This is a genomic window from Streptomyces sp. NPDC008092 (assembly GCF_042957285.1).
Lineage (GTDB): Bacteria > Actinomycetota > Actinomycetes > Streptomycetales > Streptomycetaceae > Streptomyces.
The window spans coordinates 802,410-859,770 of the sequence record NZ_JBIBHY010000002.1 but is presented as its reverse complement, the minus strand read 5'-3'; the positions used below and the strand labels follow the sequence as shown (position 1 = coordinate 859,770).

The 57,361-nt window shown below is 71.0% G+C and carries 46 protein-coding genes and 5 pseudogenes (2 of these 51 only partly in view); 22 read left to right on the top strand and 29 right to left on the bottom strand.

Going from position 1 to position 57,361, the window contains the following annotated elements:
* Nucleotides 1-289 carry the start of a GAF domain-containing protein gene (locus ACFZB3_RS08630; protein ID WP_391371749.1) on the bottom strand. It extends 1,541 nt beyond the left edge of the window, so 289 of the gene's 1,830 nt are visible here — the first part of the coding sequence; its start codon is at nt 287-289; its stop codon lies beyond the left edge, outside the window.
* Between the two features lie 143 nt (nt 290-432).
* On the opposite strand from ACFZB3_RS08630, the gene ACFZB3_RS08625 reads away from it, so the two are divergent.
* Together ACFZB3_RS08625 and ACFZB3_RS08620 are read left to right on the top strand one after the other, a co-directional pair.
* Entirely contained in the window at nt 433-1,629 is a 1,197-nt protein-coding gene (locus ACFZB3_RS08625) for an FAD-dependent monooxygenase (protein WP_391371746.1), read from the top strand.
* A 57-nt stretch (nt 1,630-1,686) separates the two neighbouring features.
* A complete protein-coding gene (locus tag ACFZB3_RS08620; protein WP_391371743.1) occupies nt 1,687-2,721 on the top strand; it encodes an alcohol dehydrogenase catalytic domain-containing protein in 1,035 nt (344 codons plus the stop codon).
* 168 nt (nt 2,722-2,889) lie between these two features.
* Here the strand turns inward: ACFZB3_RS08620 and ACFZB3_RS08615 are convergent, their stop codons facing one another.
* A complete protein-coding gene (locus ACFZB3_RS08615) occupies nt 2,890-5,421 on the bottom strand; it encodes a hypothetical protein (RefSeq protein WP_391371740.1) in 2,532 nt (843 codons plus the stop codon).
* Between the two features lie 408 nt (nt 5,422-5,829).
* Entirely contained in the window at nt 5,830-6,774 is a 945-nt protein-coding gene (locus ACFZB3_RS08610; protein ID WP_391371738.1) for a cupin domain-containing protein, read from the bottom strand.
* 112 nt (nt 6,775-6,886) lie between these two features.
* Between ACFZB3_RS08610 and ACFZB3_RS08605 the strand changes: the two genes are divergently transcribed.
* The 3 genes from ACFZB3_RS08605 (at nt 6,887) to ACFZB3_RS08595 (ending at nt 9,647) form a co-directional block, all read left to right on the top strand.
* Nucleotides 6,887-7,741, top strand: a complete 855-nt coding sequence (locus tag ACFZB3_RS08605) for an NmrA family NAD(P)-binding protein (protein WP_391371735.1) — start codon at nt 6,887-6,889, stop codon at nt 7,739-7,741.
* A gap of 2 nt (nt 7,742-7,743) precedes the next feature.
* Nucleotides 7,744-8,196 carry a nuclear transport factor 2 family protein gene (locus ACFZB3_RS08600; protein ID WP_391371732.1) on the top strand — a complete coding sequence of 151 codons (453 nt, stop codon included), beginning with the start codon at nt 7,744-7,746 and terminating at the stop codon, nt 8,194-8,196.
* A gap of 239 nt (nt 8,197-8,435) precedes the next feature.
* Nucleotides 8,436-9,647, top strand: a complete 1,212-nt coding sequence (locus ACFZB3_RS08595; RefSeq protein ID WP_391371729.1) for a HEAT repeat domain-containing protein — start codon at nt 8,436-8,438, stop codon at nt 9,645-9,647.
* 148 nt (nt 9,648-9,795) lie between these two features.
* Here the strand turns inward: ACFZB3_RS08595 and ACFZB3_RS08590 are convergent, their stop codons facing one another.
* The 4 genes from ACFZB3_RS08590 to ACFZB3_RS08575 form a co-directional block, all read right to left on the bottom strand.
* Nucleotides 9,796-10,122 carry a hypothetical protein gene (locus ACFZB3_RS08590; protein WP_391371727.1) on the bottom strand — a complete coding sequence of 109 codons (327 nt, stop codon included), beginning with the start codon at nt 10,120-10,122 and terminating at the stop codon, nt 9,796-9,798.
* 480 nt (nt 10,123-10,602) lie between these two features.
* Nucleotides 10,603-11,055, bottom strand: a complete 453-nt coding sequence (locus ACFZB3_RS08585) for an excalibur calcium-binding domain-containing protein (protein WP_391371724.1) — start codon at nt 11,053-11,055, stop codon at nt 10,603-10,605.
* A 125-nt stretch (nt 11,056-11,180) separates the two neighbouring features.
* Nucleotides 11,181-12,356, bottom strand: coding sequence for a cytochrome P450 (locus tag ACFZB3_RS08580; RefSeq protein WP_391371721.1), 1,176 nt, complete (start codon nt 12,354-12,356; stop codon nt 11,181-11,183).
* A gap of 304 nt (nt 12,357-12,660) precedes the next feature.
* Nucleotides 12,661-14,676 (bottom strand): discoidin domain-containing protein, encoded by a 2,016-nt coding sequence (locus ACFZB3_RS08575; protein ID WP_391372083.1) that lies wholly within the window; start codon nt 14,674-14,676, stop codon nt 12,661-12,663.
* A gap of 327 nt (nt 14,677-15,003) precedes the next feature.
* On the opposite strand from ACFZB3_RS08575, the gene ACFZB3_RS08570 reads away from it, so the two are divergent.
* Entirely contained in the window at nt 15,004-15,648 is a 645-nt protein-coding gene (locus ACFZB3_RS08570; protein ID WP_391371718.1) for a dihydrofolate reductase family protein, read from the top strand.
* Between the two features lie 111 nt (nt 15,649-15,759).
* Here the strand turns inward: ACFZB3_RS08570 and ACFZB3_RS08565 are convergent, their stop codons facing one another.
* Nucleotides 15,760-18,231, bottom strand: coding sequence for an endonuclease/exonuclease/phosphatase family protein (locus tag ACFZB3_RS08565; RefSeq protein WP_391371715.1), 2,472 nt, complete (start codon nt 18,229-18,231; stop codon nt 15,760-15,762).
* Nucleotides 18,232-18,705: 474 nt separating this feature from the next.
* Here ACFZB3_RS08565 and mgrA point away from each other — a divergent pair, with 474 nt between their 5' ends.
* Nucleotides 18,706-19,749, top strand: coding sequence for an L-glyceraldehyde 3-phosphate reductase (mgrA, locus tag ACFZB3_RS08560; protein ID WP_391371713.1), 1,044 nt, complete (start codon nt 18,706-18,708; stop codon nt 19,747-19,749).
* A gap of 307 nt (nt 19,750-20,056) precedes the next feature.
* Here the strand turns inward: mgrA and ACFZB3_RS08555 are convergent, their stop codons facing one another.
* The 4 genes from ACFZB3_RS08555 to ACFZB3_RS08540 all read right to left on the bottom strand — a co-directional run bounded on the left by ACFZB3_RS08555 (nt 20,057) and on the right by ACFZB3_RS08540 (nt 23,517).
* On the bottom strand, nt 20,057-20,620 hold the full coding sequence (locus ACFZB3_RS08555) for a hypothetical protein (RefSeq protein WP_391371710.1): 564 nt from the start codon (nt 20,618-20,620) through the stop codon (nt 20,057-20,059).
* A gap of 152 nt (nt 20,621-20,772) precedes the next feature.
* Nucleotides 20,773-21,228 carry a DUF1153 domain-containing protein gene (locus ACFZB3_RS08550; RefSeq protein ID WP_391371707.1) on the bottom strand — a complete coding sequence of 152 codons (456 nt, stop codon included), beginning with the start codon at nt 21,226-21,228 and terminating at the stop codon, nt 20,773-20,775.
* Nucleotides 21,229-21,399: 171 nt separating this feature from the next.
* Complete coding sequence (locus ACFZB3_RS08545; protein WP_391371705.1) at nt 21,400-21,996, bottom strand: hypothetical protein; 597 nt, start codon at nt 21,994-21,996, stop codon at nt 21,400-21,402.
* 282 nt (nt 21,997-22,278) lie between these two features.
* Entirely contained in the window at nt 22,279-23,517 is a 1,239-nt protein-coding gene (locus ACFZB3_RS08540) for a 4-hydroxybenzoate 3-monooxygenase (protein WP_391371702.1), read from the bottom strand.
* 329 nt (nt 23,518-23,846) lie between these two features.
* Between ACFZB3_RS08540 and ACFZB3_RS08535 the strand changes: the two genes are divergently transcribed.
* Complete coding sequence (locus ACFZB3_RS08535; RefSeq protein WP_391371699.1) at nt 23,847-24,635, top strand: methyltransferase domain-containing protein; 789 nt, start codon at nt 23,847-23,849, stop codon at nt 24,633-24,635.
* Between the two features lie 7 nt (nt 24,636-24,642).
* Here the strand turns inward: ACFZB3_RS08535 and ACFZB3_RS08530 are convergent.
* From ACFZB3_RS08530 to ACFZB3_RS08520, 3 genes and pseudogenes are all read right to left on the bottom strand, one after another.
* Nucleotides 24,643-24,979, bottom strand: a pseudogene (locus tag ACFZB3_RS08530) (IS630 family transposase); the annotation flags it as partial.
* A 4-nt stretch (nt 24,980-24,983) separates the two neighbouring features.
* Nucleotides 24,984-25,304: pseudogene (locus ACFZB3_RS08525) on the bottom strand (M15 family metallopeptidase); the annotation flags it as partial.
* A 77-nt stretch (nt 25,305-25,381) separates the two neighbouring features.
* Complete coding sequence (locus tag ACFZB3_RS08520; protein ID WP_391371696.1) at nt 25,382-25,993, bottom strand: TetR family transcriptional regulator; 612 nt, start codon at nt 25,991-25,993, stop codon at nt 25,382-25,384.
* 143 nt (nt 25,994-26,136) lie between these two features.
* On the opposite strand from ACFZB3_RS08520, the gene ACFZB3_RS08515 reads away from it, so the two are divergent.
* From ACFZB3_RS08515 to ACFZB3_RS08500, 4 genes and pseudogenes are all read left to right on the top strand, one after another.
* A complete protein-coding gene (locus ACFZB3_RS08515) occupies nt 26,137-26,871 on the top strand; it encodes an SDR family oxidoreductase (protein WP_391371693.1) in 735 nt (244 codons plus the stop codon).
* A gap of 33 nt (nt 26,872-26,904) precedes the next feature.
* A complete protein-coding gene (locus tag ACFZB3_RS08510) occupies nt 26,905-27,528 on the top strand; it encodes an NAD(P)-binding domain-containing protein (RefSeq protein ID WP_391371690.1) in 624 nt (207 codons plus the stop codon).
* A 10-nt stretch (nt 27,529-27,538) separates the two neighbouring features.
* A pseudogene (locus ACFZB3_RS08505) lies at nt 27,539-27,895 on the top strand (transposase); the annotation flags it as partial.
* Nucleotides 27,896-28,081: 186 nt separating this feature from the next.
* Complete coding sequence (locus ACFZB3_RS08500) at nt 28,082-28,546, top strand: calmodulin-binding protein (protein ID WP_391371687.1); 465 nt, start codon at nt 28,082-28,084, stop codon at nt 28,544-28,546.
* An 84-nt stretch (nt 28,547-28,630) separates the two neighbouring features.
* On the opposite strand, the pseudogene ACFZB3_RS08495 reads toward ACFZB3_RS08500, so the two are convergent.
* Together ACFZB3_RS08495 and ACFZB3_RS08490 are read right to left on the bottom strand one after the other, a co-directional pair.
* Nucleotides 28,631-28,948, bottom strand: a pseudogene (locus tag ACFZB3_RS08495) (hypothetical protein); the annotation flags it as partial.
* Between the two features lie 596 nt (nt 28,949-29,544).
* Nucleotides 29,545-30,078 carry an NUDIX domain-containing protein gene (locus tag ACFZB3_RS08490; protein WP_391371684.1) on the bottom strand — a complete coding sequence of 178 codons (534 nt, stop codon included), beginning with the start codon at nt 30,076-30,078 and terminating at the stop codon, nt 29,545-29,547.
* Between the two features lie 499 nt (nt 30,079-30,577).
* Here ACFZB3_RS08490 and ACFZB3_RS08485 point away from each other — a divergent pair, with 499 nt between their 5' ends.
* Entirely contained in the window at nt 30,578-32,350 is a 1,773-nt protein-coding gene (locus ACFZB3_RS08485; protein WP_391371682.1) for an ATP-binding cassette domain-containing protein, read from the top strand.
* A gap of 191 nt (nt 32,351-32,541) precedes the next feature.
* A complete protein-coding gene (locus tag ACFZB3_RS08480) occupies nt 32,542-35,541 on the top strand; it encodes a glycosyl hydrolase (RefSeq protein ID WP_391371679.1) in 3,000 nt (999 codons plus the stop codon).
* A 123-nt stretch (nt 35,542-35,664) separates the two neighbouring features.
* Here ACFZB3_RS08480 and ACFZB3_RS08475 read toward each other — a convergent pair whose 3' ends face one another.
* Nucleotides 35,665-36,246 carry a TetR family transcriptional regulator gene (locus ACFZB3_RS08475; RefSeq protein WP_391371676.1) on the bottom strand — a complete coding sequence of 194 codons (582 nt, stop codon included), beginning with the start codon at nt 36,244-36,246 and terminating at the stop codon, nt 35,665-35,667.
* A 106-nt stretch (nt 36,247-36,352) separates the two neighbouring features.
* Between ACFZB3_RS08475 and ACFZB3_RS08470 the strand changes: the two genes are divergently transcribed.
* Both ACFZB3_RS08470 and ACFZB3_RS08465 read left to right on the top strand, forming a co-directional pair.
* The gene (locus ACFZB3_RS08470) at nt 36,353-37,549 is read left to right on the top strand and encodes an MFS transporter (RefSeq protein WP_391371673.1); all 1,197 of its coding nucleotides are present in this window, start codon (nt 36,353-36,355) and stop codon (nt 37,547-37,549) included.
* A 438-nt stretch (nt 37,550-37,987) separates the two neighbouring features.
* Nucleotides 37,988-39,418, top strand: coding sequence for a glutamate decarboxylase (locus tag ACFZB3_RS08465; protein WP_391371670.1), 1,431 nt, complete (start codon nt 37,988-37,990; stop codon nt 39,416-39,418).
* 37 nt (nt 39,419-39,455) lie between these two features.
* On the opposite strand, the gene ACFZB3_RS08460 is transcribed toward ACFZB3_RS08465, so the two are convergent.
* A complete protein-coding gene (locus ACFZB3_RS08460; RefSeq protein WP_391371668.1) occupies nt 39,456-40,889 on the bottom strand; it encodes a DHA2 family efflux MFS transporter permease subunit in 1,434 nt (477 codons plus the stop codon).
* A 498-nt stretch (nt 40,890-41,387) separates the two neighbouring features.
* Nucleotides 41,388-41,936, bottom strand: coding sequence for a CAP domain-containing protein (locus ACFZB3_RS08455; RefSeq protein WP_391371666.1), 549 nt, complete (start codon nt 41,934-41,936; stop codon nt 41,388-41,390).
* Between the two features lie 672 nt (nt 41,937-42,608).
* Here ACFZB3_RS08455 and ACFZB3_RS08450 point away from each other — a divergent pair.
* On the top strand, nt 42,609-43,454 hold the full coding sequence (locus ACFZB3_RS08450) for a nuclease (RefSeq protein WP_391371664.1): 846 nt from the start codon (nt 42,609-42,611) through the stop codon (nt 43,452-43,454).
* Nucleotides 43,455-43,511: 57 nt separating this feature from the next.
* On the opposite strand, the pseudogene ACFZB3_RS08445 reads toward ACFZB3_RS08450, so the two are convergent.
* Both ACFZB3_RS08445 and ACFZB3_RS08440 read right to left on the bottom strand, forming a co-directional pair.
* Nucleotides 43,512-43,647: pseudogene (locus tag ACFZB3_RS08445) on the bottom strand ((2Fe-2S) ferredoxin domain-containing protein); the annotation flags it as partial.
* A gap of 21 nt (nt 43,648-43,668) precedes the next feature.
* Nucleotides 43,669-44,793, bottom strand: a complete 1,125-nt coding sequence (locus ACFZB3_RS08440) for a DUF418 domain-containing protein (protein WP_391372080.1) — start codon at nt 44,791-44,793, stop codon at nt 43,669-43,671.
* A 363-nt stretch (nt 44,794-45,156) separates the two neighbouring features.
* On the opposite strand from ACFZB3_RS08440, the gene ACFZB3_RS08435 reads away from it, so the two are divergent.
* Together ACFZB3_RS08435 and ACFZB3_RS08430 are read left to right on the top strand one after the other, a co-directional pair.
* A complete protein-coding gene (locus tag ACFZB3_RS08435) occupies nt 45,157-45,825 on the top strand; it encodes a response regulator (protein ID WP_391371661.1) in 669 nt (222 codons plus the stop codon).
* Nucleotides 45,822-46,934, top strand: coding sequence for a histidine kinase (locus ACFZB3_RS08430; protein ID WP_391371658.1), 1,113 nt, complete (start codon nt 45,822-45,824; stop codon nt 46,932-46,934). Before ACFZB3_RS08435 ends, ACFZB3_RS08430 begins: the two co-directional genes overlap by 4 nt.
* 120 nt (nt 46,935-47,054) lie before the next feature.
* Here ACFZB3_RS08430 and ACFZB3_RS08425 read toward each other — a convergent pair whose 3' ends face one another.
* Entirely contained in the window at nt 47,055-48,920 is a 1,866-nt protein-coding gene (locus tag ACFZB3_RS08425) for a hypothetical protein (RefSeq protein ID WP_391371655.1), read from the bottom strand.
* 184 nt (nt 48,921-49,104) lie between these two features.
* On the opposite strand from ACFZB3_RS08425, the gene ACFZB3_RS08420 reads away from it, so the two are divergent.
* Complete coding sequence (locus ACFZB3_RS08420) at nt 49,105-50,382, top strand: protein kinase (protein ID WP_391372077.1); 1,278 nt, start codon at nt 49,105-49,107, stop codon at nt 50,380-50,382.
* A gap of 53 nt (nt 50,383-50,435) precedes the next feature.
* On the opposite strand, the gene ACFZB3_RS08415 is transcribed toward ACFZB3_RS08420, so the two are convergent.
* Entirely contained in the window at nt 50,436-51,371 is a 936-nt protein-coding gene (locus ACFZB3_RS08415) for an ion transporter (RefSeq protein ID WP_391371652.1), read from the bottom strand.
* Between the two features lie 129 nt (nt 51,372-51,500).
* On the opposite strand from ACFZB3_RS08415, the gene ACFZB3_RS08410 reads away from it, so the two are divergent.
* On the top strand, nt 51,501-51,731 hold the full coding sequence (locus tag ACFZB3_RS08410) for a twin-arginine translocase TatA/TatE family subunit (RefSeq protein WP_391371649.1): 231 nt from the start codon (nt 51,501-51,503) through the stop codon (nt 51,729-51,731).
* A gap of 88 nt (nt 51,732-51,819) precedes the next feature.
* Here ACFZB3_RS08410 and ACFZB3_RS08405 read toward each other — a convergent pair whose 3' ends face one another.
* The 3 genes from ACFZB3_RS08405 to ACFZB3_RS08395 form a co-directional block, all read right to left on the bottom strand.
* Nucleotides 51,820-52,833: a CNNM domain-containing protein gene (locus tag ACFZB3_RS08405; protein ID WP_391371646.1), complete on the bottom strand. Its 1,014-nt coding sequence runs from the start codon at nt 52,831-52,833 to the stop codon at nt 51,820-51,822.
* Nucleotides 52,830-54,218 (bottom strand): CNNM domain-containing protein, encoded by a 1,389-nt coding sequence (locus ACFZB3_RS08400; protein WP_391371644.1) that lies wholly within the window; start codon nt 54,216-54,218, stop codon nt 52,830-52,832. Before ACFZB3_RS08400 ends, ACFZB3_RS08405 begins: the two co-directional genes overlap by 4 nt.
* Nucleotides 54,219-54,439: 221 nt before the next feature.
* Nucleotides 54,440-55,015, bottom strand: a complete 576-nt coding sequence (locus ACFZB3_RS08395; protein ID WP_391371641.1) for a TerD family protein — start codon at nt 55,013-55,015, stop codon at nt 54,440-54,442.
* A gap of 308 nt (nt 55,016-55,323) precedes the next feature.
* Between ACFZB3_RS08395 and ACFZB3_RS08390 the strand changes: the two genes are divergently transcribed.
* Nucleotides 55,324-55,554: a hypothetical protein gene (locus tag ACFZB3_RS08390; RefSeq protein WP_391371638.1), complete on the top strand. Its 231-nt coding sequence runs from the start codon at nt 55,324-55,326 to the stop codon at nt 55,552-55,554.
* A 20-nt stretch (nt 55,555-55,574) separates the two neighbouring features.
* Here the strand turns inward: ACFZB3_RS08390 and tatA are convergent, their stop codons facing one another.
* Nucleotides 55,575-55,862 carry a Sec-independent protein translocase subunit TatA gene (tatA, locus tag ACFZB3_RS08385; protein WP_391371635.1) on the bottom strand — a complete coding sequence of 96 codons (288 nt, stop codon included), beginning with the start codon at nt 55,860-55,862 and terminating at the stop codon, nt 55,575-55,577.
* A gap of 177 nt (nt 55,863-56,039) precedes the next feature.
* On the bottom strand, nt 56,040-57,361 hold the 3' portion of the coding sequence (locus ACFZB3_RS08380) for an LCP family protein (RefSeq protein ID WP_391371632.1). It continues 382 nt past the right edge of the window; only the last 1,322 of its 1,704 coding nucleotides appear in the window; the start codon falls outside the window, past its right edge — the gene reads right to left on this strand; it ends in the stop codon at nt 56,040-56,042.

Sequence of the window (57,361 nt, the reverse complement as noted above, 5' to 3'; positions counted from 1 at the left end):
GGCTGCCGGCGAAGGTGCCCTCGGGGACCAGCAGCAGGGGCGACTCCTCGTTCACCAGCCGGACGTAGCCCTCGCTCAGGCCCCAGCATCCCTCGATCCGCAGGGCGACGCGGTCGTCGTCGACCAGCAGCACGGCCGCGCTCTCGTAGCCGAGCAGGTCGCAGGCCGTGCGGGCGATCTGCTCCAGCAGTCCGGGCAGGTCACGCCTCTGGTTGACCGCGATGGCCAGCTCGTCGATCGCGGTCATCCAGCGCAGCAGATCCGGCTGCACGGGGACCTCGGACGTCATCGCCGCCTCCTCGTATGTGCCTGGAAGGAGCATGCGACTGTGCGCACACCCATGTCAACGACACATCACTGTGGTGCGGCACATGCACCGGCGGGAGCGTGCGGAGCCACGATGACGTCCACCACCCCCTGCGAGAGGAATCCATGGTGGACAGCTACAAGGGCCGGCGCGCCGCGGTGGTCGGCGGTTCCATCGGCGGGCTGACCAGCGCGCTGCTGCTGCGCGAGCTGGGGTTCGCCGTCGATGTCTACGAGCGCACGCCGACGCCGCTGGAGAACCGCGGCGGCGGGATCGTGCTCCAGCCCACCACCATGCGATGGTTCGGCGAACGCAGCGCCCACCGCATCGAGGAACTCAGCACGGTCACCCGCTCCGTGCGCCACCTCGGCAGGAACAACGAGGTACTGCACGAGGACCCGGCGGAGTGGCGCTACTCCTCCTGGTCGACGATCTACCGGGCCCTGCTCGACGACTTCGGCACGGACCGCTACCACCTCGGCGAGTTCTGCGTGGGCTTCGACCAGGACGCCGACAGCGTGACGCTGCGGTTCGTCACCGGGCGGACGGAGCGCGCCGACCTGGTCGTCTTCGCCGACGGCATCACGTCCACCGCCCGGCGGCGGATGTTCCCCGACCTCCAGCGGCGCTACTCGGGGTACGTCGGCTGGCGCGGCACCGTGCCCGAGGGCCGGGTGAGCGAGGAGACCAGGCGGCTGCTGGGCGACGCGCTGACGTACAGCGTGGCCCCGGGCACGCACATCGTCGTCTACCCGATTCCGGGGCTCGACGGCGGGTTCGAGGAGGGCCGGCGGCTGCTCAACTACGTCTGGTACCGCAACGTCCCGGACGGCCCGGCGCTGCACGAGCTGTGCACGGACCTGCGCGGTTTCGACTGCCCGGTCTCCGTCCATCCGGGCCAGGTGCAGCGGCGCTTCGTCGACGAGATGCGTTCGGCGGCCACGGAGTTGCTGGCGCCCGCCGCCGCGGAGACCGTCGTGCGGACCGAACAGCCCTATCTGCAGGTCGTGTTCGACACTCGGATCCCCGCGATGGCCGACGGACGGGTGGCGGTCATCGGCGACGCGGCCTTCGCCGCCCGCCCGCACGCCGCGGCCGGCACGGCCAAGGCCGCCGACGACGCCTGGACGCTGTACGAGCACCTGCGCACGTTCAGCGACGACATCCCCACCGCCCTCAAGCGGTGGGAACCGGCCCAGTTGCAGCTGGGCAACCAACTGATCGACCGCGTCGCACGCATGGGCCACCGCTCCCAGGTCGAGGGCACCTGGACCCCGGGCGATCCCGACCTGCGATTCGGCCTCTACGGGCCCGGCGTCTGAGCGCCGCCCGACCGCGTCACCCCGCACCACCGCACCATTTCAACGAAGGAGTTGGACATGAAGGCACTCGTCTACGACGGACCGGGGAAGATCGAGTACCGGGAGCACCCGATGCCGGTGCTGACCGAGAACACCGATCTCCTGATGCGCGTCACCCACACCACCATCTGCGGTACCGACGCGCACATCATCAAGGGCGGCGTGCCGACGGTGAAGCCGGGTACCGTCCTCGGCCACGAGGCAACCGGCGTGGTGGAAGAGGTCGGCTCGTCGGTGACGAACGTGAAGCCCGGCGACCGTATCCTCGCCGTCTGCGTCAGTGCCTGCGGCTTCTGCCGCTTCTGCACGACCGGCATGTACGGCCAGTGCGTCAACGGGGGCTGGGCCCTCGGCAACACCATCGACGGCGTCCAGGCGGAGTACGCGCGCATCCCCTTGGCCCGCAACTCCGTCTACAAGATCCCCGACGCCCTCACCGACGAGCAGGTCCTGTTCCTCACCGACATCCTCGCCACCGGCTACGAGGTCGGTGTCCTCAACGGCCGGGTCCGGCCCGGCGACACCGTCGTCATCGTCGGTGCCGGACCGGTCGGCCTGTCCGCGACCGTCACCGCCAAGCTGTTCTCCCCGCGCAACATCGTCGTCGTCGAACGGACCCCCGCCCGCCGCGAGATGGCCCTCAAGCTGGGCGCCACCCATGCCGTCGGCGAGGACGAGGTGCACGACCTGGTCGGCAGGCTGACCGACGGCTACGGCGCCGACGTGACGATCGAGGCCGTCGGCTTCCCGGACGCCTTCGAACTAGCCGCCGACCTGGTGCGCTCCGGCGGCCACATCGCCAACATCGGCGTCCACGAGGGTCCGGCCACCCTGCATCTGGAGAAGCTCTGGGCCAAGCAGGTCACCATCACCACCGGCATCCCGTCCGGCCTGACCATCCCCCAGCTGATGAACTCCATCGCCACCGGTGCCCTCGACGCCACCCAGCTGATCAGCCACCGCCTGGACCTCAGCGAGACCATGAAGGGCTACGACGTGTTCACCCGCAGCGCCGAGACCGGCGCCCTCAAGGTGGTCCTCACCAACGGCTGACGGCCGGCCCCACGCCCCGGCCGCGTGAGCCACCTGTCGGGGCCGGGACCGCGACGGTCCCGGCCCCGACGGGCCATCGGTACGTGCAGTCGGTACGCCGGACACGACCGACTCGATGTGGCTCGGCACAGCACCTCTCGCTGTGCAGGCGGGAAGCAGTCGACCCGCTCACGGGGATGGCTCCGACTGCTGAGTCGGCTGGGTGGACCGGACGGCGTCGGGCTGCTTGAGCTCCGGTTGCGCCCAGGTTCCGGCGACCGTGGTGGCGAACGCGGTGGCACCGGCCACCAGGATCGTGCCGACAGGGACGGTGACGGACGAGAGCCGGCGGAAGTTCCTGACCTGCGACCACTTCATTCCGGCGGCCCGGGCCAGCGACCATTCCCACCACAGTCCGAGCAGCATGCACAGGACCAGGGTCTGCCCGGCGACACCTGCGCATCCCGTGACCAGGTCGTTCACGGAAGGGGCCTGCGAGTACTGCGGGTCCACGGTGAGGGTCGCGAGGGGGAGGATCTCGGCCGGCAGGATCGCCAGCATGAGCCAGGCCGCCTTGCCGACAGGGGTGAGGCCGCGCAGCAGGGCGTAGAAGTAGCCGTAGACGAATCCGTAGAGCGCCCAGTGTGTGAATCGGAGCGTCTGGAACATCGCGTCCAGGTGGAACGGCATGAAGTAGTCCGCCCCTACCGTGCCGCTGGTCGCGGCCTTGTACGCGGCCCAGGGCAGAGCCAGCAGCTGGGCGCGGCCCGCGGCGACGATCCCCGCGGTCCAGGGGCTGCGTCCGGCATTCGTTCCGAGGGCGAACCGTCTGGCCCGCTTCAGCCTCGTCTCCGGGTCGTCGTTGCGTCCGGGCACGGCCAGTTCACGCCAGCGGTCGGAGAAGTCCGGCACCGTCATGTCGTCGGCGAGCGCGGAGCGGGCGGAGCGCTGGAAGTCGGCCCGTGTGTCCCAGATCAGCTGGGTGGTTATCCACCGGTCCATGAAGCGGGCATGCCCGCGGCGGCTGACCCGCCGGAGTCTGGCCCAGGAGGCATCCGATCCGAGCGGCAGCAGTATCAGGGAGGCGACGGCCACCAGGGCTGTCGCGAGCGCCTCTCCCCACATCGTCGCGGTGCGCAGATCGGGGCTGCCGTACGCGGTGAGTGCCGCGCACACCAGCAGCACTCTGCCGACAGGCTCCACGGCTCGTCCGGTGCCGCCCATGGCGCCGCGCCGCCAGAGGTAGGCGATCTGCAGGGCGACACCGCAGACGGTGACGACGAAGAGCGGCCATGCCGAGTAGCCCGTGAACAGGGATACCCGGTACTGGCTCCACACGTCGTCCTCCATCCGGTCGCCGTAGACGTCGTACCTGGCCGCCTTCAGGTACGCCACTGCGAACGGGCAGATCACCGCCGCCCAGAGAGTCACGAAGCAGAGCGCGCGTACCGCCGGCCTCGGGGTGCAGCGCAGTGCGGGCGGCAGCAGCGAACCGAGCCAGGCGGCAGCGGGCCATGTACAGATCAGCACAGCGGCCGCGTTCCACCCGTTCACCGTCAGTCGGTCGTCGGCGATGACGGCAGTCCGGCCGAGTTCGTAGGTGACGAGAACCGTCCAGAGCAGTGCCCCGGCAGTGGGAGCCCATCTGCGCACCGCCGTGCCCGTGTGCAGCCGTCGACCGGAGGCGGCCACGGCAAGGGCGAGTACCGCAGCCGCCGCCACGCGAACCCACGGGCCGGTGTTCGGTACCGTCCCGCCTGCCGTCATGAAGGCCAGGCAGAGAAGCGGGGGCACGCAGCCGGCGATGAGTGTCCTGCCGGACGGCGGCCTGCCGGTCACCACCCGCCGGGTGAACCACCACGCGGACACTGGAAGGACGTACCAGAGCCAGAGACCGAGGACGGCCTGTGGCGTCCAGACGTCGGCGGGGAGAGCGACGGGAGTGGTGCCGAACACGTTGTTGAAGCGTGCCGATCCCAGCTGCGCGAGGGAAGCCGGCTGGGTGACGAGGGCGAAGGAGCACACGGCCGCCCCGGCCGACAGGGTGGCGACGGCCCACCTGCGTGGCGCGGCGGGTCCGGCCAGCCTCGCCACCAAGGCGGCGGCGACGGCACCGATCCCGCCCACCGCGGCCGCCAACGCGGTCAGCATCTCGCCCCTCGTCTGGTGACGCGCTCTGGGCAGTTTCGTGGTCTTCACCTTGCGGGTCAGGTCGACCGAGCAGGTGGACGGCGTACGCGCCTTCCCTGTCGGCGGCGCGGCTGCCACCCGCCAGGTGAGGGAACTGTCGGACTGCGACTCGACGGTTCCGGCGATGCCGCTGAACGACCACTTCGGCGCTCTCACCGTGATCAGCCAGACGTCCGGGTAGTCACCCCCGCCGACGAGTTCACTGCCGCCGGGCCCAGCGACCGGGCAGAGGGCGATCGTCAGTCTCTGCACACCGGACTGACGAGTCAGATAGAGGCCGAAGGAGGACTGCACTTGCGCCGGCGCACGGGCCGAACGCTGGGTCACCCTGATCGGCCGGCTCTTGGTTCCGTCGGTTTCCGCCGCCCTGCCGTCGCGGAGGAGCTTGTAGTCACCGCAGTCCCCGTAACCGTCCTTGCGTATCCGAGCCAGTGCCCCGCTCCGCGCCGGGAGCGTGTACGAGCAGGTTCGGCTGAGCAGCACTTCCTGCCGCGACCGGTCCCAGCCGACGTCCATGGTGATGGTTCCCACCCGCTCCTGCGCCGGCCGGCCGTCGGCTGCTGCGGCTCGGCCGCCGCCGAGGAGACAGAGGCAGAGCGCGGAAAGCAACAGAGCAGCGCCCACTCTGGTCAGCGTCGTGCCCGGCGCCCTGCCCTTCGTCGAAGGCCGCACAGGCCCACCCCCTGAACGTGCCGTGCACCCGGGCCCCGCGGGCCTGCAGCTTCCGTGCCCCCACGCGGCCCCTGCTCGTCCGCCCGGCGTTCCCACCCCTTGATGTGCCGGTTCTCCGCGATGACGCGACGGATTCAGTGAACGGTACCGGGCCGCCAGGGGCGTTGGGCCGGAACCCCGGTACCGGCGGCGGGCTTGGGCGGCACGGTGGGAGTGAACCGGTCCTGGCAGGTACCCCGGGCTGTCGCGACGAGTGGCTTCCGCGCCTCAGTGGATGTGGGGGCCGCCCGGCCGGAGATCCATGTCGCGCGTCGACTCTCGCTGTCGCCAGGCACCGGGGGGGTCGCCGTGATGGCGGCGGAAGGCGGCTGCGAAGGCGTAGGGCGAGCTGTAGCCGACGCTCCGGGCGATGCCCGCCATGCCGAGGTCACCCGTACGCAGGTGGTCGCGGGCGAGGGCCATGCGCCAGTCCGTCAGGTACTGCATGGGGGTCTGGCCGAGCGCCTCGTGGAAGGTGCGTGCGAAGGCGGCCCGGGACAGGCCGCTGACCGCGGCGAGTTCGGGGACCGACCACGGACGGCCCGCGTCCTCGTGCATGGCCTGGAGCGCAGCGCTCAGCCGGGGGTCGGCGCAGGCACGGTACCAGCGGGGCGCGTTCGGGCTGCGGCGGAACTCGCTGCGGATGGCGAGGACCAGGAGGACGTCGAGGAGCCGGTCGAGCACGGTGGGCTGGCCCGGTTCGGGGTGGGCTAGTTCGTGGGAGAGCAGGGCGATCACGTCCCTCAGCGGATCGCCGACGGCCGCTTGCAGGGTCAGGACCTGCGGCAGGGCGGTGAGCAGCCCGTTGCCGATGTCGCCGGAGAACCGGTAGGCGCCGCAGAGGAACACGGTCGCCCCGGGATGGTCCGACTCCCCGTCGGTGGCGTGCCGGGCCCTGAACTCCTCCGGTTCGAGACAGTCGGCGCCGGACTCGTGGCCGATGTAGTGGTCGCTCCCACCGCGTACGAGGGTCACCTCCCCGGGCACGAGTTCCACCGCGCGGCCCGGGTCGTCGGCGTCGAACCACAGCCATCCCCGGCCCCGGACGACGGTGTGCACGGAGAGCTGGATCGTGCCGGCCAGCCGCAGCCCCCACGGCGGCTCGGCGACCGTCCGGGCGAACGCCGCGCCGCCGGCGCGAGCCCGCGCGAGGTGATCACGCAGCAGGTCCATACGACCAGTATCAGCAGGGCGAACCCGACGGGCAATGACCGGAGCGTCTGACGTAAAAGAACGAGCGATTCGCACATTGATCCGCTCCCATGGCCTCCCTCACGCTGGAGCCATGACTGAATCACGGCAGACCACGCTCGTTCTCGGCGGCACCGGCCGCACCGGCTCACTCCTGACGAAGCGGCTCGTCGAACGCGGGCACAGCGCCCGTACCGCGGCCCGTCACGGCGCCGACGTCCGGTTCGACTGGGACGACCCGGCCACCCACGCCGACGCCCTGCGCGGCGTCGACAGCCTCTACCTCGTCACACCCGTCATGCGGGTGCGATACGCCGACCAGGTCGCGGCCCTCCTCGACCTCGCCGAGGCCGCCGGCGTTCGCCACGTCACCTACCTGAGCACCTACGGCGCCGACGAGGCACCGCCGCAGATCGACATCAAGGCCGTCGAAGCCGACCTGGTCGCCCGTTCGGCCATCACCCACTCCGTCGTGCGTCCCGCCTGGGTCATGCAGAACTTCACCGACGCCCACCTGCCCGTCGTCGAAGGGGCGATCACGGTCCCCACCGGCAGCGGCGCGGAAGCCTTCGTCGACGCGGCCGACATCGCCGCCGTCGCGGCCGAGACGCTGCTCGCCCCCGCGGCCCACGACGGGGCCGTGTACTCGCCCACCGGCCCGCAGGCGCTCACGGTCGGTGAAGTCGCCGGCATCATCACCGCCGTCACCGGACGGCCCGTCACGCACCTGGACCTCGACCCCGAGGCCTGGATCGGCGGCGCCGTCGCCGCCGGAATCGTGCCCGCCGACTACGCCGTGATGCTCCGCTGGCTGACCGGCACCATCATCACAGGCCGCGGTTCCACGCCCAACGACGACATCGAGAAGGTCACCGGGCAGAGGGCGACCGCCTTCGGCGAGTTCGCGCAGCGCAGCGCCCGCGCCTGGACCGAAAAGGCGGCCGTGTGACCATGTCCGACAAGCACGCTGTCGAGAACCTTGAGGACTTCGCGGCCCTGGACCCGTTCTTCCGGATCGTCCAGGAGGGCCTGGCGGGCCTGGTCGACGGGGAGCACTTCTTCGACCTCCTGGCCGAGGACGTCGTGACCGAGTACGTGGTCTCCGTCCCCGGCTACCCGCGCCGGATCGAGGGACGGCGCGCTGTCGCCGACCTGTACCGCGACTACGGCGACGCGATGGTCCTGACCGGCGCGGACGAACTGGCAGTCCACCACGACACCGACAGGTCCGTGGTCGTCCTGGAGTACGCCGTGCACGGGCGGACGGTGCACACCCGACGCGCCTACGACAACCACTTCGTCTCCGTGCTCACCATCAGGGACCGCCAGGTGACCCACTGGCGCGACTATCTCGACCCCGTCGCCGTCTTCCGGGCCCTGGGCTGGCCGGCGGAGTCACACTGACGGCTCGCACCACGGCCTGCCGAAGTACGGCGCGTGCCGTCGCCCTCTCCCACCCCGGCACGGGCCTGGCAAGGACGGCGGCCGCAGGCCGGCACCACTGCCCTCTGCCGTGACCGTTGGACAACTCCCCTCCCGGACCCCTCCGGAATCGCCGAACGGCTGCTGCCGAAACCCGGGTTCTGGCTCAGCTTCCGGGCTCCGTCGCAGTACGGGATCCTGGTATGCCAGGATCCGCTGCTGTGACGGATGACGACCCTCTCACCGGCCTGGACGATGTGCCCTGGGCCCGGCTGCGGCACTCCTACGGCATGGCCGACGACGTCCCCGGACACCTCCGGGCGATGCAGGCGGGGGTCTGGGAGGGCCGGTACCCGCCGAGTGCACAGCTCGCGAACCATATCGTGCACCAGGGCACCCGCTCGCAGGCTGCGGTGTACACCGTTCCGTTCCTTGTGCGGATGGCACTCGACCCGCGATTGGTCAACAGGCATCGGATCGTCGGTCTGCTGGTCGCCATCGCGATCGGGCTGGACAACAACTACCTGCCGAACGGCTATGACCCTCGGGAAGACCGTGCCTCCCTGGCGGATATCCGCGGCGAAGCCGACGACTGGGCTCAGTGGATCGGCGAAGCGACGGACGATGAGCAGCGCAAACAGCGCGAGGAGAGCTGTGCACAAGTGCTCATTGACGCGGAAGCGGTGGTGCGTTCGTATGACGCCGTCCGCGAAGAGCTTCCCGCGCTCGCCGTCCTGCTGACCTCGGACGGCCCTGAACTGCGGTCCAGGACGGCGAACTTGCTGGCGTGGTTCCCCGAGTCCGCGGCCACGTCGATTCCGCTCTTGACGGCCTTCATCGCCGACGAAGACTCGCCCGGCGCGGCGGCGACGGGAGTCGTCGCCCTCGGCCTGCTCGGCGAACCGGCGACCGTCCCCTTCATCCGGCGCTACCTGGACAACCCGATCGTCGAGCTGCGTTGGGCCTCCGCCTTCGCGTTGACGCGCTTCGGCATCGCCGACCCGGCCGTCGTCGACGTACTGACACAGGTCGTCGCCCGGCCACCCGAGAAGACCGGGACCATGTCGTTCCTGAGCGGCTCCTACATGGGTCTCGCGGCGATGGCCCTGGCCGAGACATCCGAAGCCACGACGCTCCGGGCAGTCGATGCCATGCTGGTCGGCCTGGCTGACTGTAAGGGCGTCGAGGCGTTCTACGACAGGTACTACACGGCGGAGAGGCTGTTCAAGCTGGTTTTCCCGGACGATCCCGGCGAACCGCCGCAGTCCTTCGGCGACCTGAGCGACGTGCAGCAGTGTGTCGTGCGCTTCGTCGCCGACCAGGACGAGGCCGGCTGGCCGTCCGGCGGGATGGACGCCTTCCGTCGGTGGAAGGTGCCGACCAGCCACTCCGACCTGCGCGTCTATGCCGGGATTGTCCAGTCCGGCCAATAGGCCGGCGCCCGACAGGGAAACAGATGCACGGGGCCCTGTCCCCGCAACTCTCCGGCCCCATCACGTGCATGGAGACATGCCGTCTCCGAGTTCATCCCCGCGGGGGACGGCCTCGGAGCGGCACAGGCGCCGGCGGCGCCGCTCTGTCTCACATCCCTTGGGTCTGCCGCCCCTCAATATCCCGCCTGGCGGCAAGCGCCTTCGCCAGCACCTTTTCGCGGTAGGGATTCCCGGCGTCCAGGGCCGACGCCACCGCCACCGCCTCGTCCAACAGCGCCAGCCGCTGCTCGGGCAGCTCCCGCACCAGCGCCGACGCGCTGGCCTCCACCAGGACGTACGCCAGCTTCGACCCGTACACCTCCGGCTCGACCTGCGTCAGCAGGCGGTAGATCCGCAACCCCTCGACGCCGCGCACCACCCGCAGGTTGGCGCTGAGCAACTGGACCCTCGCCCGCATGACCATGTCCTGATCCATCGATCCCCCTCCGTTCCCCCACCCCCGCCTGCACCCGTCCCACGACGGGACAGCACGACGAACGCGCCGGCACCCGGGAACGGATGCCGACACGGACGTCGGAGAGTGGATGACGTTGAGTCTGCGGGCAGGCCGGCACCCCGGACAAGCCTGAACGAACGTGTGCTCGGTCCTACCGCACAGCACGCCCGAGCAGGCATGATGGACCTGACACTCACTCAAGCCCGCCTGCACGCCCTGCCTTGTTCCCGGGCGTCGGCGTCGCACGCCACCGAGTGCGGCGACGCACGAGGTGCCGAGGCCGGTCCCGAGCGGCGGACACGTGCCGCGGGTCAGGCCGCAGCAGGGTAGTCAGCAGGCTGAGCGTCCGGGCGAGGGGTCGAGGAGTTCACCCGCGATACGCCGATCCGCACAGTGGTCTGTGCTGCTCCGGTAGCAGGCCCCTCTTGTGTCACACTCCCCCGGGCGGGCCTGTCGCTGTCATTCGCAGGCGACGCCGTCGCCGTCCCGGTCGAGGTGCGAGTCGTATCCGGGCTCGCCCCGGTAGAGCGGAGTGACGCCGGCGGCGCGGGCGGCGGTGCAGTTGGCGTAGTAGGTGCTGCCACCGCTGTCGTCGCCGGAACTCCCGGAGTCCGCACCGGCCGAGTCCGCGGTGACGGTCACCCTGACCTTGACCTTCACCGTCTTCGTCTCGGTGACGGTGGGCGCCGGTTCGGGTGCGGCGGTCTCCGTGGCGGTTGCCGTCGCCGTCACCGTGGCGGTCGCGGTGGGCCGGGGCTTGTCGTCGGCGACGGACTTCTTGTCGTCGTTGCCGCTGCCGCCGGCGGCGACACCGACGATGAAGGCCACGGCGAGGGCGGGCAGTACGACCCTTTTGCGAGCCCACTTGGGTATGGATCTGGTGGGTTGTGGCACGTTGTACGGGTTGCTCATTTTCCCCCCTGGTTCCTGTAAGAACGATGACGTTAGTCGTCAGGTGGGACGGTGAAGTGGCTTTGGGGCAGCAGTCACCTGTTCGTGACGGACGTCCGCCATGCGCTTCGGCCGTCGGGGGGTCGTCAGGCCGGCACGTCCCAGAGCACGTGGAGCGCGGCCGGCTTGCGGAAGACCAGGCCGTGCGGGGTGGCGGGCCGCTGCGGGTCGAGGCGGAGTCCGGGGAGGCGTTCGAGCAGGCGCTGGAGCGCGATGCGGGTTTCCAGACGGGCCAGGTGGGCGGCGAGGCAGTGGTGCGGGCCGTGGGCGAAGGCGAGTTGGAGGCGGGCCTCGGCGCGCCGGACGTCGAAGCGGTCCGGGTCGGTGAAGACGGCCGGGTCGCGGTTGGCGCCGGTCAGAGAGACGCTGACGAGGTCGCCGCGGCGGATGGCCGCCGGGCCGAGCACGGTGTCGCGGGTGGCGTAGCGGTCCACCACGGCCGCGCCGGGCTCCAGCCGCAGGGACTCCTCGACGGCTCCGTCCAGCAGGCCAGGATCGGCCTGCACCAGGGCGAGTTGGGCTGGGTTCTGCAGCAGGTGGAGCAGGGCGTTGGTGATCATCGCTTCGGTCGTCTCGATGCCGCCGAACATCAGCACCGCCGCGTTGGAGGCCACTTCGGGCACGGCCAGTTGTCCGGCGGCGGAGACGAGGAGCGAGGAGGCGTGCGGGTCGGCGACGGTTGCCTCGACGGCGGCCCGCAGCTGTGCGTAGGCGGCGGGACCCGCCGGGCCCGCCGCCAGGCCCTCGGTGATGTCGGAGACCGACCGTACGATCGCGTCGTACCAGGAGAGCACCGTATCGGTGGTCGTTCCGACCAGCCCGAGGGCGTCGGTGACGACGGCCACCGCGAGCGGTCCGGCGAAGGCGCGGCGCAGTTCGGTGGCGCCCTCGGGTTCCAGCGCGGTGACGAGGCGGTCGGTCTCCCGTTCTATGAACGCGGCGAAGTTGTCGTGCACCCTTCGGGGCCGGAAGGGTGCCGCGAAGGGCTCGCGGTGGCGGGCGTGCTCGGCGCCGTCCAGGGACAGCATGCTCGGTCCGACGATCTGGGCGGTGGTGAAGCGGGGGTCGTCCACGGTGAAGGTGGCGGAGTCCCTCATCACGTCCAGCCCGAGGTCGCGGCGGGTGACCAGCCAGCCGTTCAGCTCGGGCAGCCACGACACCGGTTCGTGGGCGCGGAGCAGTGCCAGGCGCGGGTGCGGATCCCGGGCGAGTTCGGCGAGCGTGGTCGAGGCTCCCAGGGGGAACGAGTCCGCGGTGCTCATCGCGCTGTCCGGCCGGGCGGAGGGAAACGGTTCACGGGGCAACGTAATCATGGCGCCCCGTCCGCACGCGCACCGGCCCTGGCGCGCAGTACGCCCACGGGCACGGAGAGACGGAGGGATTGCCGTACGGGCGCGGTGCGTGCGGAGCACCGCAAGGTCGCCCTGACCTCCTGGCCGGCACCGCGCGAAGCCCGCGCGAAGCCCGCGCGAAGCCGCCCGTCGGCTCGCCCAGGCCCAAGGCCCCAGGCCCCAGGCCTCGGGCCCCGGGCCCCGGGCCGGACGGCCTCGTCCCAGGATCGTCGCCTCAGGCGCTGTGGACCCCGACCTCGTACAGCGAGTACCCCCAGTCGGTGCCGCGGTCGAGGCCGTGGATCCGGACGTAGCGGGCCGGAGTGCCGGTGAACCGGGCCGTGTCCAGGCCGCCGTCGCCGCTCGTGGTGGACCAGGCGGTCTGCCAGTTCGTGCCGTCGGTGGAGAGTTCGACGCGGTACGACTTGCCGTAGGCGCGTTCCCAGTCCAGCGTCACCCGGGAGACGAGGTGGGTGGAGCCCAGGTCGACCTGCCACCACTGGTCGTCGCTCCAGTCGCTGGCCCAGCGGGTGGAGTCGTCGCCGTCCACGGCGCGGCCCGGCTGGTAGCTGGTGAACGGGTTCGACTCGGACGAACTGGCCGTGGCCGGCTGCCCCTTGGCGAGGTTGACGGAGGCCTGGTGCTGTTCGGTGGCCCCCCAGGTGTCGAGGTAGGACTCGGCGCCCCGGAACAGGTCGTTCACCACGTCCTGGCCGCCGACCTGCCGGATGTCCTCGATCCAGTCGGGGATCATGCCGGCGTGGGCCGCGCCGTCGGTGTTGATGTCGAAGGTGCGCTCGCCGGAGGTCTGCCGGTCGATGACGGAGCCGCCGTCGACGCTCCTGAAGGGGTACGTCACCTTGTTCGCCGCGTCCGCGCCGCGCGGGGCCGGGTGGTCGCCGATGCCGTTGAAGTCGGTGCCGTAGCCGTAGCCCACACCGTACTTGTCGCGCAGCGCCTTGGTCCGGGCGGCTTCCGCGACGAAGCCCTCGGAGCCGTGCATGTACTGGGCGACGAAGCCGCCGAGGGAGTAGACCCGCTCGGTCCAGTTCAGGTCCATCCAGCTGTGCGAGGAGATCACGCCGGGGTAGGACGCCGACTCCAGGATGTCGAGGGCCTGGCCGACGGCCTTCACGCCCATGTGGTCGATCTCCAGCATCATCTTGCGCTTCATCATGCCGCGCACGGCGTACTCGCCGAGATCGGTGAGGCCGCGCTTGTTGCACTGTGCGTCCGAGTCGTACGAGGGGACGTCCACGCCCGCCGGCAGATCGGACTCGGCCGCCGAGGAGGCGCTGCCGATCGGGTTGTCGTGCTGCGGGCCGGTGCACTTCTCGGTCTGCCAGAAGGTGCCGGTGGACAGGAACTGGCCGACGTTGATGGCCGTTCCGAGGCCGCCGGAGTCGAAGCGGACGCCGCACAGCGCGTTGTCGAACTTGTGGCAGAGGAACATGGAGCGGACGCCGAGTGCGTAGAGCTCGTCGAGGCCCTTGTCGATGTCCTCCTTGCTGCACTGCGGGATGTCGAGGATCTGCTTGCAGCCGAAGGGTTCGGAGGTCTCGACCCCGAGGACGACGGCGAGTTTGCCCTCCTCGATGACCTGCCGCGCCTGCGCGCTGTCGGTGACGATCCGGAACCAGCCCTTGCCGGTGCCGCCGTACATCTTGTCGATGTACGCCTGGAGCGCGTAGGTCATCTTCGCCTGCAGCCGGATCGAGGTCATCTCGTCACAACTGCGGTCCTTGAAGGGGTAGATGGAGCAGATCATGCCGTTGGTGACGAGGTCGTTGACGAGCACGCGCTGGCCGCCGCGCCAGGCCCGCTCCACCCAGGCGTAGTAGTCGGCCTGGTGCGTCATCGAGTCGTAGGCGGGCCAGTCCTTGAAGGTCGGCCAGCCGACCGGGTCGTGCTTGCCGTCGCCGCCGTGGGTGATGTAGTCGAAGAGCGCGAGGGTGCCGTCCGGGTAGTGCTCGGGGCAGTCCTTGAGGGCGTCGGCGACACCGGCCTCGGAGAAGACCTTGCCGCAGATCAGCCGGCCCCCGAAGGCCTCGTTGCCGAACAGGTGGTTGTGCGCGTCGACGAACCCCCGCACTTCTCCTGCCGAGTCGGTGCCGGTGAACGGCTCGCCGGTGACGTCGATCTGGACGTCCGGGGCGGGTCGTGCGGTCGGGATCCACCACTCGTTGCCGGCCGCGGAGCTCGGGGTCGGCCCGAGGGCCATGGTCAGCACCAGGAGCAGCAGCGCCAGCATGGTGACGTGCTTGCGTCCGCGGTGCGAGCGTCGTCCGGTCGGCGTCACGGTCCACGTCCCTCGGTCGTCGGGAGGGCGCGATTGGCGAAACCATGGGGTTGTCATGAACCGCGCAATACCTGGGACGAGGATCATGCCGCGTGCCGACGGAGTCAAGAGCCCGGGACGCTTGACCTGACATGCCGCCGCAGGGCGCTTCGCGCCAGGTTCGCGACACGCCTCGGAAGAAAGCCGTCTGCCGCTGTCGATCCGGCCGCCTTCCGTTCGACGTCATGATGTGGGGCGCTCGGCCGCACGACGAGGCGACAGGGTTCGGTGAGGATGCGCGTGGATCAACTGCTGAGAGTCATGAACTTCAATGTCTCGGCTGACGGAATCGGTGCCGGTGAGCATCAGAGTCTGGAGCAGCCGTTCGGCCTCGGCCAGGCGGAGCGGCTGTTCGCCTGGGCCGGCGCCACGGCGAGCTGGCCCAGGCGGACGGAGCCCGGCGGGAGCCGGGGCCTGGACGACTACTTCACGCGGGACTTTCCGCGCAACATCGGTGCCGAGATCATGGGCCGCAACAAGTTCGGGCCCCAGCGCGGGCCCTGGCAGGACCACGAGTGGCGCGGCTGGTGGGGCGAGGAACCCCCGTTCCGCACCCCGGTGTTCGTCATGACCCACCACGAGCGTCCCTCGTTCACGCTCTCCGACACCACGTTCCACTTCGTCGACGGTGCCCCGGCCGCGGTTCTCGAACGGGCCCGGGAAGCGGCACGGGGCAAGGACGTCCGGCTCGGCGGCGGGGTCACCACCGTCCGGCAGTTCCTCGACGCCGGCCTCGTGGACACCCTGCACGTGGCGGTGGCGCCGGTGACGCTCGGGTCCGGGCTGCGCCTCTGGGACTCCCCCGACGAGCTGCTCGACCGGTTCCACCTGGAGATAGTGCCCAGCGCGAGCGGCGTGACGCACCACTTGTTCTGGCGAAGGTGACACGAGGACGCCCGGTCCGCCGCCGACAGCGAGTGAGGAGACTCCGCCGGGCGGCGGCTCCACCGTCCCTTGTGGGACGGCCGAGCCGCCGTCGGCCGGGGCGCTGAGCCGTTACGGCTTCACGCGGACGATCTGCGGGTCGTGGTCGCTGGTCTGCGCGGCGAACTCGCTGTTGATGTGCACCACGTCGTAGTCGGCGCCGTGCTTCAGGCCCGGGCTGACCAGGATGTGGTCCAGGACCTGGGAGTTGCCCTCGTAGACGTACGAGTAACGCTCCTTGACCGGCAGGGTGTTCACCAGGTCGGTGAGGATCTCGCCGTTCGCCGTGAGGGAGGTCGCCGCGGGCGAGAACTGGTAGTCGTTCAGGTCGCCCAGGACGACCAGGTCCGCCTTGGGGTCCGCCTTCTCCAGCGACTCGACGAACTCCCGCTCCACCAGGGCCTGTCGGTTGCGCTGCGCCTCGGAGCTGCGGGCCGGCGGCTGGAAACGGCTGTCGATCGCCTGGTCGCCGCCCTTGCTGTTGAAGTGGTTGGCGATCACGAAGAGCGTCTTGCCGCGGAAGGTGAACTCACCGACCAGGGGCTTGCGCGAGGAGGTCCACGCGTCGTCGGTCGGCGCGATCCGGCCCGGGGACGCGGTCAGGTGGGTGTCGGCGCCCGTGCCGGTCACGCCCACGGCGGTGGAGGAGTCGCCGCCGGCACGGTCGGTGAACTGGACGCGGTCCGGGTTGAACAGGAACACCTGGCGGATGTTGCCGCCCGGCTGACCGCCGTCCTTGTCGTTGACGGGGTCGATCTGGCGCCACTCGTAGCGCGGGCCGCCGGCCGCGACGATCGCGTCGACCAGCTTGCCCAGCGTCTTGTCGGCGGCGACCGTGCCGTCGTCGGTGGCGCCGTTGTTGTCCTGGATCTCCTCCAGCGCGACGATGTCGGGCGAACGGAGGTTCGTCACCAGGCCCTTGGCGAGCGCGTCGAACTTCGACTGCGCGTTGCCGGGCGCCAGGTTCTCCACGTTGTACGTGGCGACGCTCACCTGGGAGGCGCTCTGCTTCGCCGTCACCTCGGGCTTGATGTCGCCCGCGCGGACGGTGCCGATGGTGCGGGCCTGGACCGCGTAGGTGCCGGCGAACTGGTTGTAGTCCAGCGGGCCCTCGGTGGTGCCGGCCAGCGTGTCGCCCACGTTCGCCACGGGGAACGCCTGCTGGGCGGTGGGAATCAGCGACTGGACCATGAGGCGGCCGGAGTTGGGCTCGTCGTAGCCCTTGTACAGGGTGCCGCCCCGCTTGGTGGGGTTCTGGTCGGGCTGGACCGTCACCCACAGCTCCGAGTACGGGTCCGTTGCGCCGACCACCCGGCTGCTGCCGATGCGGACGTTCATGCCCTCCAGCGACTCGTAGGTGTCGAGGGCGTACTCGTCGGGGCGCAGCGGCAGGTTCTCGATGCTCGCGCCGCCCGCCTGCGGGGCGAACTGCTCGGGCACCGAGTGCTCGTCGAGGACGACCGGGGCCGGCACGGCGTTGCCGCTCGACACGACGTTCACGGTGGCCTTGGTCAGCTCGGTGACGGACTGTATACCGGTGTCCTGGCCGCCCGGGTAGTACTCCTGGACCGTGGCGTCGAGGGAGACGCTGTCGCCGACCTTCACGGTGGGCGTGGTCGAACCGGTGAAGACGAAGATGCCCTCGCTGGTGCGCGGGTCGGCGTCGGGGGTCGGGTCCTGGACCCAGTAGCCCTGCGAGGAGCCGTAGGCGCGGACGCCCGTGACGATGCCGGTGACACCGGAGACGGCCTTGCCGTTGAGCGGCGAGATGCGCGTGTCGCCCTGGATGTCGTGGATCTTCGCCGGGGTGGCCGGCGGGGTGGTGGCGGGCGGCGTGGTCGCCGGGTCGGTCGGGGTCGTGCCGCCGCCGGTGTCCCCGGTGTTCTGCGGGGACGGGTCGCCCGCGGTGAAGTCCGCGGCGTTGTCGTCGGTGTCGGCGAGGGTGGCCGCGCGCGCCACGGAGGCCGTGTTGCTGGCGCCAGCCGCGGCGCCGTTGCCCTCGTGCACCACGGCGGTGCCGAAGCCGACCAGGTCCTTGACCCGCGAGTCGGCCTGGCAGTCGGCGGCGGTGAGGCAGGTCAGCGGGTCACTGCCGGTGACCAGCGCGATGGTGCCGTTGGTGCCGGACATGTTGATCGAGCCGGTCGCGTCCGGCGTCGGCAGCGCCTTGGTACCGCCCGCGCCCGCGGCCTCCTGGACCAGGTAGCGGCCGCCGCCGGCGAGCGAGCCGGTGAGCGGGGTCGACTGCCACTTGGACGAGGCGGTCGGCGCGCCCGGCAGGTACTGGACGCTGTAGCCGCTCAGGTCGACCGAGCCGCTGCCGGCGTTGGCCAGCTCGACGAAGTCGTTGGTGTACGTGGCGCCCGAGTTGCCGCCGCCTCCGTAGACCTCGGCGATCAGGGCCTCGTGCGAGGCGGCCATGGCGTTGATGCTCAGACCGGCCGTGGCGAGCACGACGGCGCCCGCGATGCCGTAGGGCAGGGCCCGCTTGCGTCTGGAGCGCTGCTGACGCGGCTCGGCGGCCTCGGAAGAGGGGTGCGACACGGAGGGGTCTCCTTCAGACAGACGGCGTGACGTGGGTACATGGGCGCACCGGGTCCGCCCGGGCGTACGACCAGCCAAGATACGCGCGTAGACAACGCGGCCCCAGCACTTGGGAGATGAACTCTGGGACACAAACGGCGGTCCGGTATTCCGGTTCGGTGACGTGCTGTTCGCGTCTGTCCCGGCCGCGCGGTGCGGACCCACGGGAACGTGCTGTGGCGAGGCAGCCGGGCGAGGTCGCCGGCCCGGCTGCCCGCGCCGACGGCTCAGCTCGACGGCGGCCGTGGAGGCCCCGCCGGCTGTCGGTCGGTTCACCCGCAGCGGCCACGGCTTGCTCCGCGCGGCACCCTTTGAGAAACGACACCGATGAATGCGATGTGCGTGAGCTGTTGGACTCGGAAATCGAGCCGGGGCACAGTAGGCACGTTCACCCCCCGAACAGCACGAAACCCACTGTCACCTGCGGAGACCCCCATGAACCACGTCGCGGACCCCGAGCGGTACAACGGCACGATGCGCTACCGGCGCACCGGGCGTTCGGGCCTCGACCTGCCCGTCCTGTCCCTGGGCTACTGGCACAACTTCGGCGACGACCGGTCGTTCGAGAGCCAGCGGGACATCGCCCTGCGCGCCTTCGACCTCGGCATCACCCACCACGACCTGGCCAACAACTACGGCCCGCCCTACGGCTCCGCGGAACTCAACTTCGGGCGGCTGCTGAAGCAGGACCTCGCGCCGTACCGGGACGAGCTGGTCGTCTCCACGAAGGCCGGCTGGGACATGTGGCCCGGCCCCTACGGCCAGGGCGGTGGCTCCCGCAAGTACCTGCTGGCCTCCCTCGACCAGTCCCTGCGGCGCACCGGCCTCGACTACGTCGACATCTTCTACTCGCACCGCCTCGACGCCGGCACGCCCCTGGAGGAGACGATGGGCGCGCTGGACACGGCCGTCCGCCAGGGCAAGGCCCTGTACGTCGGGATCTCCTCCTACGACGCCGAGCGCACCCGGCAGGCCGCCGCGATCCTGCGGGAGCTGGGAACGCCTCTCCTCATCCACCAGCCGTCGTACAGCATGGTGAACCGCTGGATCGAGACGGACGGGCTGCTCGACGCGGCGCAGGAGGAGGGCTTCGGCGTCATCGGGTTCACGGCGCTCGCGCAGGGCCTGCTCACCGGGCGTTACCTCGACGGCATCCCGGAGGGCTCGCGGGCCGCGGCCGGCACGTCGTTCGACACGGGCTGGCTGTCGGACGACATGCTGAACAGGCTCCGCGCCCTCAACGCCATCGCCGAGCGCCGTGGGCAGACCCTCGCGCAGATGGCACTCGCCTGGGCACTGCGTGACAGGCGGGTCACCTCGCTGGTCATCGGCGCCTCCCGTACCGAGCAGCTCACCCAGAACGTCGCCGCGCTGGAGAACCTGGAGTTCACCGCCGAGGAGCTGGCCGAGATCGACACGTACGCCGTCGAGGGCGGCGTCGACCTGTGGCACGACGCCCGGACCGGACTGATGAACTGAGGCCGTAAACGCCTGAACTGAGGCCGTACACGCGTCGGCCGACGGCCTGTGCGACGGTCGGCGCGTCCCTGGTTCCGGCGGCCGGCAGGAACGCGCCTGCCAGGCGCAGGGGGGTGCTGCTCCGGTCTCCCGATGGCGGTAGCGGGCCTCGTGTCGCGCGGTCGGGCGACGGCGAGCGAGCGCAACGTGGCGCGGACGTGGAGGGGGTGTCCGTAGTCGCGGTGGGCGTCGGCGGTCCAGGGCTGTCGGACAGCGGCCACCGTGCGGCCGACGTGGTCGGTCCGGTCGATGGCCGGTGCGTGGTTCATCAGCCGGTGCCGCCCGTGCCGCCGTCGCCGCCGCGGCCGCCGGTCTCGCAGCCGAGCCCGAGGCAGATCCCACCGCCGCCGCCCGTGCCGCCGCGGCCACCGTCGCCGGTGCCGGCCGCGGCTCCGCCCGTGCCGCCCGTGCCGCCGTTGGCGCTGCCGCCGCAGATCCCCGCGCATATCCCGCCCGCGCCGCCGGTGCCGCCCTCGCGGCCGGGCTTGCCGGTCGTGCCGGTGCCGCCGTTGGCGCTGCCGTTGCACAGTCCGGCGCAGATCCCGCCCTGGCCGCCGTTGCTCCCGTTGACGGTCGCGTTGCAGTTGCCCGCACACACCCGGTCGCCGATCCGCACACTGCCGTCGCCCGCCTTTACGGGCCCGAGCAGGCCGATGCCGCCGCCCGGCCGGGCACTGTCGGCGGGAAGCTGCCGGGCGGCCGCCACGGCCGGGCGGCTCTGCGGTACCGGCGCCGCCATCGCGGCCGGGGCCAGCGCACCGGCCGTGACACCGGCGGTCAGAGCGGCCGCGGCCGTGAGACCGAGACGGACCTTCCAAGAACGCATACGCATGGCATTCCTCTTTCCGAAGAACTGTTTTTCGTGGTGCGGTTTCCGCTGTATCGAATAAACCCGGTCATGGGCCGTGCCGTCACGGTCCGGGAACTCGGGGCTTGACAGAAACGCCCCGGCCCGCATCGGGCCGGGGCGTCGCGGGAATTTCCTCAGGAGCCGAAGAGGGAATCCAGTCCCAGCAGCGCGGCCCAGTCCCCGTCGCGCAGCTGCTTGTCCCAGGTGTCGAACTCCTTCTCGGAGATCTTGTACTTCTTGACGATCTCGGCCTTCTTCGCCTGCCCGGACTCCACGGTCAGCACGATCCGTGCCTTGTCCAGACCCGTCAGCTCCGACTTGGGCTTGTCGGGCAGGTCGTCGAACCTGAAGCAGCCGGGCTTTCCGGGCTTGCCAGGTTCTCCCGGCTGACCGGGAGCGCCGCCCTTCCCGCCCTCGCCGCCCTTCCCGCCCTCGCCGCCCTTCCCGCAGTGGGACGGGGTGGCCGGGGCCGTCAGGCTGGTTCCTGGGGTGACACCCGGTGCCGCCTGGGCGGCGCACGCGGTGCCGGTGGCGAGGGCCAGCGAGGCCACCGCCAGGACGAGCGGACGCTGCCAGCGAGTTCTGGACATGGGGTTCTCCGTTTTCCTTGATCGGGCTTGTGGTTCTGCGGGCACTGCGCCGGCCGCTCGGCTCCGCACACCGGTCCATGAGGTGCGGGGGTGGGGGTGGGGTGGGAGGTAGGGGGGCCGACGGTGGGGGCGGAGGCCGTGTGGGCCTTCGCCCCCACCGGGGCGAGACGGTCAGAAGATGCTGCCGCCGCCGGCGCCACCGGCACCGCCCAGGCCGCCGAAGAGGACCCCGAGCCCGCCGGCGCCGCCCTTGCCGCCGTTGCCGCCCTGGAAGACACCGAAGCCGCCGTTGCCGCCCTTGCCTCCGTTGCCGCCCTGGAGGAGGCCGGAACCACCGGAGCCACCGGACCCGGCGCTGCCGCCGAACAGGCCGGAGCCTCCGTTGCCGCCCGAGCCGCCGTTGCCGCCGATCACACCGTCACCGCCGCCACCACCGCCGCCGCCACCACCGCCGGACAGGATGCCGTTGCCTCCGTTGCCGCCCTTGCCGCCGTCGCCGCCGATGCCCAGGACGCTGCCGCCGCCGGAGCCGCCGGAACCCCCGCCACCGCCGATCAGACCGCCGCCTCCGGCACCTCCGTCACCGCCGGCGCCACCGCCCTGGACGAAGCTCACGGCATGCGCGGCGGGCATCGGGGCGGCCACCGCGGCGGACGCCGGAATGATGACGCCCCCGGTGATCAGCGCGGCCGAGGCGGCGAGTGCCGCGAGGCCAAAGCCCCGGCGCTTGGAAGGGATACCGTTGCGGGTGCGAAAAATACGGGACATGATTTCTCTCCTGTCGATACACGGGATACACGGGATACACGGGTTCGCGGTTTCCAGCGGAATTGGAAATCTCCTCTTGGGATTCCCGTCCCACCGATCTGCCTCTTTCGTCTTCCGGATTTCCGTTCCGGTGAGGCCCGCACTTCAAGTAAGCCCCGCGGGCACCGCAGGGTCACGTTCCGAGGGATCGTGACTCGACCCGGCGGGACGAATCAGGTAATGCACACAAAACGGGCACCGCGAGGCGGCCGCGCCCGGCTCAGGACGTTCCCGTGGGGGTGGTCAGCGACCGGTGGAGGCGGGGCGCTCCTCGGCCGGGTCCAGGCCGGCCATGAGTTCCGCGAAGGCCCGCACGGCCGCCGGGGAGGTGAAGAGCCGGTCGAGGCGGGCCCGGGCCAGACGGTGCAGGAACGGACCGCAGTAGGTGCTGTCGCCGGCGTCGTGGACCGTCCGGGTCAGCCAGTGGGAGAACTCCTGGTCGCTCCAGACGCGGCGCAGGCAGCGCTCGGAGTAGGTGCGCAGTGCGGTGTCGTCCCCGTCGCGGACGTGGTCGCGGACTGCGCGGGCGAAGAGGTCTGCGTCGTACAGGGCGAGGTTCATGCCCTTGCCGCCCATCGGGGAAAGGATGTGCGCGGCATCCCCGACGAGGAACAGGCGGCCGTTCTGCATGGGGTCGGTCACGAGACTGCGCAGCCGGAAGGTCTCGCGGTCGGTGACCGGTCCCGAGGCCAGGGCGGGATCGCCGAGCCGGGTCCGCAGCGCGTCCCAGACCCGGTCGTCGGGCCACGCGGCGGGGAGGTCGCCGGGCGGGCACTGGAGGTAGTAGCGGCTGCTGTGCGGCCCCCGCGGGAAGTGCGCGGCGAAGCCCTGCGCGCTCACGGCGAGCAGGGGGTGGGCGGGCGGCGGGGCGTCGGCGAGGACGGTGAGCCAGCCGATGCCGTGGTCGAAGGTGTGGGCGGTGAGGTGGCCGCCGGGCACGGCGGTGCGGGTGACACCGTGGTCACCGTCGCAGCCGGCGACGAAGTCGCAGGTGATCGCGTGCGGGGTGCCGTCGGCGGAGCGGTAGCGGACCACCGGGCGCTCCCCCGTCAGTCCGTGCAGGGTGACATCGGCCGCCTCGTAGCGCAGGTCGCCGCCGTCGGCGAGGTGTGCGGCGGTGAGCCTTTGCACGAGGACCTGCTGGGGACACAGCCGCGCCCCGGAGCCCTCACCGCCACCGCTGTCGTCGACGAGGTGGCTCACGCCGTCCACCCGGAACTCCAGGATGCCGTCGTGCGGCGGCCCGTCCAGCACCAGGCCGGCCAGCCCCCAGGACTCGAACATCCGCACGGCGCGGGCCTCCACGATGCCGGCCCGCTGCCGCTGCGCCACATGCTCACGGCTGCGGCGCTCCAGGACGACGCAGTCCACGCCGGACCGGCGCAGCAGAGCGGCAACGGTCAGCCCGGCCGGGCCCGCGCCGACCACCACCACGGTCGCGGACTCCCGCACCTCGTCCAACTGCCGCTGCGTCTCGGCCACTTGGCACCTCCGGAGCCAGCGTAGCCGCGCAACGGGCGGGCTGGCCCGCGGCCGCACGAGTTGCCGTTCCCGCGGCATGAGGCGGGTGCAGGCGGGCGAAGGCGTGTGGGACCGCGCGGCGGGCGGTCACCGGCGACCACGAGGCGAACACGTCGGACAGGCGCGGGCGGCGGTGTCGACGGGCGGGACAGGGACCCGCAACGAACGACGCGACGCCGACGCAGCCTGCCAGAAGCACCCATCACGCGGCGGGCGTGCCAATCCGGCGGTCGCCGGTCCGGCGGCGACCGGGCGGGAACCGAACTGATGCAGCACACGTCTCCCGCACCATGATCTCCAACGAGCCCCAAGAGCACGCGAGTTCCACCGGACTCACCTCGGCGTCCACGGTGACTGGGGGTCGGCCGCAGGTCAACGACTACAACAGCTTCGCCGAGGCGTACACGGCCGAGAACGAAACCAACCTCATCAACGCCCACTACGAACGGCCCGCGATGCTGGCCCTCGCCGGAGACGTGGCCGGCCGCCGGATCCTAGACGCCGGCTGCGGTTCCGGGCCCCTGTCCGCGGCACTGCGCGACCGTGGCGCCGTCGTGAGCGGCTTCGACGCGAGTGCCGGGATGCTGGAGCTGGCCCGACGGCGGCTCGGCGACGGTGCGGACCTGCGAGTGGCGGACCTGGGCAGGCCGCTTCCTTACGCTGATGACACGTTCGACGACGTGGTCGCGTCTCTGGTGCTGCACTACCTGGAGGACTGGGGGCCGGCGCTGGCCGAGCTGCGGCGCGTGCTCAAGCCCGGCGGTCGGCTGATCGCGTCTGTCGACCATCCCTTTGCCATCAACCTCATGCACCGCCAGGCCGGCCGCGAGACCGAGTACCGGTATTTCGACACCAGCAACTGGTCCGAAGAGTGGACCATGGGCGGCCGGACCGCGCTGATGAGCTTCTGGCACAGGCCGCTGCACGCGATGACCGAGGCTTTCACCGGGGCCGGTTTCCGGATAACGACCATCAGCGAGCCGGAGCCCGATCCGGCCGCCCGCGAACTGTTCCCCGAAGTCATCGCGGAGAAGCCGCGCTTCCTCTGCTTCCTGTTCTTCGTCCTGCACGCCGACTAGTGGCGCATCAGGCAACGTTCGCCCTGTCCACGACCGCGCATAGGCGTTCGTCGGCGGCGTGCTTGTTCCGCCGGATGACGTAGCGGCGGATCATGCTGCCCGGCTCCTTGTGGCTGGCATGGTCGGTACCGTCCAGCGCGAAATGGCGCGCAGGGCGGTGAACTGTGCCTCGATACGGTTCAGGATCGGCAGCACTCCAGGAACCTCGTCCGGTTCTTGTTCGGCTTGATGTGGCCGTAGAGCTTGTCCCGGGCCAGGTCATAGGCGGCGAACAGGTGCCGGACCCCGTACGGGCGCGTGTAGGTCGCCCGTCGGCGCGGCCTCGGCTCCCGACCGGGGTCCTTTGACTCAACCGAGGTTCCTGGGCCCGTACATCGTGCTGTCCGCTCCGGCGGCAAGAGCCCAGTAGCGGTCACCGAAAGACCAGTGCCACCACTCGGTGGGGTAGTTCACCAGCCCCGCAGCGGTCAGTGCGTCGGCGAGCAGCCGACAGCCGGCTCGCGCTTCGGAGCCGATGTCGGCGGCGTCCGTACAACAGCCGCCTTCGCTCTCTTCCGGGCCGGCATTCACCCGGGTTCGCATGTCGAGTTCCCGCCCGTCGGCGGAGACGAGAGTGAGGTCCACCGCGGCACCGGCGCTGTTCGGGGCGATCTCCGGTGGAGATGCGTACGGGCGGGTGGTGTCGCGTGCCAGCGGGTGCAGCCGCGCGACCGGCAGCGCGACCGGCCCGGCCGCGGAGTGCCAAGTCAGCTCGCCGCTTCCTCCCGGCGCCGGTCATCGCCGGCTGCGGCGGGGATCGCGTTGTCGATGAGGACGGCGGCGATGGCGGCGGCGGTGGGGAAGGCGTCGGCGTTGACGACCCTGGTCCGGGCCGCGGCGCCGTCGATGAGCAGCGCGAGTTGCTCGCCGAGTTGTTCAGGGTCGGCGGCGCCGGCTTCGCGTGCGGTGTCGGCGAACCGCGCGGCGACGGCCTTCTTGTAGTCGCGCGCGTACTGGGATGCGGGGTGCTGGGGGTCGTGGAGTTCCACGGCGGCCGCGATGTAGGGGCACAGGGGGGTGGTGGAGGGGATGTCGAAGGCGGCGAGGAGCCGTTCGCGGGGCGTGAGGTCGGCGCGGTCGAACACGCCGGACAGAACGGTGGGGTCGAACCGGCGCAGGTACTCGGCGACGAGTTCGTCCTTGCCGGAGAAGTGCTGGTAGGCCGTGCGCTTGGACACCTCGGCGGCCGCGCACAGCTGGTCCATGCCGGTGCGGTTGATGCCCTGTTCACGGAACAGCTGCTGGGACGCGCCGAGGATGCGCTCGCGGGCGCCCCGGCCGCGGCGGCGGCCCGTGGGGCCCTTCTCCAACTCCGTCATGCGGCCATCGTACCCCGATGGGTAACGACCGGTGTACATAGCTTGCATCCCCGCCACCCGCCTCGTACGGTAAGCACACAGGGCGGTGTACATAACTCCGTCATCCCAGGTGCACACGGCACCACCGATCCAAGGGAGCGACTGTGGGAAAGCTGGACGGCAAGGTCGCGGTCATCACCGGCGGCACCACCGGTATGGCACTGGCCGGCGCGAAGCTGTTCGTCGACGAGGGAGCGCACGTCTTCATCACCGGCCGCCGCCAGGACGCCCTGGACGAGGCCGTGAAGCAGATCGGCCGCAACGTCACCGGCGTCCAGGGCGACGCCGCCGACCTGGACGACCTGGACCGCCTGTACGACACCGTCAAGCGGGAGAAGGGCAGCCTCGACGTGCTGTGGGCCAGCGCCGGCGGGGGCGAGCCCGCCCCGCTCGGCGAGATCACCGAGGCCCACTTCGACGCCGCGTTCCACCTCAACGCCCGCGGCACCCTCTTCACCGTCCAGAAGGCCCTCCCGCTCTTCAACGACGGCGGCTCCATCCTCATGACCGGCTCCAACGCCTCCCTGGGCGCCTTCCCCGGCTGGAGCGTCTACGCCGGCAGCAAGGCCGTCCTGCAGGCCTGGGCCCGCGTCTGGCTCAACGAGCTCAAGGAACGCCGCATCCGCGTCAACGTCCTGACCCCCGGCCAGGTCGCCACCGCCAAGCAGGAAGAACTCTTCGACGAGGCCACCAAGCGCCAGTTCGAGTCCCTCATCCCCCGCGGGCAGATGGGCCGCCCCGACGAAATCGCCACCGCCGCCCTCTTCCTCGCCTCCGACGACTCCAGCTACGTCAACGGCATGGAACTCGTCGCCGACGGCGGCACCACCGCCATCTGAACCGGACAGCACACGACCAGGGCAGGGCATCTCATGAGCAGCATCAGCATCATCGGCACCGGGAACATGGCCCGCACCATCGGCGCGCGGGCGGTCGCCGGCGGCAACACCGTCGAGGTCATGGGCCGCGACCAGTCCAAGGCCGCCGACCTGGCCAAGGCGCTCGGCGGCGGCGCCACGACAGGAGAATGGGGCACCGCCCCGGCCGGGGACATCGTCATCGTGGCCCTGTTGTACGACGGTGTCGTGCCCGCCGTCGCCCAGTACGGAGACGCTCTCGCGGGCAAGGTCATCGTCGACATCAGCAATCCCTTCAATTCCACCTTCGACGGGCTGGCCCACCGCGAAAAGACCTCGATCGCACAGGAAGTCGCCAAGGCGGCCCCGGCCAGTGCCAGCGTGGTGAAGGCGTTCAACACCGTCTTCCGCCAGGTCCTGGAGAAGGGCCGACCCGACGTCTTCATCGCCGGCGACGATGCGCAGGCCAAGGCAAGCGTGGAGGCGTTCGTCGAGAGCCTCGGGCTGCGTCCGCTGGACGTCGGCGGCCTCAAAATGGCGCACTGGCTGGAAGGAGCGGGCGTGATCACGGTGGGCCTCGCCAACCACGGGGTGGGGAACTTGGACTTCTCCCTCGGCATCACCGAACTTCCCGCCTGAGCAAACGGTTGACCGACCCCAGTTTCTGCCGCTGCGTGATGCAATCCCGCAGGCCCGCGGCCGGGTCGGCCGTCCCCGCCACAAACCCGGCTCGCTGTTCGCCGACCGCGGCTACGACCACGACATCCACCGCGACCAGATCCGCGCCCTCGGCATCATGCCCGCGATCGCCCGCCGCGGCACCCGGCACGGCACCGGACTGGGCACCTACCGCTGGGGCGTGGAGAGAAGTCTTGCGTGGCTGCACGGCTTCCGACGTCCACGCATCCGCTGGGAACGGCGAGCCGACATCCACGAAGCGTTCCTCGAACTCGCCTGCCGCCTCATCACCCACCGACAGGTGCCTGTCTTGACCTGCCCGTCTTGACCTGCCCGGCGGCCTGCGGCCCCTGCGCGACAAGCACGCCACGGACGAATGCCAGGGGCCCGCAGGGCGGGGCTGGGGCCGTCACCCTTGCGACATCAGTTCTGCTTCAGATTTACAATGTGTAACTGATCCAATACTCCTTGTGTTCGTCGTCAAATGTGCGACGCCCGGACCGAGGAGAACCCCATGCGACGTGTGTTCACCAAGGCGGCCGGCCTGGCCGCCGTCGGCCTGCTGGCCTTCGCCACTGCCCAGCCCGCCCAGGCCGGCACCCTCAGCAACCAGCCCGGCCGCGCCGCCGCCGAGAGCCCCGCGTACTTCGTCATGACCGACATCACGCGGGAGGAGTTCGTCGTCAAGCTGACCAAGCCCGGCGACATCGAGCACGCCCGGGAACTCGTCAGCGGGGAGACCACCGACCGCCCCCACCTGGCCGCGCGGATCGTCAAGCGGACGGCCGTCTACAACCCGCGCTGGAGCTACCACACCAACCCCGACACCACGGAATTCTTCGACTATCACATCGAAGTCTGTGACGCGACCATCCCGTACGTCGAAGACAACGTCGACGAAGCCGGCGGCCCCTTCCTGCCCGGCCTGTACTGGTGCGACTGGACCTCGCGCCTCATCAGGGAAATCCCCGCCCCGTAGGTAACCAACCGGGCGGGCCGACGCCACACCCCCACAACGCCCCGCCCGTGCAAGGCTGATCGGGCCGACCGTTCGCGGTCGGCCCGAACGCATGCGCACTCCCCGCTCAACCGGTGCCCGCACCTTGGACAGCGCCCGGTTGACGGTCTGTTCGGTGAGTGACAACTCGCCTCCCACGGGCCGTCTGGCCGGTGTGGTCACCCACGCGCCACCACCGATGTAGCCGAACTCTGCCGCGATCCGCGTGAGGGGCTCGTGCTCACGCGGATACACCAGAGCGACCAGCGCACGTTGGTGCAGTGGGAGCTTGCAGCGGCGGTCGCCCTCGGGGGTGACGATGAACATCGTGAGCCACTCGATGAGCGCATGGGGCAGGCCGAGTGCGGCAGGATGGGTGGCCAACAGGGCTACTGCGCCGATGGGTTGAGACTTCGAACATCTCCCTCGACGGCGCAGGAGCCTTGTGCGTTGTGGCCACGGCACCTGTCACCTGCGGTGGCCACCCTGAAAAACCTCACTCGTAACAGCGGGCCGCCTTCCCATCGTCGGCTGGGGCCACACGCGACCGGAAACCGGGGCCGCCTCAAGCCGGAACACAGCCGCCCAACGACGACTTGGAGCCACCTGGAGCCGGAAAGTGGGCCCGATTCGGACCGTTGACGCCACCCCCACACCAGGTGACTCCGATCAGACATAGGGGCCAGGCCTTTCCTGCCCCAGTCGCAGGAAGTCAGGAATTGGACGACGGCGGGTTCGATGTCACGGTTGGCGTCGAAGACAAAGTCTCCCAGCGCCTCTTGCCGGGAGAAGCCCGCTGCGAAGCCCGCTTTCTTGATGCGGCGCTCGGACCGTCGCCGGTCACGCTCGTCGTATTCGGCCATCGCAGTTCGACGAGAAACCGTCACCGCCCTTGCCGAACGCCTCGTGGCCCCCCGCTCCCACCGGCCCAACCCCCGAAGAGCCCGGCACGACCAGCACCTTCGCCCTTCCAGCCCAGCTCATGAGCACGGCTTCTGCGAAGGCGCCGGGTCAGCACGACAGGCCAGATACCGACGGTAAATCTCCTGACTGTCAGGAGTGAAGGTCCACTGCTGCAGAATCCGCCGCAGCTCGGACTCGGTCAGCCACCCGTACCAGGCCACTTCTGCCGGATCGGGGGCGCCGACCTCCGGAAGCACGGCATCGCACACCCCAAGCCAGTGAGGGCTGAGCCCGCCCCGGTTGAGGAACTTGAAACGGAGGCGCACTGTCGCCCGCACCCCCAACTCCTCGCTGAGCTCGCGGGCAGCCGCCCGCTCATAGGACTCGCCGACTCCGGCAGCGCCCCCGACACCGAGTTCGTAGTGCCCCGGGAAACGAGACAGCTGCTCGGCACGCCGATGGACGAGAAAGCGACCGGCACCATCGCGGCACACCACCACGCCAACCCTGTGCAGCCAGCCCTCCCGAACAGCGTCCCGACGGCTGACTGCCCCCAGCACACGATCCTGCGCGTCAACGCGTTCCACGAGTTCATCCACGACGCGCACCATCGCAGAACCCACTGACACCCGCCTGGAGTGCCCCGACATGCACGCGGTCAACGCACGTCGGAGCGATCTCGTCCCACCGAACGATCTGGCGGAGGTGCCACTGCTCGGGGCACTCCGCCTGCTCGCCCGGCTGCATCGCAGCCACCGGCTGCCGGGTCCGCCGACGCGTTCTCCACCGTCGTGACCCATACCGGCCCGAACAGCACTACGGTGCCGCAGCCATCACCGAGGGGAGCGGATCGCCGCGCTTCCGGCGATACCGCCGGGCCGCACCCCCGGCACCCGGCACCCGGCACCCGGCACCCGGCACCCGCTGCTCCAGTCGCAGGCACCTCACGGCCAAAGCGCAAAGACTCCTACGCCGACGGACGGCTACCGGCTCCCGGCCCCTCCCGAAAATTCCGCGACTGCGTCATCCGGGCGGTGTACGGTGGCCCGCGGGCCCGGGGGAAAGCGGTTGCCGCAGGTCGGGGACAGGTACAGGGGAGGATCACCGCCGATGGCGTCGACGTCGGAACGGCCGCTCGACCACCGCTACCGGGGCGAACACCCCATCCGAACACTGGCCTATCTGCTGCGCGCGGACCGCCGCAAGCTGGCGGCGGCGGTCGTCGTGTTCACCGTCAAGCACAGCCCCATCTGGCTCCTGCCCCTGATCACCGCGTCCGTCGTGGACACGGTGGTCCAGCACGGGCCGGTCGCCCGGCTGTGGACGTCCGTCGCGGTCATCATGGCGATCCTGCTGGTCAACTATCCGCTGCACGTGCTGTACGTACGGCTCCTCTACGGCAGCGTCCGCCGGATGGGCACCACGCTGCGCTCCGCGCTGTGCACGCGGATGCAGCAGTTGTCCATCGGCTACCACTCCCGGGTCAGCGCGGGCGTGCTCCAGGCCAAGGTCGTACGGGATGTCGAGACGGTCGAGCTCATGGTCCAGCAGACCGCCGAGCAGGGGCTGGGCGCGCTCACCGTGCTGACCGGAGGGCTGGTCATCATCGGTCTCCGCACCCCGGAGTTCCTGCCGGTCTTCCTGGTCGTGGTGCCGGCGGCGACCCTGCTCGTGGCCCGGCTGCGGGCGCGGCTGCGGACCCACAACGAGCACTTCCGCCACGAGGTGGAGACGCTGTCCTCGCGGGTGACCGAGATGACGCGGCTCATCCCGGTCACCCGGGCCCACGGGCTGGAAGGCAAGGCGCTGCGCCGGATGGACGGCACCCTGAGCCGGCTGCTCACCTCGGGGATGCGCCTGGACCTGGTCAACGGCCGCTTCGGCTCGCTGGCCTGGGTGGTCCTGAACGTGATCGGCGTCGCCGTCCTGGCCGCCGCCGCGCTGGTGTCGTACTACGGCGTGTGGGGTGTCACGCCCGGCGACGTCGTCATGCTCAGCGCCTTCCTGACCACGCTCACCAACTCCACGACGACGCTCACCAGTCTGGCGTCGGTCATCACCAAGGGCCTGGAATCGGTGCGTTCGGTGGGCGAGGTGCTCCAGGCGCCCGAACTGGAGGACAACGAGGGCCGGGTGGAGGTCACCGCCGTCCGCGGGACGGTCACCTTCGAGCGGGTCGGGTTCGGCTACGAGGACGCCGGGCGTCCGGCCGTGGCGGACTTCAGTCTCGACGTGGCCGCGGGCGAGACGGTCGCCCTGGTGGGCGCGTCGGGGGCCGGCAAGTCCACCGTGCTCAACCTCGTCATCGGGTTCATCCGGCCCACCTCCGGCCGGCTGCTCCTGGACGGCACCGACATGAGCGGCCTCGACCTGCGCACCTACCGGCGGTTCGTCTCGGTCGTGCCGCAGGAGTCGATCCTCTTCGACGGCACGGTCCGGGAGAACGTCGCCTACGGCATGGAGGACGATGCCGACGAGGAGGCGGTGCGCGCCGCGCTGCGCGACGCCAACGCCCTGGAGTTCGTGGACCAGTTGCCGCACGGCCTGGACACCGTGGTCGGCGAGCGCGGTGCCCGGCTCTCCGGTGGCCAGCGTCAACGCCTGGCCATCGCACGGGCGTTGATCCGGGACCCGCGTGTCCTGGTGCTGGACGAGGCCACCTCCGCGCTGGACACCCGTTCCGAGGCGCTGGTGCAGCAGGCGCTCGCCCGCCTGCTGCGCGGCCGTACGACGTTCGTGGTGGCCCACCGGCTGTCCACCGTGCGCGGTGCCGACCGCATCGTGGTGATGGACGACGGCCGTATCCGCGAGATCGGCACACACGAGGAACTGCTGCGCCGGGGCGGTGCGTACACCGCGCTGCACGGCGGCCAGGTGGCCTGACGGGCGTCGGCGGCGGGGCCGCCGCGCGGGACGCGCCTGCAACCTTGAGCGGTCTTCATCGTCTTGAATCGTTGTCATATCTCTTGACCTCGGTTTGAGGACCGGATTACGGTTCCCGCGTCCAGCCGGATTGAAACGATTCAGTCCATGGTCTGTCCGTGCTCGCCCTTGGGACCACTTGGGGTTGAACCATGCTCGAATCCTCCTCTCAGCGCGGCGGGGCGACCCGCCGGTCGGTGCTCGTGGCCGGTGTGTCGGCCGGTGCCCTCGCCGCCCTCGGGCCGGCGCCGGGCGCCTTCGCCACCGGGGCCGGACCCGCCGCCGACTGGTTCACCCGGCCCGCCAAGGCCGTTCGGCCGAAGTTCCGCTGGTGGTGGCCGGACGGGCTGGTCGACCCGGCCGAGATCGCGCGGGAGGTCGACCAGATGGCGGCCGCGGGGTTCGGCGGAGCCGAGATCGCGGCCGTGCACCACAGCATCGCCGACCCCTCCGTGCTGGACACCGACCGGCACGGCTGGGGCAGCGCCCCCTGGCGCGACGGCGTGAAGGCCGCGCTGCGGCAGGCGGCCCGGCGCGGACTGACCGTCGACCTCACCCTCGGCCCGAGCTGGCCCGTCGCCGTACCCGGTGTCACCCCCGACGACGACGCGGCGGTCAAGGAACTCGCCTACGGCAAGATCACGTTGACGGGCGGCGCCGGGTACGACGGTCCGGTGCCGACCTCCGTCTACGCGGCCAACTCCGCAGTCACCGCGCAGCAGTTGTTCGCGGTCCAGGCCGCCCGGGTCAACACCGCCTACTCCAGTGGCAAGGCGACCGGCCTGGATGCCGACAGCGTCACCGACCTCACCGCCCGGGTGTCCGGCACCAGGCTGACCTGGACCCCACCGGACTCGGCGACCTGGGTGATCCTGGCGTACTGGCAGCGGGGGTCGGGGCAGCAGCCCGAGGCGGGCCCGCACTCCTCCCCCGCCGCCTACGTCGTCGACCACTTCAGCGCGGCCGGTACCGCGGCCCTCACCCGGTACTGGGACCGCGAGATCCTCGACGCCGGCCTGCGCAGACTGCTCGGAGCGGCGGGCGGCGCCTTCTTCGAGGACTCCATCGAGCTGGAGACCAAGGGCCTGCAGTGGACGCCCACGCTGCCCGACGCGTTCCGTCGGCACACCGGGCGCGACCTGCTGCCGTATCTGCCGGCCGTCGTCCTCGACAACGGCAACCAGGTCTTCGCCTTCGAGGCCCGGCTCACCCAGGAGATCCGGCACGACTTCTGGGAGACCGTGTCGAACCTGTTCAACGAGCACCACCTCGGGGCACTGCGGGACTGGGCGCACGGCCACGGCATGAAGCTGCGCTCGCAGCCGTACGGTCTGCAGACCGACGCCATCGCCTCGGCGGCCGTCCTCGACATCCCCGAGGGCGAGTCGCTGGGCTTCAAGAACCTCGACGACTACCGCTGTCTCGCCGGCGGCCGCGACATGGCCGGCCACCGCGTCCTGTCCTGCGAGGCGGGCGCGTACGCGGGCGGCGCCTACAGCACGACCTGGGACAAGTTCCTGCGCACCATGGGCGGCGCGTACGCGGCGGGCGTCAACCAGACCGTGATCCACGGCTTCTCCTACGCGACCGTGCCGGGGGCCGCCTGGCCCGGGTTCGCCGCGTTCAGCCCCTACAACGGCGCGGTGGGGTACGGCGAGTCCTGGGGGCCGCGCCAGCCCACCTGGCAGCATGTACCGGACATCGCCGGTTACCTGGGGCGGGTGCACCAGGTGCTCCAGTCCGGCACCGCCCGTGCCGACGTCGCCGTGTTCCGGCAGACCGGCTACAGCGCCACCGGCATCGGCGCGTCCTGGCTCACCTCCACCGGCGTGCCGCTCGGCTGGACCCACCAGTTCCTCAGCGGGCCCCTGCTCGACCTGCCCTCGGCCGCGGTGTCCGGACAGCGGCTCGCGCCGGACGGGCCCGCCTACAAGGCGCTGTTCCTCGAAGGCGACTTCTTCTACGGTTCCGCCCCGACGCTGGCCGTCGCCGACGCCCGCAGACTGCTCGCGTTCGCCCGGGCCGGACTGCCCACCGTCCTGTACGGCGCCTTCGACCAGGCCCTCACCCCCGGCCTCCCCGACGACGGCGAGACCGACGAACTGCGTGCTCTGACGGCCCAGTTGCTGGCGCTCCCGAACGTCCGCAAGGTCACCGACAAGACCCTGGTCGGCGCGGCCTTCGCGGACCTCGGTGTGACGCCCGACGTCGCCTACGGCACGTCCTCGACCCTTCTCAACGCGCACCGCGCGACCGACGACGCGGACTTCTACTACTTCTGCAACGGCAAGCACGCCGAGACCGTCAAGCCGCCGGTGGCCGCCGTCGACCACGACGTGACCGTGCAGAGCACCCGGCGCTCCGGTTCCGGCACGGTCCCCTATCTGCTCGATCCCTGGACCGGGCGGGTCACCCGGCTCGCCGAGTACACCCGGGACGGGGACGCGTTCACGTTCCGGGTGGCGCTCCAGCCCGGGGAGACGCTCGTCGTCGCGCTGGCGCGGCCCGCCGCGTTCGGGGACCGCACCGGGGCCCGTCCGCACGCGGTGGCGACGGAGGCGGACAGCGTGCTCTTCGCCGACGGCTCGCTGGCCGTGCGCGCGGCGACGGCAGGCACGTACGCCACCACCCTGTCGGACGGCCGCACGGTCACCGCGCGGATCCCCGAGGTGCCCGCGCCCGTCACCCTCGACCGGTGGACCCTCTCCGTCGACGACTGGCGGCCCGGCGCCGACGCCACCAGCACCGAGGTCGTCGGTCACACCCTTGCCCTCGACGCGCTGCTGCCCTGGTCGCAGATACCGGAGCTGGCCGACGTCGGCGGCATCGGCCGTTACCGGACGACGGTCGCGCTGCCGGGGAACTGGACCTCCTCGACGGGGGCCGTGCTGCGGCTCGGCAGCGTCGGTGACACCTGCCGGGTGACCGTCAACGGCATCCAGGTAGGCCCCGTCGACCGCGTCAACCCCGAGGTGGACCTCGGCAGTCTGCTCCGACCGGGCGCCAACACGGTCGAAGTCGAGGTCGCCACCCCGCTGTTCAACCGGCTGCGGGTCAGCAACCCGGCGGTGTTCGGGACGGCGGCACGCCAGGCGTACGGTCTCCTCGGCCCGGTCCGGCTCGTCCCCTACGTCCAGCGGACCGTGGCCTGAACCAAGGGCAGGGCAACTCCTCGTGGAGCGGATCCTGGTGGCGGGTGCACCGGCACGGGCAGGCCGACGCTCGCGGGTCCTGAGTCGATCCACTCGTCGCGGACCTGGACCGCGCAGGCCGGTTCAGGTGGCGTCCGTGGACAGGCGCGGGTCGGCGGCGACGATCGCGCGGACCGTTTCGGTGACCAGCCGGCGGTCCAGGGGGGCGTCGGCGAAAGCCCGGTGCATCGGCCAGCCCTCGATCAGCGCGTCGAGTGCGCGGGACACTCCGGGCGCGAAATGCAGGGCGAGGCTGTCCCTGCTGCGTTCCAGCCAGGTGCGGGTCGTGGCGGAGACCGCCTCGTTGTGGTTGGCGTAGGCGTACATCTCGAAGATGAGGGTCATGTCGCGTTCCGTGGCGTACGCCGGACCGCAGATCAGCTCGACGACGGCCGCCTCGGCCTCCGCCGTGGACGAGGCGGACTGCAGTGTCCGCCGGTAGAGCCCGGACATGGTGTCCGACAGCCGGGCGAAGGCCTGGGCGAGCAGGTCCGCCATGCCGTCGAAGTAGTAGGTGAGCGAGCCCAGCGGGACGTCCGCCCGCGCCGCGATCTTCCGGTGGGTGGTGCTGTGCACGCCGCTCTCGGAGATCACGTCCAGGGCTGCATCGAGGATCCGCTCCTTGCGTCCGGGGTCGTTCGGGATCTCGCGTCGTGTGCCGCTCACGCCCTCAATGTGCCATGGGTTGCCCCCTCCAGAGTGTGTACAGACGTACAGGTTAGTGTGTACGGTCGTACAGACTCGTGTACGGATCCCGCTGGAGCCACCGCCCATGACCTCTGACCTCGCCCGGCGTCGCACCGCCGTCTTCGTCCTCTTCTTCGCGCCCGGGCTGACCATCTCCTCCTGGGTCACCCGCACCCCGGACGTACGCGACCTGCTCGGCGCCTCCACGGCGCAGATGGGTCTGATCCTTTTCGGGCTCTCGGTCGGTTCGATGCTCGGCATCCTGTGCTCGGGCACGGTCGTGGCCCGCTGGGGTGCCCGGCTCGTCATCCTGGCCGGCACGTCGGCCGTCGCCGCCGGTGCGGTGGTGGTCGGGGTGGGGGCCGCCGTCGGTTCGGGGGCCTGTGTCGCGCTGGGCCTCGGGCTGTTCGGTCTCGGCATGGGCGGCGGCGAGGTGGCCCTCAACGTCGAGGGCGCCGAGGTCGAGCGGCTGCTCGGCCGCTCCACCCTGCCCGCCATGCACGGATTCTTCAGTCTGGGCACCGTGCTCGGGGCGGTGGCCGGCATGTGCCTGACGGCGGTCGGCTTCCCGGTCCTGGTCCATCTGCTCGTGGTGGCCGCGGTGGTGCTGGGCGCGCTCGCCCTGGTCATCCGGCGCGTCCCGGCCGAGGTGGGCCGGCAGACCGTCGCCGGACGCCGCGTAGCGGGCGCGCCGCGCGCCGCGGTGTGGAAGGACCCCGCGCTGCTGCTCATCGGCTGTGTCATCCTCGCGCTCGCCATGGCCGAGGGCACTGCGAACGACTGGCTGCCGCTGGTCATGGTGGACGGTCACGGCTTCGACCCCGCGCTGGGCTCGGCCGTGTACGCGGTGTTCGCCGCCGCGATGACCGTGGGGCGCTTCGTCGGCGGGCGGTTCGTCGACCGGTTCGGGCGGGCGGCGGCGCTGTGCGGGAGCGCGCTCGTCGGTGCTGCCGGACTCGCCCTCGTGATTTTCGTCGACAACCAGGCGGTCGCGGCTGCCGCCGCCGTCCTGTGGGGCCTCGGGGCGTCGCTCGGTTTTCCCGTCGCGCTCTCCGCGGCGGGCGACTCCGGCGCCGACCCCGCCGCCCGCGTCGCGCTCGCCGCGACCGTCGGCTACGTCGCCTTCCTGGTGGGCCCGCCCTCCCTCGGCTACCTCGGCGAGCACTTCGGGCTGCGGCACGCCCTGATCCTGGTACTCGTCCTGGTGGTCGCGGCCGTCTTCGCCACCCCGGCCGCCCGCTCGCCCCGGGAGGCGGGCGACCCGGAACCGGCGGGTGCCTGAGAGCGGAGCCCGTCAGCGCCTCCGCTGGACGCCCGGGGTTCGCCGGAGGGCGCGGACGTCCCGACGGGCTGCCGAGGCGGTGGCGAGATCGAGGCGCACGCGGCTCTTCGCCGTTCTCTCGGGTTCCGGGAGCCGTTCTCTCGGGTTCCGGAAGCCGTTCCCGCGGTCTCCGGGAGCCGTTCTCTCGGCTTCCGGGACAGGAACGACGTCGAGGCGGACGGCGCCCGAGTCACCGGAGATCGGCGCCCCGCACGGCACGGCTCGCCCCCTCCAATGGGGGCCGGCCACCGTCCGCCCGTATACGCGAGGGAAAATTCAGTTCATCGGTCCGCAAACCGGTCGCTGGATCGGTGTAATCGGCACAGATGCGGCACCGCTCGGCGATCTAGCGTCAGGAGTGCACGGGGGCCACACGGACCAGAAAGCACCGAGACGCACATGCCCATCCCGGATACCGACGTCATCTCCGCGACCGACTTCCGCATCGACATCGACACCGACCCCGACTTCCCGCCCGCCGCCGCCCAGCTGCAAGGACCCGCCGACGAACTGCCGTCGGCGGCGTCCGCGCCCGAGCTCGTCCTGCAGCAGGTACGCGACGAACTCGCGCTCGACGGCAACGCGCAGCGCAACCTCGCCACCTTCGTGACCACCTGGATGGAACCGCAGGCGCGGCAGCTGATGGCCGACACCGCGGAGAAGAACCTCGCGGACCGCGCCGAGTACCCGCAGATCACCGCCATGGAAGAACGCTGTGTGCGGATGCTCGCCCGGCTCTGGCACGCACCGCGCCCGGAGCAGGTCCGGGGCTGCTCCACCACCGGCTCCAGCGAGGCGGCGATGCTGGGCGGTCTCGCGCTCAAGCGCCGCTGGCAGCAGCGCCGGCGCGCGCAGGGGAAGGACACCGCCCGGCCCAACCTGGTGATGGGTGCCAACGTCCAGGTGTGCTGGAAGAAGTTCGCCAACTACTTCGAGGTCGAGCCGCGTTACGTCCCGATGGAGCCCGGCCGCTACCACCTCACGCCCGACACCCTCACCGCCTACTGCGACGACAACACCATCGGCGTCGCCACCGTCCTCGGTTCCACCTACGACGGCTCCTACGAACCCGTCGCCGACATCTGCATGGCTCTGGACGGCTATCAGGCGGCGACCGGCACCGACATCCCCGTGCACGTCGACGGCGCCTCCGGCGCGATGGTGGCCCCGTTCCTCGACCCGGGTCTGATGTGGGACTTCCAGCTCGAACGCGTCGCCTCCATCAACACCTCGGGGCACAAGTACGGGCACGTCTTCCCCGGCCTCGGCTGGGCCCTGTGGCGCGATGCCGAGGCCCTTCCGGAGGACCTGGTCTTCGAGGTCGACTATCTCGGCGGCCGCTCCCCCAGCTTCACGCTCAACTTCTCCCGCCCGGGCGCCCACGTCGTCGCGCAGTACTACAGCTTCCTGCGGTACGGCTTCGAGGGGCTGCGCCACCTCGCGGTCCAGAACCGTACGACGGCCCGCGCCCTCGCCTCCCGCATCCGGGCCGTCGGGCCCTACGAGCTGGTCACCGACGGATCCGAACTCCCGGCCCTCGCCTTCCGACTCGCGCACGGCGCCCACGGCTTCACCGTCTTCGACGTCTCCCACGCCATGCACGCACGCGGCTGGCATCTGCCCGCCTACGCCTTCCCCGCTCCCTGCCAGGACGTCTCCGTCCTTCGCCTCGTCGTCCGCACCGGATTCACCGCCGAACTCGCGAGCGCGTTCATCGCGGACCTCACGGACGTCACGCGGCAGCTCCAGCTCCGCCGGTCCATGCCCGCGCCGGTCACCGAGCCCCTCGTGGTCGCGGCGGAGCCGGCGCACGCCAACACCTCCGTGTAGGCCGGAACTTCCGCGTCTGCAGACCTGCACGACGTCCTCAGGCCGTCCTGGGCTTTTCCGCTACCACCGCCGGTACGCACAGCCATGCGAGGCCCGCGGCGGTCAGGTAGGCGAGCGCGCCGACGGCCATGCTGGTGCGCAGGCCGGTGTCGTAGTCGGTGGCCGTGGCCAGCAGGCTGCCGCCGAGCGCGACGCCGGTGGCGCTGCCGATCTGACGGGCCGTGTTGAACAGGGCGGAGGCGGCGCCCGCGTAGGCGGCGGGCGCGGCCCCCATCACGGTGGCGGTCGAGCCGGTGAGGGCGAAGGAGGTACCGAATCCCGCGGCCATCATCGGGGCCACCAGCAGCGGGTAGGCGGGGGCGGCGCCCGCGGCGGCCCAGCCGGTCAGTCCGAGGGCGGCCAGGAGCATGCCGGAGATCACCAGTGGACGGTCGCCGGTGCGGCGGGTCAGCCGTCCGGACAGGACGGAGGCGAACATGGTCATCGCCACCGCCGGGAACAGCGCCACCCCGGTGCCCAGGGCGCTGAAGTGGCGCTGGTGCTGGAATTCGAGGCTGGCGGTGAACACCATGCCGTAGAAGCCGAAGTTGAACAGCAGGCCGATGACGGCTCCCCCGCTCATCGCCCGGGAGCGCAGCAGGCTCGGTGGCAGGACCGGGGAGCGGGCGAGCCGCTCGCGTACCGCGAACGCCATGGCGGCCAGGACGGCCAGGCCCAGCCCGGCGAGTACGGCCGGATCGGACCAGCCGCGCCGCCCGGCCTCGTTGAGCGCCGCGGTCAGCAGGGCGGCCGTCGCCATCACCGCGCACTGTGCCGGCCAGTCCAGGGCCCGGTCGGCACGCCGGGGCGAGCCGGTCACGTGCCGCAGCGTCAGTACCAGGCAGGCCGCTCCGACCGGCAGGTTGATGAGGAACACCCAGCGCCAGCCGAGGGTGGAGACGAGCAGCCCGCCCAGCAGCGGACCGGCGGCGGCCGCGATGCCCGCCATCGAACCCCACAGCCCGAAGGCCCGGGAGCGTGCGGCCGCCGCCGGGTAGGCCTGTTGGAGCAGGGCCAGGGAGCCGGGCACGATCAGGGCCGCGCCGAGCCCCTCCACCAGCCGGGCCGCGACCAGGAAGGGAGCGCTCGCCGCGAGCGCGCAGCCAGCGGACGCGAGCGTGAACACCGCCACGCCCGTGCAGAAGACCCGCCGGTTGCCCAGCCGGTCGCCCAACGCGCCGCCGGTGAGCAGGAGTCCGGCGAAGACCATGGTGTATCCGTCGGTGATCCACTGGATGCCGGTGAGCGAGGCCGACAGTTCCCGGCCGATCACCGGCACGGCGACGTTGATGGCCGTCACGTCCAGGATCACCATGAAATACCCGGCGCACACCGCCAGCAGCGGCGCCCAGGACCGTTGCCGGGGCTCCGGCGCCGTACCGGCAGAGGACTTCGCCCCACCACCACCGGCCGACGACTCCGCGAACGCCACGGCCCCAACTCCATCCGATCGACCGGGACACGACACCGAAAGCCACAATAAGGGACATATTGTGGGCTGCGGGTTCGCGTGCGGTGGCGGGTTCGCGCATCGTCCTGCGGGCCCGGTCGGTCGGTCGACCGACCGTCGTCGGCGTGTTCAAGGCGAGTGGCGCGTCTCCGGCCGGACACCCATGGAGTCACCACGAGCGCAGGTTGCCGAACGTGAACTCCGCCCCACCCTGCGCGAGCAGAGAACGTACATTCCCGACGACCGCTCGCTACGGCAGACCCGATCTACAGAGGCAGGTCGTTGCGGCTGGGTCCTGGAGGGGCCCTCGATCGCTCGCATCACCCCGCGCACACGGGTGTTGGTGAGCTGCTCGGTGCAGGAAAGGGTGGCGGCCTCGAACGCTTCGGAGCCACGTCCCCGTTGGCACGCGCGCGTGGCCGTCGCTTGGAGGCCCCCCTCCCCCCTTCCAGGCATCGGAGGTGTCACCCTTCCCGTTGGTCAGAAAGTGCGCGTGTCGCAGACCGCGGGCCGGGTGTTCAGCTTGCGGTGGTAACCCAGCAGGTCGATGTCCCAGTACGTACGGTCGTATCCCAGGCCCCAGGCGACGAAGCTCCGGTCCACCAGGGCCTTGTAGAAGTCGTTGTCCGGGGCGGGGTCGGTGGCCATGTCGGCGAAGTACCCGTCGTGGCTGTATCCGGAGAACATGTACTCGGCGACGGTGGTGGAGTAGAGGCCCGCGTCGTTCAGCCGCGTGCGCAGGTCCCGCCCGTCGCTCCCCACCGGGGTGAGTCTGTTCATGCTGGCCATGTCCCGGGCGTGGCTGCGTCCGACGTCGCCGGCCCGGGCGGAGATCAGGAGCGGCGGCACCCCCAGCCGTGCCCGCTCCTCGTTGATGACGCAGGTGATGTTGTCGACGTCCGGGTAGTACTGGCGTACCGCGGCCGGGGCGGACACCACCGGGGTCCGGGCGGCTGCGGGGCCGGGACTGAGCAGGGCGACGACCGCCACCGCCGCGGCGACAGCCGCCACACAGCGCGTGCGCTTCACGAGGGTTCCTCCAGGGACACGACGAAGCCGGCCCACCGCCGGCACCGTCACGGTGCCAGCCGCCCCACCCCACGCCCGGCACCCACACGACCAGCTCACCCGCACGGACCAGCCCGACACCCGCACGCCGTGCCGCCGGCGCCAGCGGCCACCGGGGGAGAATCCGGCCGAGTGCACCGGCGGCGGGCCCCAGAGCACGCCGGTTGGCCGGCGCATGTCCGCGGTAGTTGGTCGGTGAGGCAGCTGGGGAATCTCTGTCGGCTGCGGTTTCGGCCGCCCTCGGCCCATGCCGGTGGCGGCATCCGCCGGTGCGGTTTGGCTGTTGTCCGGGCCCGGGCAGCCGAACGTTGCCTTCGAAGCTGTCCGGCTGGTGGGGAGACAGAGCGACCATGTGGTGGTCACGGGGCATGTGAACCCGCCGCGGGACGAAGATCCCGCCGGGTACCCGGCACGCCGTCAACGGCCACCAGCCCGTCACCGAGCCCTTCCCCTTGGGCCATACACCTCGTCGACGAGGCCCGAGCGCCCTCCGCGCGCCTCGCGACGCGGACCAGGGCCGGAACACTACCTTGTCCATTACGGGATAATTGTCCATACGTGCGCGCCACGCTCGTATGTGCGTACGGCGATGGTCCCTGCCCGTGCCATACCCGCGCCCTCATCGGAGTCGTCATGCCTCTGCTGCTCATCCAGGGCAAGTTCCGCCTGAAGAACACTCAGCCAGACGGAGACACCGTTCACTTCGTCGCCGACAACCCGACCGACTGGAACCTCGTCGGCGGCGCGCATCCGGTGCACGCCACCAACGGCGAGGCCCCACTGCGTCTGGAGGCCATCGACGCGCTGGAGACCCACTACGCCGGAGAACACCAGCCACTGCAGTTCGGCCACGCCGCCGCGGCGGAACTCCTGACGTGGCTCGGCTTCAACGACGTGCAGCGCAAGCCGGACGAGAGTGTCATCGCCTCGACGCCCGAGACCACACCCGGCTACATCCTCACCGGGGGCGGCGACATCCACAACCGCGCGGTGGCCTTCGTCGGGCGGGGCGCTCCTCCCGCGGCCAGCGGTACGGCCGTCACCGTCGACGCCTCGCTGTTGCGGCAGACCGCCAACCACCACCTGGCCTCACTGGGTCTGGTCTATCCGACCTTCTACACCAGCCTGTTCCGCGACCTGCGACTGGAACTCACAGCCGTCGCGCAGAGCGCCCGGACGGCCCGCCAGGGTCTGTGGCCCCAGGACGTCACCACGTCCGGATTCAAGTTCTCCGATCTGTCGACCATCACCGACGACGTCGTGATCCTGCCCAAGCTGTTCCGTCGGCTCGTGGACTTCCTCCAGCTCAGCATGCCCGTGCACTGCTTGCCCGCGTACCTCGCCGGAAAGGGGGACATGGCAACCGTCCTGTCCACCGGTGAACGCATCGTGGGCCTCCACCACGTCGTCAACGTCACCAACGGCGGCACCATCCGCATGACGCACCCGGCCGAGGACCTGCTCTTCGACGAAGGCTGATCTGCCGGACCCCATCGGCGATGCCTGGCACCTGGGCAACCGCCCCGAGCTCGGCCTTCAGTGCGGCGAGTTGGGCCGCGTGGTCGACGCCGGGAATCCTGCCCGTGCCGCAGCAGCAGCCCCGGCACCCGGTCACCGTGCACTCGGGCCGGGGCGCAGGCGGAGACCCCGGCCGCCGTGGCGGCCGGGGCACGCTGGGCCCGGCAGGTCCCGGCTACCGGAGGTGGCGGGTAAGTCGGGTGGCCTTGTGCAGCAGGTACTCCAGGGGCCCGCGCCGGAACAGACGGGTCCAGACCATGGCCAGGACCGTCGCCGCCCCGATGAAGCCGAGAAGTACCGGCAGCCCCCCGCGCAGGGATTCGTCCTCGATCGCCGGCACAGGCCAGACGTCGGTGAGGAACCACAGGGCGACGACGTGCAGGACGTACACCGTCAGCGCCATCGTGCCGACGGCCGCGACGGGTCTGGCCACGGTCATGAGGCGCGGCGTCCGGTCGGCGACGGTCAGGCAGGCGGCCACCACCGCGAGAGCGACGCCCGTGTTCCCGAGGATGGAGAAGGTCGTCTGACTGTGCGGTGCCGCGACCAGCAGCCAGGCGAGCGGAGTGTGAGCCGTGGGATCGCCGACGGTGTCGGACCACCAGGCCGACGACGCCGACCCGCCGTCGGTGGCGGCCGCGACGGTGGAGAGAGCGTGCGGGACCAGTCGCAGGGCCAGCCAGGAACCGCCGTAGCCGAGCACCGCGAGCCCTGTGCCCGTGAGGGCGAGCCGTGACCGTATGCCGGGCCGGCTGAGGTCCAGCCGGGCCACCGCCATACCGGCGACCACGAACGGCACCCAGGTGAGCACCGGGTACTCCCCCGTGAACAGCAGTTCCACGAAGCCGTCCGTGCCGGTGATGCGGGCCAGCGGATCCCTGGCGGTGACGGCGTCCGCCCAGTTCCCTCGCTCGATCGAGCTTCGGATCACGAAGAGCAGCTGGGGCATGACCAGGGCGCCCGCGGCTGCGATGAACGCGAGCGTCCGTGCCCGCAGCCGGTACAGCGGGAGGACGGCCAGGAAGATCAGCCCGTAGAAACTGAGGATCACGGCCACGTCGGTGTCCAGGGCGGTCAGGGCGTAGCCGAGCACCGCCAGGAGGACGGCGCGGATCACGATCCGCGCCCTTGCCTGACGGCCCGCGCGCCCGGTCCGCGGACGGGGCCGGCCGGTGATGATGACCAGCGAGAAGCCGGCCAGCAGCGCGAAGAGGGCGGAGCTCCGCCCCCGTGCCGTCTCCAGCAGGAATCCCACCGGGCCGCCCACCGTGACGTCGGGGCCGACGTGCGCGGCGTACATGCCGAAGACCGCGAGACCGCGCGCGAGATCGATGCCGACGAGCCGCGCCGTGGACCGCGTACCGGCGGGGACCGAAGCGACCGTGTCGGAGGGGACGGACAAGGGCGTGACGGGAAAAGTGGTGGAGCGTGCCCTCGTGCAGTCGTCCGACACGTCTGCCGGCACCACCGACGGTGCGTTCAGCGTCATGTTCCGAGGTTTCACCGTCGAAGCCACCCGAGTCATCCGGTCGGATTTCCGGAAGTACCCCGCCGACCGGCTGATGTCACCCCCGCCAACCGGCGGGAATCGCGGACCATCCGGCGACGGAAGGCTCCCTGGTGGTACGGATTCGCTGCTGGGCATGCGACGAGCGGAGCACACGTGATCCGGGTCCTGGTGGTCGACGACGAAGCCCTGGTACGGATGGGCTTCTCACACATTCTCGACGCGGCGGACGGCATCGAGGTGGTGGCTGCGGTGGAGGGCGGCGAGGCCGTCAGGTCCGTGCGGGAGCTGGCACCCGACGTCGTGCTGCTGGACATCCGGATGCCGGACGTCGACGGGCTCACCGTCCTGGCCGAGCTCCGCCGCATGCAGAACCCTCCGGTGATCGCCATGCTCACCACTTTCGACACCGACGAATACGTGGCGACCGCGCTGCGCTCGGGCGCCGCCGGGTTCCTCCTCAAGGACACCGACCCCGAGCAGCTTCCCCATCTCGTCCGCACGCTGGCCGAAGGCAGCCCTGCCCTCTCGTCCAGGATCACCCGAACGGTGGTGGACGGCTTCCTCGACGCCGGCGGGCGTGACCCCTCCGCCGTACGCCTCGCCGGTCGGCTGACGGGACGCGAGCACGCCGTCCTCGTGCTCATGGCCGAGGGGCTGGCCAACAACGACATCGGCGAACGGCTCCATCTCAGCACCGGCACCGTGAAAGGCCACGTCAGCGCGGTACTCGGCAAGCTGGAAGTCAGCAGTCGCGTCCAGGCCGCGTTGATCGCCGAGCGCGCGGGCCTCCTGGCCCCGGCGGACGGCGAGGACGCCGGATGACTGCCCGCAAGACGTCAGTGGTGCTCCTGGACCTCGTGCTCGTCGCGATCGCGCTGGCGGACACACGGGCGCATGTCGACAGCGGGGACCGGCCGGCGGTGGCCCTGGCGCTGGTGGCCGCCGGAGCGCTCACGCTGCGCCGCCGGTTCCCCTTGCCGGCCTTCGTCCTCACGCTCCCCGCCGCCCTGGTCTCCGACGCGATGTTCGCCATCACGATCGCGTTGTACACGCTCGCCTCGCTCAGCCGCCATCGCCTCCTGCTGGCCGGCTGCGCGCTGCTCTTCACCGTCGCCGACTACCTCGCCTGGCCACCGTGGTCGTCCCTGCAGTCCACCCAACTCACCGAGGCGAACGGCCTCCTGCACCTCACGTACACCCTGGCCACCGCGGCCGCCCCCGTCTTCCTGGGCCAGCTCGTGCAGGCCCGGCGCGACCTGTCCCTCAGGCTCGCCGAGATCTCCGAGGCCCGCGAGTACGAACGGCTGCTGACCACGCAGAGCGTCCTCGCGAAGGAGCGCGCGCAGCTCGCCCGGGAGATGCACGACGTGGTCTCCCACCAGGTCAGTCTCATCGCCGTCCAGGCCGGAGCACTCCAGGTGGCAGGCGGCGACGACGAGACCAGACGAGCCGCGGCCGCCATCCGGCAGCTCAGCGTGCAGACCCTCGACGAACTGAGGCACATGGTGAGCGTGCTGCGCGCCTCCGGCAGCAGCCCCACCGAACTCACCCCGCAGCCCTCCCTCGCCGACCTGCAACGGCTGGTCGACACCAGCTGCATCGACGCGAAACTCGTGACGGACCTGCCGGAGGACCTCCCGCCCACCCTGCAACGTGCCGTCTACCGCACCGTGCAGGAAGCCCTCACCAACGTCCGCAAACACGCCCCCGGTGCCGCGGCCGCCATCCACATCCACCTCCGGGGCGGCACGCTCCGCACCACCGTCACCAACACCGCCCCCGCCCACCTCCCGCTCGCGCTGCCCAGCGCCCACCACGGCCTCGCCGGGCTGCGCCAGCGCGCGGAACTCCTCGGCGGCACGGTCACCTCCGGCCCCACACCCGACGGCGGCTACGAACTTCACCTGGATCTGCCGACCGAGCCGCGTTGAATCCCGACCAGGCGCGCCTTGGCGTTGCCGTCGGCCGACAGGCGTCGGCAGGCAGCCGTCGGCCGGCGCCCCCGGCCGGCCGTCCCCTCGTCTTCCTGTTCCCGACGGATCTCCCCTCAGTCAGGCCCACATCGCCGCGAGTGCGGTGAGGCCGAGCAGCACGAACAGGAAGGGAGCCAGCGGCCGTCCGTGATCGCCCGGTCGGCTGGGCACGGCGGGACGCAGTTCCGGGTGGCTGTGCAGGGCAGCGACCTCCTCGGCCATGCGGAGGTACGACGGCCGGATGCGCAGCCGCCGTTCTCCGGCCGGCCAGCCGAGCACGGTCAGCTGCCAGACGGTCCCGTCCGACAGCCGGATCTCGACGTTCCCTTCATCCGTGTACGCGACCGATCGCAGCCGCTCCCACGGCACGTGCCGTACCTTCCAGGCTCCGGCCAGCCACAGACCCCTGCTGTCGGCGGTGGCTCTCCAGTTGAGCAGCGTGGCTGCCGGGCCGGTCAACGACAGCAGTCCCAGCAGCGGGGGGAGGGACCAGCTGAACCCTTCCGTCGACAGCAGCCTGACGAAGAACCAGACGCCGGCCGCGGCACCCGCCGTGAACATCAGGCCGACCGTCCGGGCCGCCGCACCCGGGCCCCAGTGCATCGGCAGCCCGGTGGGGTCGAGGGTCCCGGCAACCCCGTCCGCACGGTCCGTACGGTCACGGAGCCGAGACTCCGCCCGGTCCGATGACGCCCGCCTGATCGCGGCGGCCTTGGACACCGGGTCCCCGTCCGGCCGTGGCAGACGGACCGGCGCGATCGTTCGTATCACCAGCGGCTTCGCTTCCTCGTCCGTCGTGACGAGGACCAGCTCGCCCCCTTCGTACGGGGCGCCGAACATCACGGCTTCCCGCAATCGCTCGTCCTCGACGAGGAACTCCTCGTCGTCGACCACCTCAAGGTCCACTCCGCCGGACGGCTCCGCGTCCGCAAGCACCGGCACGCACTGGCACTCCAGCAGCGGGGTACGGCCCGCGGTGTCGTCGGCCGCATAGACCCAGGTGCCGAAGTCACGGACCGAGCACTCCAGGACGCGCAGCACCGGCACCGGTGCGCGACGCAGCGCCCCGGCACGCCGACGGGCCAGAGCACCCGCGGTGAGCAGCGAAAGGCCCGGCAGCACGGCTGCCAGGGTCAGCACCTGCCAGCCGAAGGCGTCGTACGGCTCGGCGGCGAGCCGTCGCCACGTTCCGTCCTCCAGGACGATCATCGTGCTGCCGGTCCCGTAGTCCTCCGGGTAGGCCGAGCCGACGGTGATGTGACGTGCGTCGGCCGTGCGGAGGCGCAGGGACTCGTCTCCGTGGCCGATCACTCGGGCGGTGACACGTACGGCGCGGGCCGCGTGGTCCTCGTCCTCATGGATGCCGCTGAGCCCCATGGCCACGAACCCTGCGGCCGCGACGCCCAGGACCAGCGCGGCAACGAGGGGGACCGTCCCTCGTACCAGCGGACCGACGGGTTCGGGCAGCCGGTACGGTCTGCCCGAGCTCCGCTCGGCAAGTCGCCGCTGCCGGCGCCGCACGGCCAGCCGGGCCCGAGCCGCGGCCCAGCCGAAGGCCAGGGCCGCGATGACAGCGATGTTCGCGGCCCTGGAGACCCAGCCGGCGCCCGGCAGCTCCACCCACGCCACGATGACCGCGAGGGCAGGCGCGGTGACAAGGACCACTTCCGGCAGTTTGGCCAGCCAGAGCAACAGGCCGAGGGCCAGACCCGTCTGGATCATGCCCTCCCAGTCCGGACCGCAAGGGGCCACCGCGCTGCACGGCGGCTCCGGCTCCACCGCGATCGCCCAGACCACGGTCAGGATCAGGGCCAGAACGGACCACTTCGGACGCGCCCAGGCCCCGGGCCGGAGCCTCGCCCACGGCTCGGTATCGGCGGACAGCCAGGCAGGCGCACCTGCGGGTACGGATCCCGAAGGTATCGGGACAGGGGTCTCGGACACGCGAGGATTATGCTGCAGGCCCCGGTACCCCGGTCGGCCCGGTCCCGGAGCCCCGCTCGTGACTGATCGCCGTCCGCCCGCCAGTAGAGTGAGGAAGCTGCGGCGTCCCACCAACACCCGTTCCCCCAGCGGGACATGGCCGACCGCGGTCGAGTCGTCTCTATGAGTGAGGATGAAGCAACAGGTGCTGATAGCGGGCCGGTACCGGCTGGAGACCGCCATCGGGCGAGGCGCGATGGGAGAGGTCTGGCGGGCGTACGACGAGATGCTCGGCAGGCCGGTGGCGGTCAAGCTCCTGCTCGCCCAGCACACCGACCCCACCGCCGCCGCCCGCTTCCGGCTGGAGGCCCAGACCGCGGGCCGGCTCCGGCACCCGAACGTGGTCGGTGTCGTCGACTTCGGCGAACAGGAGGGCCGGCTGTTCCTGGTGATGGAGCTGGTCGAGGGCGACAGCCTGCACCGCGTGCTCGCCCAGGCGGGATACCTGTCGGCCGAGCAGGTCGCCCGCATCGCCGCCCAGGCGGCCGCCGGGCTCGCCGTCGCGCACGAGCAGGGCGTCGTGCACCGGGACATCAAACCCGGCAACCTCCTCCTCGACGCCGCCGGGTCCGTGAAGATCGGTGACTTCGGTATTGCCCGCTTCATGGACGACCCGGGTGGCGGACTCACCGCGACCGGTCAGATCGTCGGCACCAGCCTCTACATCGCCCCCGAGCGCGCCCTGGGTCAGCCCGCGGGACCACCGTCCGACGTCTACTCGCTCGGCTGCGTGCTCTACCAGCTCCTCACCGGGCAGGTGCCGTTCAACGCCGACAGCGCCATCGCTGTCCTCCACCACCATCTCGACACGCCCCCCGTCCCACCACGCGAGCTGGGCATCGGGCTGCCGCCCGCCTTCGAGAACTACCTGCTCGGTCTCCTCGCCAAGCGGCCCGAGGACCGCCCCACGGCGCGCCAGACGGCCGAATGGTTCGCCGCGGGCTCCTGGAGGGGACACCCCGAGCCCCTCCCGGCAGCCGCGCCCCGCCCCGTGCCGGAGCCGCGTACGCCCGCGCCCTCCGGGGCGTGGCCCGAGACGGGTCTGCCCCCGGGCTCCGTCACCACCTATGCCTTCCCGACCGCCGCCGACAGCGGTCCGGCCCACGGGGCCCGGCGCCGCCAGCGGACGGGAGGCCGCACCCCCTCCAAACGCCGGTCAAGGACGGTGAGTGCCGTCGCCGCCGTGGTGATCTTCCTCGGGGCGCTGCTGCTCGGCATCGCGTGGTTCTCCCCCGACCACAGCTCGGCCGACACACCACCGCCGGACCAGCCGCACAGCACGAGCCCGGCCCCGGCCACGGCCTCGGCGCTGAACCCGCCGCCGACCGGTGGCAAGGAGCCCCGGACCGGCAAGGACGACGGCCCGGACAAACAACCGGACACCCCGAAGGGGAAGAACAAGCAGAGCGACGCCAAGGACTGAACCCGCGTCACGACACCCGCCGAGAGCCCGGCAGCCGGAAGGAAGCCGGCGACTCAGGACCGGAATGACATCGGCGCGGCCTCGGCGTCCGCGGAGCCGCTCGCTGTCGTCGCGTTCTGCAGGAGATCGCGTTCGAGGTCGTCCAGCGCTCGCCGGGCCGCGGTGATCCGCGTGAGCAGCAGACGGCGGTCCTCCGCTCCGGGGGCCGGGTACGGCGGCTCCTCCGTCGCCCCGTCCTGCTCCATCTGCCGGGCCTCGTCGAGGGACGTGATGACCACGCCGATCAGGACGTTGACGAGGACGAAGGAGGCGATCAGGACGTAGGAGGCGTAGTAGGCGAGGCTCCAGCGGGAGATCTCCAGGCCGGCGTGGACCGCGTCGCCTATGCCGTCGAGGGTCATGAGGAGGAAGAGGGTGAGGACCGCGCGGCCGATGGAGCCGTAGTGCTCGGGGTCGTGGCGGCCGAAGAAGACCCAGCCGACCATGGCGTACACGTACAGCAGCAGCGCGCCCACCAGCAGAAAGCTGAGTGTGCCGGGGAGGCTGCGGGCGACGGCGGTCAGCACGATCCGCAGCTGCGGCAGGAAGCGGGCGGTGCGCAGCACCCGGGCCAGCCGCAGCAGGCGCAGCACGGTGGTGTTCTCGCGGACGAGCGGCAGGAAGGCGCACAGGACCACGGCGAGGTCGAAGAGGTTCCACGGGTCCCTGAAGAAGTCCCGGGGGCGGTCGGCGTGCGCGCCCAGGCGCAGCAGGATCTCGGCGGTGAACACGGCCAGGCAGCCGTGCTCGGCCAGTCGTAACCAGCGGTGCCACTCCTCGACCAGTCCGGAGTAGGTCTCCAGGCCCAGCAGCGCCGCGTTCAGGAGGATCACGACGAAGACGGTCAGGGCGAACCAGCGGGCCTCCGTCACACCGCGGCAGCGGTGCGCCAGTTCCTGCCGGGCCGACCGGGGGTGCGTCTCGGTCGTCTGGTCTTGCTGCTCCGGCATCGTGCTGCCTCTGCTCCTCGGCTCGTACGGCGTTTCCGGCCAACCCGGCTGGACGGCGGACTTGCTGAGTGATCGCCTTCCAGGGAAACTTCTACAGCACTGTAGATCGAAATGCGGAGGGCAGTCCTGATGTTCGGCTTGAGCGAGCTGGCCCTGATCCTCGTCGTCGTCATCGTGGTCCTCGGCATCAAAAGACTGCCTGAGCTGACGCGTTCGGCGGGCAAGGCGGCCCGGATCTTCAAGAGCGAGGCCAAGGCGCTCAAGGAACAGGACGCGTCGGGTGCGGGTGCGACGGCGGCCGGTTCCGGCGCAGTGGTCTCCGGCACCGTGGTCGATCGGGACGACACGCCCCGGTCCTGAGGTACGAGTCGCACGTGGCGCAGCGCCTGCACCGGCCCTGATCGGGCGCCCCTGACAGGCCGGGGCGCCCGATCGGAGGCCGTCGCCGCTATGCGGGCTGCAGGAAGCGGGACAGCAGGTCGTCCAGGGTGACCATGCCGGTGAGCCGGCCCGCCCCATCACGGACCACGGCGAGCGAGGCGCGGTGCCTGCGCAGGACGTCGATCGCCTCGCCGACCGTGGTGTCCGTGCCCAGTTCGGGCACCGGGCGGGCCAGGTGGCGGGCGCTGGTGGTGCGCCCCTGGGCCCGCGCGACCAGGGCGTCGCGGGCGTGGACGGAGCCGAGGACGGTGCCGTTCTCGCGGACGAGCAGGCGGGTACGGTCGGAACCGGCCGCCTCCCGCAGGATCTCCTCCAGGTCTGCCCCGCCGTCGACCGAGGTGATGGCGGCCGCCGGGATCTGCAGGTCGCCCACCGGGGTTTCCGGCTCGGTCAGCGAGCGGGTGAGCAGGTCCGAGTCGGTCTCGCTGATCAGACCCAGCCGCTCGGACTCCGCCACCAGATGCGTGAGCTGTTCCCGGTTGTGGACCGAGGCGAGTTCGTCGCGCGGGGCGACCCGGCAGAGCCGTACCAGGGCGTTGCTCAGCCGGTTCAGCGCCGCGAGCACCGGGCGTACGGCCTTCACCACGCCCCGGAAGGGCGGGGCGAGCAGCATCGCCGAGCGCTCGGGGTGGGCGATGGCCCAGGACTTGGGTGCCATCTCGCCGACCACCATGTGGAGGAACACCACCACGATCATCGCCACGGCGAACGCGACGCCGTAGCTGAGCGCGCTGGGCAGACCCAACTTGTGCAGCAGCGGATCCAGTTCGTGGGAGATGGCGGGCTTGGACACCGAACCCAGGCCCAGGGTGCAGACGGTGATGCCGAGCTGGGCACCCGCGAGCATCAGGGACAGCTCGCGTATCCCGGCCAGTGCGGCCTTCGCGCCACTGTGCCCCTCGGCCGCGGCCTTCTCGATCCGGTGCCGTTTGGCGGCGACCAGCGCGAACTCGGCCGCGACGAAGAAGCCGCTGCCGACCAGCAGCAGCACGGTGACGAACAGCGCCATGGGGAAGCTCACGGCTGTCTCTCCTCACGCACGCCGCCGAAGGCGGTGCCCGGCTCGGAAGGCCCGGAAGGCTCAGGCGGTTCAGGCACCCGTCGCAGCCCCACCCTGTCGGGCACGTGACGGTCGAGAGCCCGTACGTCCAGGGTGACCCGGCCGCCGTCGGCCGCCTCGACGGTGACCCGGTCGCCGATGGCGGGGAAACGGCCGAGCCGGTCCACGATCAGGCCGGCCACCGTGTCGTAGTCGTCCTCCTCCGGCAGCTCGATGCCGGTGGCCTCGGCGATCTCGTCCACGCGGCGGCCCGCGTCCAGGAGCCAGCCGTCCCCGTCGGCCACGGCGGGTTCGGTCACCGTGTCGGTCTCGTCGGCGATGTCCCCGACCAGTTCCTCGGCGATGTCCTCGTAGGTCACGACACCGGCGACGCCGCCGTGTTCGTCCAGGACGACGGCGAACTCGTCGTCCCACGCCCGCATCTGCTCCACGGCGTCGGGCAGCGGGAGCGTGTCGGGCAACAGCAGGGGGCGCCGGGCGAGGACTCCGGCGGTGGTGCCCGGGAACCGGTCAGCGGGCACCCCGATCAGGTCCCGTACACCGAGTACGCCCGAGACGTCGTCGGGGTGGTCGCCCAGCACCGGGTAGTTGGAGTGGCCGTGCCTGCCGATCAGGGCGACCGCCTCGGCGGCGGAGGCGTCCTTGCGGACGAAGACGGCGTCCGCGCGCGGCACCATCACCTCGTCCAGGGTGCGCTCGGAGAACTCCAGGGCGTGGTCGAGGAGTTCGGCCGTGCCCTTGGGCAGTTCACCCTGCTCGTGGGACTCGCCGATGAGCTGGCTCAGCTCCTCCAGGGTGGCGCCGTGGTGCAGTTCCTCGACGGGTTCGATGCCGACCTTGCGCAGCAGTCTGTTCGCCGCCGCGTCGAAGATGTGCACCACCGGGCCCACGACCTTGAGGTACGCCAGCGTGGAGCCGGCCAGCGCCCTCGCCAGCCGCTCGGGCACGGCGATGGCGAGGTTCTTCGGCGCCAGCTCGCCCAGCACCATCTGCACCACCGTGGCGCCGACGAAGGCGAGGACCACGGAGAGGCCGCTGACGGCCGCGTCCGGGACGCCGAGGCCGGACAGGGCCGGCCGGAGCAGCGCGGAGACCGACGGCTCGGCGACGAAGCCGACGACCAGGCCGGTGACGGTGATGCCGAGCTGGGCACCGGAGAGCATGAACGACAGCCGCTCCAGGACCTTCAGCGCGCGGGCCGCCTTCTTGTCCCCGGCCTCGGCCTCACGGGCGAGGGCGAGCCGGTCGGCCGAGACATAGGCGAACTCCTGGGCGACGAAGTAGCCGGTGGCGGCGGTCAGCAGGAACACGGCCAGCACACCGAACAGGGCACTCGTGGCACTCAACGAACACCACCCCGCCACGTGCCGTGGTCAGGAAAGTCCTGGCGGGATGGTCGGGGACTGTGCCCCGAAGGGTCCGAGTGGTCTGGGAGGTCCGTCGGTCTGGCGGACAAAGCTGGTATTCCTCCGATTGCTGTCGACAGGGGTGAGACTCCGGAACAGATAGTTCCGTTCCTGTACACGTACCCGGCCGCACGCGTTCACGACCACGCCCGGGCCTGCCTTCAGACGTTGACGCCGAAGTCCTGTGCGATGCCGCGCAGACCGGAGGCGTAGCCCTGGCCGACCGCGCGGAACTTCCACTCGCCGCCGTGGCGGTACAGCTCGCCGAAGACCATCGCCGTCTCCGACGAGGCGTCCTCGGAGAGGTCGTAGCGTGCGATCTCCTGACCGCCGGCCTGGTTGACGACCCGGATGAAGGCGTTGCGGACCTGCCCGAAGCTCTGCCCCCGGGTGTCCGCGTCGTGGATCGACACCGGGAACACGATCTTCGCGATCTCGGCCGGCACGGCGGCGAGGTTCACCTTGATGGACTCGTCGTCGCCCTCGCCCTCACCCGTGAGGTTGTCGCCGGTGTGCTCGACCGAACCGTCCGGGCTGGTCAGGTTGTTGTAGAAGACGAAGTGCCGGTCGGAGACGACCTTGCCCGAGGCGTCCAGAAGCAACGCGGAGGCGTCCAGGTCGTAGTCCGCGCCGGTGGTGGTACGCACGTCCCAGCCGAGACCGACCAGCACCGCGCTCAGACCCGGCGCCTCCTTGCTCAGCGAGACATTGCCACCCTTGCCCAGGGAAACACCCACGGCTCTTCCTCCGTTGTGGACTGTACGTACCGTCACTGAGTCCCAACGCGAACCCCGCCTCCGCGGTTCCCATACTTGCGCAACCTCTAAAGTATTGAGGTCGCAGGAGTCCCAGGACTTCGAACTCCAGGACCTGCACCCGAAGACCTTTCTGAGCAAACACGTCCCCGACGGTGTCCCTGACGAAGTCCGAGGCCCCGGGGCGGCGGCCCGCCCGGCGTTCGACACGGACGCCGCCTGAGCCGCCGTGCCGCCACGCAGGTCTCGCGATTCGGTTGACCAGTTGCGCAATGTTTAAACTGTTCGCCGTGGAGACGAGTCCAGTGGCGGGGTGGGAAACGGCTGTCCTCAGCGGGGGGCCGGCCGACGGGTTGCGGCTACGGGTCGCCGACCGGCCGTGGGTGATCCAGGTGACCCATCCGTGCGAGATGACGGAACGGCCGGACGGGATGCGCGCAGAGGCGCTGTACATCTACCGGCGCGACTCGGGCGTGACGACCGAGCCGTTGCGGTACGGCTTCGACATAGCGAGCCCCTGACCCAGGCATCGCGCGGGACGTCAGCGCGCGACCGAGTCCTCGGAGACCGTACGAGCCGAGGTCGTGTCCCCCGGAGCGGCCTGGACGAGCTTCACGGCCGACGGCTCGGCCGTCTCGCCGGCGGAGGCGGTCGAGGCGGTTGCCTGTGGGCCGTCGTCGTCCTTCATCGCCTTGGCCTCACTCTTCAGGATGCGCATCGACCTGCCCAGCCCGCGGGCGGCCTCGGGCAGCTTCTTCGACCCGAACAGCAGGATGATGATGATCGCGACGACCAGCAGGTGCCAGGGTTCCAGTCCGTTGCGGAGCATCCCGCCCACCCCTCTCCGTGTCGGGCAGCAGCGCGAGCCGGACAGACCGCACCCGCCACCATGATTGCTACGTTGCGCAACTGTACAACCCTGAGGTAAGAACGGTCGCTTCGACTTACGGGGTGCCGGGTGCCGCTCCCCACACGGTCCGCGACCTGGTCGCGACTCCCGTGGCGTTCACTCGTCGGAGTCGGGCTTGCTGGTCGCCGCCGCGTACGCCTGGGCCGGAGTCATCGCGACCCCGTTGAGGCTGACCGTCTTGTAGGGACTGACCTTGGCGCAGGTCTTGGTGTCGTCGGCGGTGGACGCGTTGGCGTTGGTGGTGGCGGCCTTGGCGTCGGCGGAGGCGGACGGGTAGGTGGTGCCGGTCGTCCAGTCGCTGCCGATGACCAGCGTCAGGCCGGTGCCGGTGCCCGACTTGATGTGCGAGCCGGGCAGGTCGAGGGCCTTGGCGACGGTCTGCGCCTCGGCCTTGTCGCCGCTGCCGTAGGTCAGGGTGGTCGTGGTCGCCGAACTCGGGGCGTTGCCCGTGGTCGTACCGGAGCTGAAGCCGTGGTTGACGAGCGCCGTCGCGATCGCGGAGGCGCGGCCCGTGACGGTGGTGCCGTTCTCGACGGTCACGGCGATCTCGGACGCCGGCACGGTCGCCGTGGCCGTCGGCTCGGCACTCGCGGTCGCCGAGGCCGCCGACGACTTCTTACCCGAACCGGTGGTCAGCGACTGGTCGTCGGCGATGGTGGCGAAGAGCTCCTTGGCTCCGGTGCCGACGACCACCCGGTTGCTGTTCTCCGGATCGGGCGCCGTCTGCATGGTGGTGAACGTCATCCGCTTGGCAGGGACCTTGTTCAGGTCCGCCGCCAGCCCGACCAGCTTCGCGACGCTGCCGAGGCCGTCGTCCACGGTCAGCGCCTTGGTGGCGGCGTCGGCGAGGCTGTAGACCGCGGTGGGGTCGGTGAGGGTGCCCGCGCTCTTGAACTTGCGGATCATCGCGCTGAGGAAGATGTGCTGGGAGACGGTACGGCCGAGGTCGCTGCCGTCGCCGAAGCCGTGCCGGGAACGGACGAACTCCAGGGCGGCCTCGCCCTTGAGGGTGTGGGTGCCCTTGGACAGCTTGAGGTGCGAGTAGGTGTCGTACACGTTGGAGCTGACGCACACCGAGACCCCGCCGACCGCGTCGGACATCTTCACCACGCCGGAGAAGTCCAGCTTGACGAAGTGGTCGATGGGGATGCCGGTGAACTGGTGGACGGTGGCGACCTGGCAGGCCGGCCCGTACTGGAGAGCGCTGTTGACCTGACCGTAGTAGCCCGGCGTGGACGTGTTGTTGTCGGTGTCCTTGCAGGCAGGGACGTCGACCATGGTGTCGCGGGGGATGCTCATGACCGTGGCGTTGGAACGGTCGGCGGATATGTGGACGACCATCTCCACATCCGCGTTGCCGTACCCGCTCTGGACGCCGGTCTGGGAACAGCCGCCGCCGAGCTTGCAGTCGGTCGTGC

Bases quoted from the DNA above. Each gene is read 5' to 3' on its own strand.
- ACFZB3_RS08625 (WP_391371746.1), top strand. From the start codon at position 433: ATGGTGGACAGCTACAAGGGCCGGCGCGCCGCGGTGGTCGGCGGTTCC.
- ACFZB3_RS08620 (WP_391371743.1), top strand. From the start codon at position 1,687: ATGAAGGCACTCGTCTACGACGGACCGGGGAAGATCGAGTACCGGGAG.
- ACFZB3_RS08610 (WP_391371738.1), bottom strand. From the start codon at position 6,774: ATGGACCTGCTGCGTGATCACCTCGCGCGGGCTCGCGCCGGCGGCGCG.
- ACFZB3_RS08605 (WP_391371735.1), top strand. From the start codon at position 6,887: ATGACTGAATCACGGCAGACCACGCTCGTTCTCGGCGGCACCGGCCGC.
- ACFZB3_RS08600 (WP_391371732.1), top strand. From the start codon at position 7,744: ATGTCCGACAAGCACGCTGTCGAGAACCTTGAGGACTTCGCGGCCCTG.
- ACFZB3_RS08590 (WP_391371727.1), bottom strand. From the start codon at position 10,122: ATGGATCAGGACATGGTCATGCGGGCGAGGGTCCAGTTGCTCAGCGCC.
- ACFZB3_RS08585 (WP_391371724.1), bottom strand. From the start codon at position 11,055: ATGAGCAACCCGTACAACGTGCCACAACCCACCAGATCCATACCCAAG.
- ACFZB3_RS08580 (WP_391371721.1), bottom strand. From the start codon at position 12,356: ATGAGCACCGCGGACTCGTTCCCCCTGGGAGCCTCGACCACGCTCGCC.
- ACFZB3_RS08575 (WP_391372083.1), bottom strand. From the start codon at position 14,676: ATGCTGGCGCTGCTGCTCCTGGTGCTGACCATGGCCCTCGGGCCGACC.
- mgrA (WP_391371713.1), top strand. From the start codon at position 18,706: ATGAACCACGTCGCGGACCCCGAGCGGTACAACGGCACGATGCGCTAC.
- ACFZB3_RS08555 (WP_391371710.1), bottom strand. From the start codon at position 20,620: ATGCGTATGCGTTCTTGGAAGGTCCGTCTCGGTCTCACGGCCGCGGCC.
- ACFZB3_RS08550 (WP_391371707.1), bottom strand. From the start codon at position 21,228: ATGTCCAGAACTCGCTGGCAGCGTCCGCTCGTCCTGGCGGTGGCCTCG.
- ACFZB3_RS08545 (WP_391371705.1), bottom strand. From the start codon at position 21,996: ATGTCCCGTATTTTTCGCACCCGCAACGGTATCCCTTCCAAGCGCCGG.
- ACFZB3_RS08535 (WP_391371699.1), top strand. From the start codon at position 23,847: ATGATCTCCAACGAGCCCCAAGAGCACGCGAGTTCCACCGGACTCACC.
- ACFZB3_RS08520 (WP_391371696.1), bottom strand. From the start codon at position 25,993: ATGACGGAGTTGGAGAAGGGCCCCACGGGCCGCCGCCGCGGCCGGGGC.
- ACFZB3_RS08510 (WP_391371690.1), top strand. From the start codon at position 26,905: ATGAGCAGCATCAGCATCATCGGCACCGGGAACATGGCCCGCACCATC.
- ACFZB3_RS08500 (WP_391371687.1), top strand. From the start codon at position 28,082: ATGCGACGTGTGTTCACCAAGGCGGCCGGCCTGGCCGCCGTCGGCCTG.
- ACFZB3_RS08490 (WP_391371684.1), bottom strand. From the start codon at position 30,078: ATGGTGCGCGTCGTGGATGAACTCGTGGAACGCGTTGACGCGCAGGAT.
- ACFZB3_RS08485 (WP_391371682.1), top strand. From the start codon at position 30,578: ATGGCGTCGACGTCGGAACGGCCGCTCGACCACCGCTACCGGGGCGAA.
- ACFZB3_RS08480 (WP_391371679.1), top strand. From the start codon at position 32,542: ATGCTCGAATCCTCCTCTCAGCGCGGCGGGGCGACCCGCCGGTCGGTG.
- ACFZB3_RS08470 (WP_391371673.1), top strand. From the start codon at position 36,353: ATGACCTCTGACCTCGCCCGGCGTCGCACCGCCGTCTTCGTCCTCTTC.
- ACFZB3_RS08465 (WP_391371670.1), top strand. From the start codon at position 37,988: ATGCCCATCCCGGATACCGACGTCATCTCCGCGACCGACTTCCGCATC.
- ACFZB3_RS08450 (WP_391371664.1), top strand. From the start codon at position 42,609: ATGCCTCTGCTGCTCATCCAGGGCAAGTTCCGCCTGAAGAACACTCAG.
- ACFZB3_RS08440 (WP_391372080.1), bottom strand. From the start codon at position 44,793: ATGTACGCCGCGCACGTCGGCCCCGACGTCACGGTGGGCGGCCCGGTG.
- ACFZB3_RS08430 (WP_391371658.1), top strand. From the start codon at position 45,822: ATGACTGCCCGCAAGACGTCAGTGGTGCTCCTGGACCTCGTGCTCGTC.
- ACFZB3_RS08415 (WP_391371652.1), bottom strand. From the start codon at position 51,371: ATGCCGGAGCAGCAAGACCAGACGACCGAGACGCACCCCCGGTCGGCC.
- ACFZB3_RS08410 (WP_391371649.1), top strand. From the start codon at position 51,501: ATGTTCGGCTTGAGCGAGCTGGCCCTGATCCTCGTCGTCGTCATCGTG.
- tatA (WP_391371635.1), bottom strand. From the start codon at position 55,862: ATGCTCCGCAACGGACTGGAACCCTGGCACCTGCTGGTCGTCGCGATC.